General features: G+C 71.0%; 57 protein-coding genes and 2 riboswitches (2 of these 59 cut by a window edge). Of the genes, 27 read left to right on the forward strand and 30 right to left on the reverse strand.

From position 1 onward, the window contains the following. From OHA25_RS39590 to OHA25_RS39645, 12 genes are all read right to left on the reverse strand, one after another. A protein-coding gene (locus OHA25_RS39590) for a hypothetical protein (protein ID WP_327582030.1) crosses the window boundary here: on the reverse strand, positions 1-206 show its beginning. 583 nt of this gene lie to the left of the window's left edge; only the first 206 of its 789 coding nucleotides appear in the window; its start codon is at positions 204-206; its stop codon lies off the left edge, out of view. 112 nt (positions 207-318) lie between these two features. Next, complete coding sequence (gcvP, locus tag OHA25_RS39595) at positions 319-3,144, reverse strand: aminomethyl-transferring glycine dehydrogenase (RefSeq protein ID WP_327582031.1); 2,826 nt, start codon at positions 3,142-3,144, stop codon at positions 319-321. A gap of 56 nt (positions 3,145-3,200) precedes the next feature. After that, a riboswitch (glycine riboswitch) is annotated at positions 3,201-3,315 on the reverse strand. Continuing rightward, positions 3,316-3,415: riboswitch (glycine riboswitch) on the reverse strand. Between the two features lie 48 nt (positions 3,416-3,463). Then, the gene (locus OHA25_RS39600; protein ID WP_138669872.1) at positions 3,464-4,084 is read right to left on the reverse strand and encodes a MerR family transcriptional regulator; all 621 of its coding nucleotides are present in this window, start codon (positions 4,082-4,084) and stop codon (positions 3,464-3,466) included. Positions 4,085-4,231: 147 nt separating this feature from the next. Continuing rightward, complete coding sequence (locus tag OHA25_RS39605; protein ID WP_020539830.1) at positions 4,232-4,702, reverse strand: bifunctional nuclease family protein; 471 nt, start codon at positions 4,700-4,702, stop codon at positions 4,232-4,234. Between the two features lie 120 nt (positions 4,703-4,822). Beyond that, positions 4,823-5,476, reverse strand: coding sequence for a transcriptional regulator FtsR (ftsR, locus tag OHA25_RS39610; RefSeq protein WP_327582032.1), 654 nt, complete (start codon positions 5,474-5,476; stop codon positions 4,823-4,825). Between the two features lie 58 nt (positions 5,477-5,534). Further along, positions 5,535-6,047 (reverse strand): FHA domain-containing protein, encoded by a 513-nt coding sequence (locus OHA25_RS39615; RefSeq protein ID WP_106237610.1) that lies wholly within the window; start codon positions 6,045-6,047, stop codon positions 5,535-5,537. A 269-nt stretch (positions 6,048-6,316) separates the two neighbouring features. Continuing rightward, on the reverse strand, positions 6,317-8,821 hold the full coding sequence (locus OHA25_RS39620; RefSeq protein WP_327582033.1) for a mannose-1-phosphate guanyltransferase: 2,505 nt from the start codon (positions 8,819-8,821) through the stop codon (positions 6,317-6,319). A 4-nt stretch (positions 8,822-8,825) separates the two neighbouring features. Next, positions 8,826-9,407 carry a CDP-alcohol phosphatidyltransferase family protein gene (locus OHA25_RS39625; RefSeq protein WP_327582034.1) on the reverse strand — a complete coding sequence of 194 codons (582 nt, stop codon included), beginning with the start codon at positions 9,405-9,407 and terminating at the stop codon, positions 8,826-8,828. A 68-nt stretch (positions 9,408-9,475) separates the two neighbouring features. Next, positions 9,476-10,282 (reverse strand): GNAT family N-acetyltransferase, encoded by an 807-nt coding sequence (locus tag OHA25_RS39630; protein WP_327582035.1) that lies wholly within the window; start codon positions 10,280-10,282, stop codon positions 9,476-9,478. Next, positions 10,279-10,902, reverse strand: a complete 624-nt coding sequence (locus tag OHA25_RS39635) for a phosphoribosylanthranilate isomerase (RefSeq protein ID WP_327582036.1) — start codon at positions 10,900-10,902, stop codon at positions 10,279-10,281. Before OHA25_RS39635 ends, OHA25_RS39630 begins: the two co-directional genes overlap by 4 nt. Before the next feature lie 129 nt (positions 10,903-11,031). After that, positions 11,032-11,706 (reverse strand): response regulator transcription factor, encoded by a 675-nt coding sequence (locus tag OHA25_RS39640; protein ID WP_327582037.1) that lies wholly within the window; start codon positions 11,704-11,706, stop codon positions 11,032-11,034. After that, on the reverse strand, positions 11,703-13,316 hold the full coding sequence (locus tag OHA25_RS39645) for a sensor histidine kinase (protein ID WP_327582038.1): 1,614 nt from the start codon (positions 13,314-13,316) through the stop codon (positions 11,703-11,705). The genes OHA25_RS39640 and OHA25_RS39645 overlap by 4 nt, the downstream gene beginning before the upstream one ends. Before the next feature lie 128 nt (positions 13,317-13,444). On the opposite strand from OHA25_RS39645, the gene OHA25_RS39650 reads away from it, so the two are divergent. Further along, positions 13,445-14,035, forward strand: coding sequence for a class I SAM-dependent methyltransferase (locus OHA25_RS39650; protein ID WP_327582039.1), 591 nt, complete (start codon positions 13,445-13,447; stop codon positions 14,033-14,035). Positions 14,036-14,113: 78 nt separating this feature from the next. On the opposite strand, the gene OHA25_RS39655 is transcribed toward OHA25_RS39650, so the two are convergent. The 5 genes from OHA25_RS39655 to OHA25_RS39675 all read right to left on the reverse strand — a co-directional run bounded on the left by OHA25_RS39655 (position 14,114) and on the right by OHA25_RS39675 (position 17,559). Beyond that, positions 14,114-14,668 (reverse strand): hemerythrin domain-containing protein, encoded by a 555-nt coding sequence (locus OHA25_RS39655; RefSeq protein ID WP_327582040.1) that lies wholly within the window; start codon positions 14,666-14,668, stop codon positions 14,114-14,116. A gap of 43 nt (positions 14,669-14,711) precedes the next feature. Then, positions 14,712-15,500 carry an enoyl-CoA hydratase/isomerase family protein gene (locus OHA25_RS39660; protein ID WP_327582041.1) on the reverse strand — a complete coding sequence of 263 codons (789 nt, stop codon included), beginning with the start codon at positions 15,498-15,500 and terminating at the stop codon, positions 14,712-14,714. Further along, positions 15,497-16,414, reverse strand: coding sequence for an alpha/beta hydrolase (locus OHA25_RS39665; RefSeq protein WP_327582042.1), 918 nt, complete (start codon positions 16,412-16,414; stop codon positions 15,497-15,499). Before OHA25_RS39665 ends, OHA25_RS39660 begins: the two co-directional genes overlap by 4 nt. A 9-nt stretch (positions 16,415-16,423) precedes the next feature. Next, positions 16,424-17,110, reverse strand: coding sequence for a gamma-glutamyl-gamma-aminobutyrate hydrolase family protein (locus OHA25_RS39670; RefSeq protein ID WP_327582043.1), 687 nt, complete (start codon positions 17,108-17,110; stop codon positions 16,424-16,426). A 119-nt stretch (positions 17,111-17,229) separates the two neighbouring features. Beyond that, entirely contained in the window at positions 17,230-17,559 is a 330-nt protein-coding gene (locus OHA25_RS39675; protein WP_305918866.1) for a hypothetical protein, read from the reverse strand. 429 nt (positions 17,560-17,988) lie between these two features. Between OHA25_RS39675 and OHA25_RS39680 the strand changes: the two genes are divergently transcribed. The 3 genes from OHA25_RS39680 to OHA25_RS39690 all read left to right on the forward strand — a co-directional run bounded on the left by OHA25_RS39680 (position 17,989) and on the right by OHA25_RS39690 (position 22,656). Continuing rightward, positions 17,989-19,107 carry a globin domain-containing protein gene (locus OHA25_RS39680; RefSeq protein ID WP_305918867.1) on the forward strand — a complete coding sequence of 373 codons (1,119 nt, stop codon included), beginning with the start codon at positions 17,989-17,991 and terminating at the stop codon, positions 19,105-19,107. Between the two features lie 154 nt (positions 19,108-19,261). Then, positions 19,262-21,145 (forward strand): sialidase family protein, encoded by a 1,884-nt coding sequence (locus tag OHA25_RS39685; RefSeq protein ID WP_327582044.1) that lies wholly within the window; start codon positions 19,262-19,264, stop codon positions 21,143-21,145. Positions 21,146-21,222: 77 nt separating this feature from the next. Next, positions 21,223-22,656, forward strand: a complete 1,434-nt coding sequence (locus OHA25_RS39690; RefSeq protein WP_327582045.1) for a sialidase family protein — start codon at positions 21,223-21,225, stop codon at positions 22,654-22,656. Positions 22,657-22,684: 28 nt separating this feature from the next. On the opposite strand, the gene OHA25_RS39695 is transcribed toward OHA25_RS39690, so the two are convergent. Then, positions 22,685-23,476, reverse strand: coding sequence for a helix-turn-helix domain-containing protein (locus tag OHA25_RS39695; protein ID WP_327582046.1), 792 nt, complete (start codon positions 23,474-23,476; stop codon positions 22,685-22,687). A 160-nt stretch (positions 23,477-23,636) separates the two neighbouring features. Here OHA25_RS39695 and OHA25_RS39700 point away from each other — a divergent pair, with 160 nt between their 5' ends. The 3 genes from OHA25_RS39700 to OHA25_RS39710 all read left to right on the forward strand — a co-directional run bounded on the left by OHA25_RS39700 (position 23,637) and on the right by OHA25_RS39710 (position 25,903). Then, positions 23,637-24,716: a WD40/YVTN/BNR-like repeat-containing protein gene (locus OHA25_RS39700; protein WP_327582047.1), complete on the forward strand. Its 1,080-nt coding sequence runs from the start codon at positions 23,637-23,639 to the stop codon at positions 24,714-24,716. Positions 24,717-24,719: 3 nt separating this feature from the next. Beyond that, a complete protein-coding gene (locus OHA25_RS39705; protein WP_305918872.1) occupies positions 24,720-25,031 on the forward strand; it encodes a hypothetical protein in 312 nt (103 codons plus the stop codon). A 125-nt stretch (positions 25,032-25,156) separates the two neighbouring features. Then, positions 25,157-25,903, forward strand: a complete 747-nt coding sequence (locus tag OHA25_RS39710) for a DUF2071 domain-containing protein (protein WP_327582048.1) — start codon at positions 25,157-25,159, stop codon at positions 25,901-25,903. A gap of 25 nt (positions 25,904-25,928) precedes the next feature. On the opposite strand, the gene thyX is transcribed toward OHA25_RS39710, so the two are convergent. Beyond that, on the reverse strand, positions 25,929-26,657 hold the full coding sequence (thyX, locus tag OHA25_RS39715; protein WP_327582049.1) for an FAD-dependent thymidylate synthase: 729 nt from the start codon (positions 26,655-26,657) through the stop codon (positions 25,929-25,931). Between the two features lie 218 nt (positions 26,658-26,875). On the opposite strand from thyX, the gene OHA25_RS39720 reads away from it, so the two are divergent. Beyond that, positions 26,876-27,226 carry a DoxX family protein gene (locus OHA25_RS39720; protein ID WP_327582050.1) on the forward strand — a complete coding sequence of 117 codons (351 nt, stop codon included), beginning with the start codon at positions 26,876-26,878 and terminating at the stop codon, positions 27,224-27,226. Between the two features lie 13 nt (positions 27,227-27,239). Further along, complete coding sequence (locus OHA25_RS39725; protein WP_327582051.1) at positions 27,240-27,698, forward strand: MarR family winged helix-turn-helix transcriptional regulator; 459 nt, start codon at positions 27,240-27,242, stop codon at positions 27,696-27,698. 312 nt (positions 27,699-28,010) lie between these two features. Here OHA25_RS39725 and OHA25_RS39730 read toward each other — a convergent pair whose 3' ends face one another. Then, complete coding sequence (locus tag OHA25_RS39730) at positions 28,011-29,201, reverse strand: amidohydrolase family protein (protein WP_327582052.1); 1,191 nt, start codon at positions 29,199-29,201, stop codon at positions 28,011-28,013. 144 nt (positions 29,202-29,345) lie between these two features. After that, positions 29,346-31,472, reverse strand: coding sequence for an anthranilate synthase component I (locus OHA25_RS39735; RefSeq protein ID WP_327582053.1), 2,127 nt, complete (start codon positions 31,470-31,472; stop codon positions 29,346-29,348). 303 nt (positions 31,473-31,775) lie between these two features. Here OHA25_RS39735 and OHA25_RS39740 point away from each other — a divergent pair, with 303 nt between their 5' ends. From OHA25_RS39740 to OHA25_RS39750, 3 genes are read left to right on the forward strand one after another with little or no spacing between them, the layout of a single operon-like run. Further along, entirely contained in the window at positions 31,776-32,639 is an 864-nt protein-coding gene (locus OHA25_RS39740; RefSeq protein WP_327582054.1) for a DUF4394 domain-containing protein, read from the forward strand. Positions 32,640-32,696: 57 nt separating this feature from the next. Beyond that, complete coding sequence (locus OHA25_RS39745) at positions 32,697-34,277, forward strand: CocE/NonD family hydrolase (protein ID WP_327582055.1); 1,581 nt, start codon at positions 32,697-32,699, stop codon at positions 34,275-34,277. Continuing rightward, positions 34,259-35,203 (forward strand): helix-turn-helix transcriptional regulator, encoded by a 945-nt coding sequence (locus OHA25_RS39750; RefSeq protein ID WP_327582056.1) that lies wholly within the window; start codon positions 34,259-34,261, stop codon positions 35,201-35,203. The genes OHA25_RS39745 and OHA25_RS39750 overlap by 19 nt, the downstream gene beginning before the upstream one ends. Positions 35,204-35,215: 12 nt before the next feature. Here the strand turns inward: OHA25_RS39750 and OHA25_RS39755 are convergent, their stop codons facing one another. Next, positions 35,216-36,109 (reverse strand): SDR family oxidoreductase, encoded by an 894-nt coding sequence (locus tag OHA25_RS39755; protein WP_327582057.1) that lies wholly within the window; start codon positions 36,107-36,109, stop codon positions 35,216-35,218. A gap of 300 nt (positions 36,110-36,409) precedes the next feature. Between OHA25_RS39755 and OHA25_RS39760 the strand changes: the two genes are divergently transcribed. Both OHA25_RS39760 and mctP read left to right on the forward strand, forming a co-directional pair. Then, positions 36,410-36,619 carry a DUF3311 domain-containing protein gene (locus OHA25_RS39760; RefSeq protein WP_305918889.1) on the forward strand — a complete coding sequence of 70 codons (210 nt, stop codon included), beginning with the start codon at positions 36,410-36,412 and terminating at the stop codon, positions 36,617-36,619. Beyond that, the gene (gene mctP, locus OHA25_RS39765; protein ID WP_327582058.1) at positions 36,616-38,226 is read left to right on the forward strand and encodes a monocarboxylate uptake permease MctP; all 1,611 of its coding nucleotides are present in this window, start codon (positions 36,616-36,618) and stop codon (positions 38,224-38,226) included. The genes OHA25_RS39760 and mctP overlap by 4 nt, the downstream gene beginning before the upstream one ends. Before the next feature lie 46 nt (positions 38,227-38,272). Here the strand turns inward: mctP and OHA25_RS39770 are convergent, their stop codons facing one another. After that, the gene (locus OHA25_RS39770) at positions 38,273-38,620 is read right to left on the reverse strand and encodes a DUF6285 domain-containing protein (RefSeq protein ID WP_305918891.1); all 348 of its coding nucleotides are present in this window, start codon (positions 38,618-38,620) and stop codon (positions 38,273-38,275) included. Positions 38,621-38,659: 39 nt separating this feature from the next. Between OHA25_RS39770 and OHA25_RS39775 the strand changes: the two genes are divergently transcribed. The 5 genes from OHA25_RS39775 to OHA25_RS39795 are packed head-to-tail and all read left to right on the forward strand — an operon-like array spanning position 38,660 to position 43,208. After that, positions 38,660-39,442, forward strand: a complete 783-nt coding sequence (locus tag OHA25_RS39775) for a CPBP family intramembrane glutamic endopeptidase (protein ID WP_327582059.1) — start codon at positions 38,660-38,662, stop codon at positions 39,440-39,442. 40 nt (positions 39,443-39,482) lie between these two features. After that, the gene (locus OHA25_RS39780; RefSeq protein WP_327582060.1) at positions 39,483-40,676 is read left to right on the forward strand and encodes an acyl-CoA dehydrogenase family protein; all 1,194 of its coding nucleotides are present in this window, start codon (positions 39,483-39,485) and stop codon (positions 40,674-40,676) included. Then, on the forward strand, positions 40,673-41,644 hold the full coding sequence (locus OHA25_RS39785) for a phosphotransferase family protein (protein WP_327582061.1): 972 nt from the start codon (positions 40,673-40,675) through the stop codon (positions 41,642-41,644). Before OHA25_RS39780 ends, OHA25_RS39785 begins: the two co-directional genes overlap by 4 nt. 26 nt (positions 41,645-41,670) lie before the next feature. Next, entirely contained in the window at positions 41,671-42,390 is a 720-nt protein-coding gene (locus tag OHA25_RS39790) for an ABC transporter ATP-binding protein (RefSeq protein WP_327582062.1), read from the forward strand. Continuing rightward, positions 42,387-43,208: an ABC transporter permease gene (locus OHA25_RS39795; protein WP_327582063.1), complete on the forward strand. Its 822-nt coding sequence runs from the start codon at positions 42,387-42,389 to the stop codon at positions 43,206-43,208. Before OHA25_RS39790 ends, OHA25_RS39795 begins: the two co-directional genes overlap by 4 nt. Here the strand turns inward: OHA25_RS39795 and OHA25_RS39800 are convergent. Continuing rightward, positions 43,114-43,770, reverse strand: coding sequence for a TetR/AcrR family transcriptional regulator (locus tag OHA25_RS39800; RefSeq protein ID WP_327582064.1), 657 nt, complete (start codon positions 43,768-43,770; stop codon positions 43,114-43,116). The two genes, OHA25_RS39795 and OHA25_RS39800, sit on opposite strands and share 95 nt — an antisense overlap. Then, positions 43,767-44,207: a hypothetical protein gene (locus tag OHA25_RS39805; RefSeq protein WP_327582065.1), complete on the reverse strand. Its 441-nt coding sequence runs from the start codon at positions 44,205-44,207 to the stop codon at positions 43,767-43,769. The genes OHA25_RS39800 and OHA25_RS39805 overlap by 4 nt, the downstream gene beginning before the upstream one ends. Positions 44,208-44,419: 212 nt before the next feature. On the opposite strand from OHA25_RS39805, the gene OHA25_RS39810 reads away from it, so the two are divergent. The 4 genes from OHA25_RS39810 to OHA25_RS39825 are packed head-to-tail and all read left to right on the forward strand — an operon-like array spanning position 44,420 to position 49,015. After that, positions 44,420-45,190 (forward strand): hypothetical protein, encoded by a 771-nt coding sequence (locus OHA25_RS39810; protein WP_327582066.1) that lies wholly within the window; start codon positions 44,420-44,422, stop codon positions 45,188-45,190. Further along, a complete protein-coding gene (locus OHA25_RS39815; RefSeq protein ID WP_327582067.1) occupies positions 45,187-46,317 on the forward strand; it encodes a hypothetical protein in 1,131 nt (376 codons plus the stop codon). The genes OHA25_RS39810 and OHA25_RS39815 overlap by 4 nt, the downstream gene beginning before the upstream one ends. Further along, the gene (locus OHA25_RS39820; RefSeq protein ID WP_327582068.1) at positions 46,314-47,741 is read left to right on the forward strand and encodes a hypothetical protein; all 1,428 of its coding nucleotides are present in this window, start codon (positions 46,314-46,316) and stop codon (positions 47,739-47,741) included. The genes OHA25_RS39815 and OHA25_RS39820 overlap by 4 nt, the downstream gene beginning before the upstream one ends. After that, positions 47,738-49,015 carry an AAA family ATPase gene (locus tag OHA25_RS39825; protein ID WP_327582069.1) on the forward strand — a complete coding sequence of 426 codons (1,278 nt, stop codon included), beginning with the start codon at positions 47,738-47,740 and terminating at the stop codon, positions 49,013-49,015. The genes OHA25_RS39820 and OHA25_RS39825 overlap by 4 nt, the downstream gene beginning before the upstream one ends. Before the next feature lie 18 nt (positions 49,016-49,033). On the opposite strand, the gene OHA25_RS39830 is transcribed toward OHA25_RS39825, so the two are convergent. After that, positions 49,034-49,963, reverse strand: coding sequence for a GNAT family N-acetyltransferase (locus OHA25_RS39830; RefSeq protein ID WP_327582070.1), 930 nt, complete (start codon positions 49,961-49,963; stop codon positions 49,034-49,036). Positions 49,964-50,028: 65 nt separating this feature from the next. Here OHA25_RS39830 and OHA25_RS39835 point away from each other — a divergent pair, with 65 nt between their 5' ends. Further along, positions 50,029-50,349 (forward strand): STAS domain-containing protein, encoded by a 321-nt coding sequence (locus OHA25_RS39835; RefSeq protein ID WP_305918904.1) that lies wholly within the window; start codon positions 50,029-50,031, stop codon positions 50,347-50,349. Here the strand turns inward: OHA25_RS39835 and OHA25_RS39840 are convergent. Together OHA25_RS39840 and OHA25_RS39845 are read right to left on the reverse strand one after the other, a co-directional pair. Then, positions 50,330-50,992, reverse strand: coding sequence for a hypothetical protein (locus OHA25_RS39840; RefSeq protein WP_327582071.1), 663 nt, complete (start codon positions 50,990-50,992; stop codon positions 50,330-50,332). The two genes, OHA25_RS39835 and OHA25_RS39840, sit on opposite strands and share 20 nt — an antisense overlap. Then, positions 50,944-51,744: an MFS transporter gene (locus tag OHA25_RS39845; protein WP_327582072.1), complete on the reverse strand. Its 801-nt coding sequence runs from the start codon at positions 51,742-51,744 to the stop codon at positions 50,944-50,946. The genes OHA25_RS39840 and OHA25_RS39845 overlap by 49 nt, the downstream gene beginning before the upstream one ends. A 174-nt stretch (positions 51,745-51,918) precedes the next feature. On the opposite strand from OHA25_RS39845, the gene OHA25_RS39850 reads away from it, so the two are divergent. Next, positions 51,919-52,458: a TetR/AcrR family transcriptional regulator gene (locus tag OHA25_RS39850; protein ID WP_327582073.1), complete on the forward strand. Its 540-nt coding sequence runs from the start codon at positions 51,919-51,921 to the stop codon at positions 52,456-52,458. Between the two features lie 164 nt (positions 52,459-52,622). Further along, on the forward strand, positions 52,623-53,054 hold the full coding sequence (locus OHA25_RS39855; protein WP_327582074.1) for an ATP-binding protein: 432 nt from the start codon (positions 52,623-52,625) through the stop codon (positions 53,052-53,054). Positions 53,055-53,061: 7 nt separating this feature from the next. Here OHA25_RS39855 and OHA25_RS39860 read toward each other — a convergent pair whose 3' ends face one another. After that, positions 53,062-53,334, reverse strand: coding sequence for a hypothetical protein (locus OHA25_RS39860; RefSeq protein ID WP_327582075.1), 273 nt, complete (start codon positions 53,332-53,334; stop codon positions 53,062-53,064). 58 nt (positions 53,335-53,392) lie between these two features. After that, entirely contained in the window at positions 53,393-54,370 is a 978-nt protein-coding gene (locus tag OHA25_RS39865) for a Ppx/GppA phosphatase family protein (protein ID WP_327582076.1), read from the reverse strand. Between the two features lie 335 nt (positions 54,371-54,705). On the opposite strand from OHA25_RS39865, the gene OHA25_RS39870 reads away from it, so the two are divergent. Then, a protein-coding gene (locus OHA25_RS39870; RefSeq protein ID WP_442942226.1) for a formylglycine-generating enzyme family protein crosses the window boundary here: on the forward strand, positions 54,706-55,139 show its 5' portion. The gene runs 382 nt beyond the window's last position; the window shows 434 of its 816 coding nt (coding positions 1-434); the start codon lies at positions 54,706-54,708; its stop codon lies beyond the right edge, outside the window.

The raw sequence follows: 55,139 nt of genomic DNA on the forward strand, positions 1-55,139 counted from the left end.
GCGGTCCTGGCCGCGGCGCGGGCGGCCTCGACGTCGCCGCGCTCCTCCAGCACCACGGCCAGCCCCACGGCGGCCTGGGCCCGGTCGGGTCCTTCAGGGTCGGCGGCCAGCCGGCTCAGGATGGCGGCGGCTCCGTCGAGATCACCGTCCTCGGCGAGGCGGCGGGCGGTGTCGAGGGGCGGTGTCTCCAGCTCTGAGAACGTCAAGAGAGCTCCTTCTGGCGACGGTCGCACGAAGCTTAACCACTTCTGGCGATCATGTCTGCTCAGTTGACGCTGAAGGACTGGCCGGCCCTCGATTCAGGGCCGGCCGGACGACTCAGTCCTCGTAGGCCTCCAGCGGCGGGCACGAGCACACCAGGTTGCGGTCCCCGTACGCCTGGTCGATGCGCCGCACCGGCACCCAGTACTTGCCGTCCCGCAGCGACGGCACCGGGTAGGCGGCCTCGGTCCGCGAGTAAGGGTGCGCCCACTCGTCGGCGACGACGGACTCGGCCGTGTGCGGCGCGTTACGCAGCGGGTTGTCGGTCTTGTCGTAGTCGCCGGACGCCACCTTGGAGATCTCCCCCCGGATGGCGATCATTGCCTCCGCGAACCGGTCGAGCTCGTCAAGGTCCTCGCTCTCGGTCGGCTCGATCATCAGCGTCCCGGCCACCGGGAACGACATCGTGGGCGCGTGGAAGCCGTAGTCGATGAGCCGCTTGGCCACGTCGTCCACGGTGACGCCAGTCTCCTTGGTGATCTGCCGCAGATCGACGATGCACTCGTGGGCGACCAGCCCGCCGCGCCCGGTGTACAGCACCGGGTAGTGGGGGGCCAGGCGCCGGGCGAGGTAGTTGGCCGACAGGATGGCCTGCTCGGTCGCCGCGGTCAGGCCGTCCGAGCCCATCATCCTGATGTACGCCCACGAGATCGGCAGGATCCCCGCCGACCCGTACGGGGCCGCCGAGACGGGCCCGACGGGCGTGTCGTTGTGCAGCGGGTGGCCGGGCAGGTAGCGCGCCAGGTGGGCGCGCACCGCCACCGGGCCGACACCCGGGCCGCCGCCGCCGTGCGGGATGCAGAACGTCTTGTGCAGGTTGAGATGGGACACATCGGCCCCGAACTCGCCCGGCTTGGCCAGCCCGACCAGCGCGTTGAGGTTGGCGCCGTCGACGTAGACCTGCCCGCCGGCGCCGTGCACCTTGGCGCACACCTCGGTGATGCTCTCCTCGTACACGCCGTGCGTCGACGGGTACGTCACCATGATCGCGGCCAGCGCGTCCCGGTGCTTGTCGATCTTGGCGTCGAGGTCGGCCAGGTCGATGTTGCCGTCGGCGTCGCAGGCCACGACCACCACGCGCATCCCCGCCATGACGGCGCTGGCGGCGTTGGTGCCGTGCGCGGAGGACGGGATGAGGCAGACGTCGCGCCCGCTCTCGCCGTTCGCGCGGTGGTAGGCGCGGATGGCCAGCAGCCCGGCGAACTCGCCCTGCGAGCCGGCGTTCGGCTGGATCGACACCGCGTCGTAGCCGGTGATCTCGGCCAGCCAGCGCTCCAGCGTGCCGATCAGCTCCGTGTAGCCCGCGGCCTGGGCCTCCGGCGCGAACGGGTGGATCGCGGCGAACTCGGGCCAGGTGATCGGCTCCATCTCGGTGCTTGCGTTCAGCTTCATCGTGCAGGAGCCGAGCGGGATCATCGAGCGGTCCAGCGCGATGTCCTTGTCCTGCAGCTTGCGCAGGTAACGCAGCATCGCCGTCTCGGAGTGGTGACCGTGGAAGACCGGGTGGGTCAGGTACGCCGACTCGCGCAGCAGCGCGGCGGGCAACGCGTCGGCGTCCAAGGCCACCTCGGAGGCGTCCACGCCGAACGCCGCCCATACCTTGGTCACGTCGGCGGCGCCGGTCTTCTCGTCGCAGGCGATCGAGACGTGGTCGGCGTCGGCCTGCCAGAGGTTGACGCCCCGCTCGGCGGCCGCGGCGACGACCTCGGCGGCCCGGCCGGGGACGCGCACCAGGACGGTGTCGAAGAACTCGCGGTGCACGACCTCCAGGCCGGCCTCGCGCAGCCCGTCGGCGAGGACGACCGCGTGCCGGTGGACCCGGTGGGCGATGCGGCGCAGCCCGTCGGGGCCGTGGTAGACGGCGTACATGCCGGCGATGACGGCGAGCAGGACCTGCGCGGTGCAGATGTTGCTGGTGGCCTTCTCGCGGCGGATGTGCTGCTCGCGGGTCTGCAGGGCCAGCCGGTAGGCGGGGTCGCCGTCGGCGTCGACGGACACGCCGACCAGGCGGCCGGGCATCTGCCGCTGCAGCCCCTCGCGTACCGACATGTAGGCGGCGTGCGGCCCGCCGAACCCGAACGGCACCCCGAAACGCTGCGAGGAGCCGATGGCGATGTCGGCGCCGAGCTCGCCCGGCGCGGCCACGAGCGTGAGGGCCAGCAGGTCGGCGGCGGCCACGACGAGCGCGCCCGCCTCGTGCGCGGCGGCGGCCACGGCGCGGAAGTCGCGCAGCCGCCCGGAGGCTCCCGGGTACTGGACGAGCACGCCGAAGCACTCGGGCAGCTCGCCGTCGAGCGGGTGCTCCACGAGCGTGATGCCGAGCGGCTCGGCGCGGGTGGCCAGCACCCGCTTGGTCTGCGGCAGCGCGTCGGCGTCGACCACGAACACGTTGCTCTTGGACTTGCCGGCGCGCCGGGCCAGCGTCATGGCCTCGGCGGCGGCGGTGGCCTCGTCGAGGAGGGAGGCCCCGGCGACGGGCAGGCCGGTGAGGTCGGAGACGACCGTCTGGAAGTTCAGCAGCGCCTCGAGGCGGCCCTGTGAGATCTCCGGCTGGTAGGGGGTGTACGCGGTGTACCAGCCCGGGTTCTCCAGCAGGTTGCGGCGGATCACCGCGGGCGTGATCGTGTCGTGGTAGCCCAGGCCGATCATCGAGGTCAGCACCCGGTTGCGGTCGGCGAGGGCGCGGAGCTCGGCGATCGCCTCGGTCTCGCTCGCGGCGGCGGGCAGCTGGAGCCGGTCCTTGGCCCTGATGGCCTCGGGGACGGCCACGGCCACCAGGTCGGACACGGACTCGAAGCCGACGGCCTCGAGCATGCGCTGCTGCTCGGCAGCGGAGGGGCCGATGTGCCGGGATGAGAACGGCGGAGCTGACAGGTCGGTCATGGACAGTGCCTCCCGAGGCTATGGAGACCGGCGCCAGGGCGCGGGCGAGTGCCGGATCTCCCCACTCTGTCAGCGCGGCGTCACCGCGACCTGAGAGCTTCACCCCCGTGAACAGGGGCTTGCACCGTCGGTGAGGCACGCCTGGCGGGCGCGCCTGCTTTCCAGAGTTGCCTCGCCCGAGCGGTACGGGGTGCCTGAGAGATTCCGGGGAGGGTTGCTCCTTCGGCGCCCCGGGACCCGTGGGCCCCAGAGACTCTCCCGCACGGGGTCGTCAGCCTTGCTGTCCTACATTACAGCCCCTATGCGTTACAAGGGGATTTCACCCGATGCGTCGGGCGCGGCGGCGGCGGGCGAGTTCGTCAGCGGGGTGGTCGGCCGGGACGGTGTCCTCGACCGCCGCTCTTTCCCCCGGCAGCTCCGCGAGGGATCCCTCGACCTCGCGCCAGACCCGGCCGAGCGCGATGCCGAACACGCCCTGGCCGCCCTGGAGCAGGTCGATCACCTCGTCGGCGGAGGTGCACTCGTAGACGCTGACGCCGTCGCTCATGAGCGTGATCTGGGCGAGGTCGGCGACCCCGCGATCGCGCAGATGCTGCACGGCCGTGCGGATCTGCTGCAGCGACACCCCGGTGTCGAGGAGCCGCTTGACGACTTTGAGCACCAGGATGTCGCGGAAGCTGTAGAGCCGTTGGGAGCCCGAGCCTTGCGCGGCCCTGATCGTGGGCTCTACCAGGCCCGTGCGCGCCCAGTAGTCGAGCTGCCTGTAGGTGATGCCGGCCGCCGCGCAGGCCGTGGGCCCGCGGTATCCGATGTCGCCCGGCAACGCCGCCGGCTGCTCGTCGAAGAGCAGTCCCTGCTCCCCGGCACGCTGCCGCGCGTCCTCACGCCGTACCGGATCTTCCTGGCCGGCCGTCTTTCCCTCGCCGCTGCTGACCGCCACGCGGACCTCCGGCTTTCTCTCATCCCGTGGCCTGATCTGGGGGTTCATGAAGGGCGGCCACGGGTTTCACTTGCACCGTAGGACCGTGACCATGCTCAGTCAACGATCCGGCTCGGCGCGTCGTGAAGCGTAAATGCACCGAAATACCTACCCCGCCCTGCCGAAGTCTTCGGGAGTGATTGTGTCAAGGAACTCCCTGAACTTCTCCACCTCGTCCTCTTGGTCGTCGGGGATGACCACGCCGGCCTCCTGGACCACCTCCTCGCTGGCGAAGATGCGGGCTCCGGTGCGCAACGCGAGCGCGATCGAGTCCGACGGCCGCGCGCTCACCTCCACGCCGTTGGAGAACACCAGATCGGCGAAGAAGATGCCATCACGCAGCGCGACAATGTTGACCGCCCGCAGGCCGACGCCCAGGGCGCTCAGGACGTCACGGAAAAGGTCATGGGTGAGCGGCCGCGGCGGTGGCTCCTCCGCTTGGGCCAGGGCGATCGCCGTCGCCTCGGTCATGCCAATCCATATCGGAAGGAACCGCTCCCCGTGTGCCTCCTTGAGCAAGACGATCGGCTGGTTTGTGGGCATTTCAACTCTTACGCCCACGACCTCCATCTGCAACACGGGCTGCTCCGTATTCCTGACCGGTCACCCGGCACAGCTCTTCGCTCGACTGGCTACTTCAATTCAACGTAACACCCGGCGGGCCTGGAATGTGCCGTCGGCTCCCTGCTCGCCTCGCTCTCAACGGCCCAGCACCGACCGTACGCCCGTGCGTACCAGAGATGCGTGCAGATCGAGCAAGAGGGCCGAAAGCTCCCTGGCGATCTCCTCCGCCTCGCCGGCGGCCCCGGGGGCGCGCCGTTTCAGCACGGGCGCGACGGTCTGCTCGACCAGACCGCACTCGCGCTCGGCCGCAGCCTTGACCGCGCGCAAATGCCGGGCGTGCAGGCCGAAGCGGGCCAGGGCGCCGACGGTGCGCGCGACCTTCAGCGCCTCCTCGTCGTAGCGCCTGGCCACCGGGGCGAGCAGGCCGTAGTCCTCCAGCTCGGTGAGCGTCTCCTCGTCGATCTCCGCGGCCTCGAGCAGCTCGGCACGGCTGAGCTTGACCTCGTGCTTGTCCTGCACCGCGCGGGGGCGGCCGAAGCTCTCGGCCATCCTGTCCTTGATCACCCGCAGCGGCAGGTAGTGGTCGCGCTGCTCGGTGAGGATGAAACGCAGCTGCTCGACGTGCAGATGCGTGAACTTGCGGTAGCCGGAGGGGCTGCGCTCGGGCTCGATCAGCCCTTCGCCCTCCAAGAACCTGATCTTGGAGATGGTGACATCGGGGAACTCGCCCTGCAGGAGCGCGAGCACCTCCCCGATGCTCATGTGCGAGCGTGCCGCCTGGGGGCTCATGCGACCTTCGGCCTCATGAGCCCAGGGGCCGTGTCCATGCGTCGCTCGCTTGACTCGCTCATGCCCCGGCGTTGCCCCGCATCAGGAAGACCAGGCGGAACTTGCCGATCTGCACCTCGTCGCCGGAGTGCAGCGGCACCTCCTCGATCCGCTCCCTGTTGACGTAGGTGCCGTTGAGGCTGCCGACGTCGCGGACGGAGAACTGGCCACCACGATGCCGGTAGAACTCGACATGGCGGCGGGAGACCGTGATGTCGTCGAGGAAGATGTCGCTCTCCGGGTGGCGCCCGGTCGTGGTCAGCTCCTTGTCGAGCCGGAAACGACTCCCCTGATTGGGGCCCCTGGTCACCGTGAGCAACGCCGTGCCGGGCGGCAGCTGCTCGACGAGCGCCCGCTCGGCCAGGAGCATGTCACCTGTCTCAGCCTCGTATGCCTCGATTCCCGCGACGGAGATCGTCGACGTGGTGTCCCCGGAGACCTCGGGTCTGGTCAGCGGTGACCCACAACGGGAACAGAAACGGGCATCCTCGGGGTTGGCGTGCCCGCACTGCGTGCAGTAGACGCTCGGCATCGATCGGCTCGGCCTCCTACCGCGAAGACGCGGCGACGGTGCTCGGGGCGCGCCTCGCTTCGCTTTCTCACGTTTGCGAATGCCGCAACATACGCTGATCAGCGGTAAAGGTCAACTCGGGGCGCTGGACTGTGGTGTGGACGCAGACAAAGTTACCGCCGCTTCCGCCCCGTGGTCCATGCCGCCGCGCGTTTCAACATTACGATCTTGCGGCGCCGTCCGCGCGCTTCGCGGGCGAACTTTTTCAGATCACACTCGGTGACCGGCCCCTAGGTGGCGGCCTGCTCCACGATGCGCGCCCAGTGTTCGAGCAGCGCCTGGGCGCCGTCCATGTCGGGCGCCTCGGCCCACAGATCGGTGAGGGGCTCGGTGGCGGCGGGCAGGATCAGCACCCAGCTCCCGTCGTCGTGGGTCACGCGCACCCCGTCGGTGGTGTCGATGCGGTGCCCCTCGGCCTCGGCCTCGGCCGCCTCGATGACCGAGCGCATGACGGCGCCCTTGGCCGCCCAGGGCGTGGGCACGGCCCGCTTGAGCAGCTTGACCTCGGGGATCCTGGCGTCGATCTGGCTGAGCGACAGGCGAGTGCGGGCGACCAGCCCCAGCAGGCGCATGAACGCGGCCAGCCCGTCGATGGCCGGGCTGAACTCGGGCACGACGAAGCCGCCGCGCCCGTCCGCCGCGAAGATCATGTCGGCTCCGGCGGCGGCCGAGGTGAGGGCGTCCAGCGCGGTGGAGGTCCACTGCACCTGCACGCCGTGGAAGCGGCAGACCTGCTCGGCGACCCTGGTCGTGGTGACCGGAAGCGCCACCTGGCCGCCCCGGCGCTCGGCGGCGACGAGGTCGAGCACGACGAGCAGCGCCCGTTCGTCGTTGATGAGCTGGCCCATCTCGTCCACCAGGGCGATGCGCTCGCCGACCGGGTCGAACCGCACGCCGAAGGCCGCACGCGAGGAGCTGACCAATTCGGACAGGCGCTGCAGGTCGCGGCGGCGCTCGGCCAGCGTCTCGGTGGGCGAGAGGTCGTCGAGGCGGGCGTTCACGGTCAGCACCTCCACCCCGAGCCGGCCGAGTAACGCCGGCAGCACCAGCGACGAGGTGCCGCCGGCGCAGTCGACGACGACCTTCATGTCCCTGATGCCCTCCATGCCGACGTGGCGCAGCAGCTCACGCGTGTAGTCCTCGACCGCCCTGGCCGGGTAGGTGAGCTCGGCGATCTCGCCGGGGAAGGCGCGGCGGAACTCCTGCCGGGAGAAGACCCGCTCCAGCTTGCGCTGGGCGGCCGGCGGCAGGTCGGCGCCGCGGCCGTCCATGAGGACGATGTCGACGCTCTGCGGATCGCCTGGCGTGGTACGCAGCGATATGCCGCCCGCGGCCGACTCGCGGCCGGTGTGGAAGCGGGCCACCGGCAGCGGGGCCGCCTCCAGGTCGAGCACGTTGATGGCGCTGGCGGTGAGCGCGGCGTTGACGGCCCGCTTAAGCGCCCTGGCGGCCAGTGAGCAGTCGCGGGAGGTGACGACGTGCTCGCCCTTGTTCAGGGTGGTGGCGTACGCGCTGGCCAGGCGCACGCACAGCTCGGCGGTGATCTCGACGTTGACCAGGCCGCTGACGCCCCGGGGCCCGAACAGGTTGCGCTGGCCGCGCGACTCCCAGATGACGCTCGTGTTGACGACCGCGCCCGCCTCGATGGTCTTGAACGGGTAGACCCTGACGCCGCTGGAGACGTACGCCTCGGCCTCGATGACGCACTCGTCGCCGACGACGGCGTTCTCCTCGATGCGGGCCCCGGCCATCACATCCGTGCTCTTGCCGATCACGCAGCCGCGCAGGTGGGCCCCCGGGCCGAGGTAGACGTTGTCGTGGACGATCGCGCGGTGCAGGAACGCGCCCTCGCGCACGACTACGTTGTTGCCGAGCACGGTGAACTCGCGTAGCTCGGCGCCCGCCTCGACCTTGGCGTACTCGCCGATGAGCAGCGGGCCTTTGAGCACGGCGTCGGGGTCGACCGAGGCCGACTCGGCGACCCAGACGCCGGGCGAGAGCTCGAAGCCGCCGATGTCCAGGGCGACCTTGCCGGACAGGGCGTCGGCCTGCGCCTTGAGGTAGCTCTCGTGGGTGCCGACGTCCTCCCAGTAGCCGTCGGCCACGTACCCGTAGAGGGCGGCGCCGCGCTCGAGCAGGGCGGGGAAGACGTCGGATGACCAGTCGACGGGCTCGTCGGCCGCCACGGCCTCGAGGACCTCTGGCTCCATGACGTAGACGCCGGTGTTGACGGTGTCGGAGAAGACCTGCCCCCAGGTGGGTTTCTCGAGGAAGCGCTGCACGCGGCCTTGTTCGTCGACGATGATGATCCCGAACTCGAGCGGGTTCGGTACGCGTTTCAGGCCGATTGTCACAAGCGCCGCATTTTCCCGATGAAATCGGATCATTTCCGTTAAATCGATATCCGTCAGGGCATCGCCGGAGATCACCAGGAATCGATCGTCGCGAAGGCGGTCGGCGGCGTTCTTGACGCTGCCCGCGGTGCCGAGGGGCAGGTCCTCGGTGGCGTACTGGAGGCTCATGCCGAGTTCGTCGCCGTCGCCGAAATAGTTGCGCACCAACGCCGCGAGGAACTGCACCGTCACCACCGTCTCGGTGACGCCGTGCCGCTTGAGCAGGCGCAGCACGTGCTCCATGATCGGGCGGTTGACCACGGGGAGCAAGGGTTTGGGCTGGTTGGCGGTCATCGGACGCAGCCGAGTGCCCTCCCCGCCCGCCATGACGACCGCCTTCACCCGATCACTCCTTTTTGGCCGACGTTACGAGCTGCCGCACCTGTACCGCATACAGCACCCCTGCCCACCAGTAGAGGCCTGTTCCCCAGAGTGCGAACGCCCATCCGGCAATTCGGGCTATATCGGCATACCACCCAGTGTGGGATGCAAGGAAGAGGAGAGGGAAGGCATACATGAGGTTGAACATGGCGGCCTTGCCCAGGAAATGCACCTGAAGTGCCCTATAGCCGTATTTGCGGAGTACGGGGAAGCAACTCGCGACGAAGAGTTCCCGCGCCACGATCACCGCGACCAGCCACCAGGGGATGACGTCGCGCAGCAGCAGCGCCAGGATCGTGGCGCCCACATACAGCTTGTCGGCGGCCGGGTCGATGATCCGGCCGAGCTTGCTGGTCTGGTTGAACGCGCGAGCGATCTTCCCGTCGAGCCAGTCGGTGAACCCGGCCACCGCGAGGACCCCGATGGCCCACCCGTCCGCCTTGGGCCCGAGAACCAGCCAGAGGAACACGGGCACGCCGAGGAGGCGCAGAAAGCTCAGCAGGTTGGGAACCGTCCAGATCCGGTCCTCGGCGGAAGTTTCGCTCACGAGGCAGACCCTACTGCCTGGAACTCCACCACAGCGGCCCCGCCTGCGGCGGACTGCCCGGGGACCGGTCAGGTGCGCAGGAACGCGTGGACGCGGCCCAGCTCCTCGAAGCCGAGCCGGGCGTAGAACTCCTTCGGCCAGCCGGACGCGCCGGCCACCAGGAAGATCAGCTCGGCCCCAGCAGCCTCCGCCAGGAGCGCGATGATCAGGGCACGCGCGTATCCCCGGCCCCGGTGCTCCTCGCCGGTGAAGACGTCCTCGATCTGGGCCACGCCGCCGTGCGCGTAGAGGTCCGCCCTGGCGGCGATCCGGCCGTCCGGGGCGCGCAGGCCGCGGAAGGCCACCGCGTCGGCGCCGCGCAGCCGGGTCTCCACGCGGCGGGCGAGATCGTCGATCACGTGCTCCGGGGCCTGGGGCAGACTGCGGCGCCAGTCGCGGCGCAGCACCGGCACCAGCTCCTCCAGATCGAGGTGCACGGCGGCGGGCGGGTCGGCCGGGATCGCGCCGCGGAAGGCCATGACCACGTTGGTCTCGTGGTCGTAGCCGGCGGCGGCGAACGCGTCCGCCAGCGCCGTGCCCAGGCGGTCGTCGTCGACCGACACCAGCCGGTGGGCACGCTTGGCGAGGACCTCGTCGGCCGCCCGCAACAGTGCGCCGGAGGCCGGGCCGGGACCGTCACCGGCGCCGACGATCAGCTTGTTGTCGTCGTAGGAGCCCGGGTAGCGCTCGTCGAGCACCGCGAAGCCGCCGGGCACCGGGAGCGTCCGCGGCGCCCTGCGGCGGGCGAAGGCGCGCATGAAGCCGACCGCGCGGGCCAGGTCGGCCGCCGCGCCCTGTCGCGCCAGAGCGGCGGCGCGCGCGAGCTCCTCCGTCACGCCGATCGGCTTGCCGGGCGGGCGCCCCGCACCGCCTGCAGGAACGCCGTGATGAGGGCCGGGTCCTTCACGCCGGGCGAGGACTCCACGCCGCTGGACACGTCGACCCCCCACGGCTCGGCGGCGGCGATCGCCTCCGTCACGTTGGCCGGGGCGAGGCCGCCGGCCAGCAGCCACCTCCCCGACGGGCGGCCGCGGATCGCGGCCCAGTCCCACGGCAGACCGGAGCCCGCATGGGGGGCGTCGACGAGGAGCAGGTCCTCGTCGTAGGCGCCGCACCGCAGGTCGGCCTCGGCGTCCACCGCCCTGATCAGAACGGCTCCGAGGTCCTTGAGCGCGGTGAAGTCGCCGTGCGGGTGCCTGCCGTGCAGCTGGACGGCCCGCACGCCGGAGGTCAGCGCCGCCGCCCGCACCGCGCCGGGGTCCTCGCCGCGGAACACGCCGACGGTCAACACGTGCGCGGGAACCAGCGCGGCCAGCTCGGCGGCACGCTCGGGCGCGATCTGCCGGGGGCTGCGGGTCATGACGAACCCGACGGCGTCGGCGCCGGCCTCGACCGCGGCGGCCACGTGCTCGGGCTCGGTCAACCCGCAGATCTTGACGTACACATCCTGGGGCACACCTGAAACCTTAGCGGCGGCGCGCGGTTGCCGGTGACCGCGCCCGGATCAGCGCCGTGGCGTCAGCCTGCGGGATGATCGCCGATCCGCCGGACGGCGGACACCTGGACCTCCGGGGCCGGGGAGGCGTCAGCCGGGGCCGCGGCGTACCGGGCGGAAGGAGGCGTCCACGAGGCCGGTGCGGTGAGCCACGACCGCGGCCTGGATGCGGTTGCGCAGTCCCAGTTTCTCCATCGCGGCGGCGATGTGGGTCTTGACCGTGGTGACGCCGACGTGCAGCTCCTCGGCGATCTCCGCGTTGGACAGGCCGGTGCCGACCAGGGCCAGCACCTCCACCTCGCGTTCGGTCAGCCCCGGGGGCGGCGGCGCGGTGGCCTGCTCCTCGGCCGCCAGGAACCCTTCGACGACCCTGCGCAGCACCGACGGCGCGAGCAGCTGCTCGCCGGCCGCCGCCCGGCGCACGGCCTCCACCATGCGCTCCGGCTCGTCGTCCTTGACCAGGAAGCCGACGGCCCCGGCCCGCAGGGCGGCGTAGACGTTGGCGTCCTCGGCGAACGTGGTCAGCACCACGATCCTGCTCGCCGGGCGGGCGGCCAGCACCCGCCTGATCGCCTCCAGGCCGTCGACCCTGGGCATGCGCAGGTCCATGAGGATCACGTCGGGCACGTGGCGGTGGGCCAGGCGGACCGCCTCGGCGCCGTCCTCGGCCTCGCCCACGACCTCCATGCCGCCCGCGGCCTGCAGCAGCATGCGCACGCCCGCGCGGACGAGCGCCTGGTCGTCGGCCACCAGCACGCGGATCACACGGCGCTCCCCGAGGGCAGGCGCGCAGGCAGGCTGGCGGCCAGCAGCCAGCCGCCCTCGCCGTCGGGGCCGGCGGTGAGGGTGCCGCCGAGCGCGCGCACGCGCTCGCGCATGCCGGCCAGCCCGCGGCCGGAGGACGGCAGGCGTTCGATGCTGGTGGGCGGCCGGCCGTTGCGGATCTCCACCGACAGCGCCTCACCGGCGGGGACCACGCTGACGCGGACCCGGGTGCCGGGGCCTGCGTGTTTGAGCACGTTGGTGAGTCCTTCCTGGACGATGCGGGCGGCGGAGGTGCGGGCGATGAGCGGCGCCTGGTCGGTGGCCGGGTCGAGGTCCAGGTCTACCACGAGCCCGGCGGCGGCCATGCGCTCGGCCGACTCGCGCACCACGTCGGCGGGGTTGGCCAGCAGGTGGGGCTCGTTGTCCGGCCGGGTCCCCTCGCGCAGCAGGTCGAGCAGATCCCGCAGGTCCTGCAGCACTTGATGGCCGGTCTCGCGGATGTCGTTGAGCGCGTCGGCGACGGGGCCGTCGGGCGCGGTGTAGCGGGCGGCGCCGGCCCGCAGCACCATGGCGCCGACGTGGTGGGCCACGATGTCGTGCACGTCGCGGGCGATGCGCTCGCGTTCGGCCAGCTGGTCGGCCCGCACCTGCGCGAGCGCCGCCCGGGCGGCCTCCTCGGCGCGCAGCCGGTCGGCGGCCACGGCGGACTGCCGCACGCCGAGGTAGCGGCCGATCGCGATGGGCGTGGCGACCAGCGTCATGAGCACGCCGACGCGGAACGGGGTGATGTCGGTGTCGTCGCCGACCACGGCGATCGCGGTCAGCAGGCAGCCGGCGAAGTACGCCGCCACCGTCCACGGCCAGGAGGCCACGCGCATGGCGAACACACCGACAGCGATGAGGGTGAGGATCACGCACGTGTTGACCGCGTCGTTCAGGTAGGTGTCGGCGGACAGCAGCAGCACGCCCTGCAGGAGGAAGACCAGCCCGGGAAAGCGCCGGGCGATGCCCAGTGCCAGGCCGCCCACCACGGCCAGCAGCCCGACGACCCAGACGGGCTGCGTGCCCGAATGCCAGGAGGTCCAGGTGCTGAGCACGGTGATCGCCACCCCGGCGGCCGCCAGCAGCGCGTCCGGGGTGACGTCGCGCTCCTCCAGGCGCCCGGCCGAGCTGCGCAGGTAGGCGCCCAGCACGGCGGGGAAGACCGGCAGCAGCACCGCGTACATCCACGCGTTGGCGGTGAGCGCGATGCCGGGGTCGGCGATGTTGACCGCGGTCGCGCCGATCGTGGCGGCAACGGCCACCGCCGTGGCCCGCCGGCCGGACCGGAACCCGGCCACACCGAGCGCGACGCACACGAGGATCTGCGCGGTGTTCGAGGTGAGCGATCCCAGCTGGTCGGTGACGACGAGCAGGACGGCCAGGTAGAGGGTGACCGGCACCGGCCACCGCCGGACCAGCCCCATGGGCAGGCCCGCCAGGAGCGCCATCGGAATGTTCAGCTCCGCGGGCAGAGAGTTCGTCTCGCCCGCATGGGCCGTGGTCAACAGGGCCAGAGCCACACCCGAAACGGCCAGCAGGACATCCAGCGGCACACCGCGCCAACGCATGCGCACACGGTATCCGGCCGCGATGAAGGGCCAATCCTCCCGGCGGAGGACCCCTCCTCCTCCTTGTGGCCGCAGGGACCGTCCTCAGGGGGGAGCGATTGGTCAGATCTTGGCCCTAGTTTTGTCCTATGTCTAACGGCACTGCTCTCTTTCTCGGTCAGTTCCTCCGCTCCCCTGCCATGATCGGCGCGCTGGCGCCGAGTTCCCGGCAGCTGGCCGCCGCGGTGTGCACGCCGATCCCCGAGCGTGGCGAGCCGACCGTGGTGGAGCTGGGCCCCGGCACGGGGTCGTTCACCGCGGAGATCCAGCAGCGGCTCTCCGGGCGCGGCCACCATCTGGCCGTGGAGGTCAACGAGCCGCTGGCGCGGTTGCTCACCGAGCGTTTCCCCACCGTGGACGTGGCGCACGCGGATGCGGCGCACCTGAGCGAGCTCCTGCGGGAACGGGGATTGCGACAGGCGGACGTGGTGGTGAGCGGGCTGCCGTGGGCGGCTTTCCCGGAAGGCTTGCAGAGGGATCTGCTGGGCGCCGTGACGGCGTCGATGTGCCAGGGAGCGGCCTTCACGACGTTCTCCTACATTCACGCCATCCCGCTCAACTCGGCGCGGCGTTTCCGGGAGCTGCTGGCCGAGCGTTTCGAAGAGGTCGTACGGGGACGCACGGTGTGGCGCAACGCTCCCCCGGCCTTCGTCTTCCACGCGCGCCGTCCCAGGCCCTGACGGAAAAAGGGGCACCCGCGGCGGAGGAGCTCCTGCTCAACTACCTCACTGCCCCGGGTGCTCGGCCCTGCTCGCGCTTCAGCCCGGCTTGCCCATAGCCTTGTGGATCACGTCCCGGGCCCGATCCATGATGGCAACGGGCGGGCCTACGAGCAGGTTCTGCGCCGCCGTCTCGACCCCCGGGTGCGGGTGCGTGGGCGCCATGGCCTCCGCTGCCTTCACCCCGACGGCCATCGCCTGACGCTCCTTGTCGCCGGTGGCCTGCTTGAACTTGGGAAACTCTTCGTGTTCCTCATGCTCGGCGTGCGCGACGACGGCTTTGCGCAACGTGGCGAGGTTGGTGGCGAACTGAGGATGGTCGACGCCGTCCTGCTCCATCTGCGTGAGCATGTCCTTGGCGGCGTTCTCCTCGGCCAGCCGTTCATCGACCACCTCCTGGCCGTGGTCGAGTTTGCGGCGCGCGTACGGGTGGACGATCTCCTCCTCCGCTGTCTCGTGGACGGCCAGCAGCCGCACCAGGCTTCGGAAGGCCTCTTCTTTGTCCTCCGGGGCGGCGTTCTCGACCTCGTCGAACAGGCCTTTGATCTCCTCGTGCTGGCGTAGCAGCAGGTCGATCACATCGTTGTCCTTCATGAGCTTGCGCCTACCCGAGGCCTGGGGAAGCACACGCCAGCCCTCAGCCGAAGGACGGGGGCCGTTTCTCCCGCAGGGCGCGCACTCCCTCGGCCACGTCGGGGCCGGTGAAGCCGAGGAACTCCATCGCCAGCGAGGCGTCGAAGGTCGGCCCGGCCAGCCGGAGCCAGTTGTTGAGCGAGTATTTGGTCAGCCTGATCGCCTCCTGGGAGCCGGCGGCGAGCCGGACGGCGATCTCCATGGCCTTGTCGTGCACCTGGTCGTCGTCCACGCACAGGCTGACGAGCCCCATCCGCTCGGCCTGCTCACCGGTCACCGGCTCGCACAGCAGCAGGTGGTATTTGGCCTTGGCCAGGCCGCACAGCAGCGGCCAGACGATCGCGGCGTGGTCGCCCGCCGCGACGCCGAGCCTGGTGTGCCCGTCGATGATGCGCGCGGTGCGGCCGGCGACGGAGATGTCGGCCAGCAGCGCGACCGCGAGCCCGGCACCCACGGCGGGACCCTGGATGGCGGAGACGACCGGCTTGGCGCAGTTGAGCACGTTGTAGACGATGTCGCGGGCCTCGGCGAACACGCGCAGCCTGGTGGCGTGGTCGCGGGTCATCTCCTCGATCATGGACAGGTCGCCGCCGGCGGAGAACGCCCGGCCCTCTCCCCTGACCACGATCGCCCGCACGCTCTCGTCGCGGCCGGCGTCGCGCCAGATCTCGGCCAGCTCGCGATGCGCGGTCATGTCGACGGCGTTGAGCCTGCCCGGCTCGCTGATCGTGATCCGCAGCACGCCGCCGGCCGGGGTGTCGATCGCGAGCTTGGTGTAGGCGTCGTAGGTCACCACGATTCCCTGAGCCGTCGCGCCACGTAATCACGGGCCTCGGCCGCCTGGTCGAACAGGCCGGGCAGGGCGAAGAAGCCGTGCAGCGCGCCGTCATACCTGCGGCTCTCGGCCGGCACGCCGGCCTGGGCCAGCCGCCGGGCGTAGGCCTCGCCCTCGTCGCGCAGCACGTCGTATTCGGCCGTCACCACGGTCGCGGGAGGCAGCCCCGCGACGTCGGGCAGCCGCAGCGGGGACAACCGCGGGTCCGCGCGATCCACCCCGTCGGCGTATTGCCGCGCGAACCATGCCATCTCCGCGGCCGGCAGGACGTAGCCCTTCGCGCATTCGGCGTAGCTGGGCGTGTCCATCGCGGCGTCCAGCACAGGGCAGACGAGGGCCTGGTGCGCCAGCCGCAGCCCGGCGTCGCGGGCCTGCCAGGCCGCGACCGCCGCGACATTGCCGCCCGCGCTCTCGCCGACCACCGCCACGCTGCCATTGCTCTGGTAGAAGGCGGGCCGGGCGAAGATGTCGCGCACGACGGTGAACGCGTCGTCGGCGGCGGCGGGGAACGGATGCTCCGGCGCCAGCCGGTAGTCGGCCGACACCACCACCGCCCCGCTGTGGACGGCCAGGAAGCGCCCGAACGCGTCGGACCGCCTGATGCTGCCGAAGACCCAGCCGCCCCCGTGGAAGTAGACCACCACGGGCAGCGGCCCGTCGCCCGGGTCGGCGCGGTAGATCCGGATGGGCACGCCCTCGGCCACCTCGTCGCGGACGAAGGGCAGCTTGGTGAGCGGGCCGCGGTGGAGCGCGACGCCGTCGGGCTGTGCGCGCCTCTCGTGGATCTCGGCCAGTGTGATCGCGTCGAAGTCGGTGTCCTCGTCCGGCCCGAGGGAGGCGAGGTAGTCCCGCGCCTGGGGGTGCAGCGGCATGATCGCAGCCTAGCGGGCCGCCTCCATGAACGCATCGAAGAGCCGGTTGTCCGCGCCCCGCTCCGGGTGCCACTGCACACCTACGCCGAACCTGTGGCCCTGCAGCTCGATGCCCTCGACGATCTGGTCATCGGCCCAGGCCACGGCCAGCAGGCCGCTGCCGAGCCGCCGGACGGACTGGTGGTGCGGCGCGACGACCTCGACGTGGTCGCCGATCGCCTTGCCGAGTTTGCTGGAGACGCTGACCTGGATCGCGTGCGTGGCGCCCGGCTCGCCGTGCCGGTCGTGGTCGAGCATCTCGGGCAGCCACGGGATCAGCGTGCCGCCCTGCGCGACGTTGAGCACGTGCATGCCCCTGGCGATGGCCAGGATGGGGACGTCGGCGCGCACGGCCGCCCTGGCCAGGGCCAGCTCGAAGCGGTCGCGGTGCACCTGCGGCTCGGGGACGTGCTCGTCCTGCTCGCCGTTGTAGGCGGCGGCCGCCATCTCGACGCCGCCGGCCAGCAGCACGCCGTCGAGCCCGCGTACGTAGTCCTCGATGGCGTGGGGGCCGAGCGGCGGCAGCACCACGGGCGCACCCCCTGCCCGAGCGACCGCCTTGGCGTAGGAGGGCGGGGAGATCACGGCCTCCCGCACCCAGTCGCCCCAGCGGGCGGCTTCGAAGTAGGCGGTGATTCCGATCAGCGGTCGGGCCATGCGATCTCCCGGAGCAGGGTGGAGTTCGTGCCGCCGCCAGCCCGTCTGCGGTGACGGCCACTTGTCCCAATCATGGCGCACAGCCTTTCCGATATGTCACCCATCCCAAAGATCCCCGGCTACCACTTGCCTCCCCCGCCACCGGATTCGTGCCTTTTCATCCGAAGGCGGAAGGATGTCTCGCTGATCAGCTGGGTGAGGATCGAGGCGGTCTCCGGGTGGGTGTCGAGCAGCTCGTCCAGGCGGGCCCGCCACGCCCCTGCCTCGGCGTAGAACGCGTCGTCCTCCGCCTGCAGGCGCAGCCGGGTCTCGCACAGCTGCAGCTGATACATCAGCCCGAGGTAGTGCCCGACCGTGTCGCTGAGCCACCAGTAGGCGTCCGTGTTGGCGGCGAAGACGAAGATCCGAGCGCCTTCCCAGGCCACCCGTCTGGGGTGGAGGACTGCCATGGCCGGATCGTACGCCCGCCGGGCGGTTTCCGGAACGTTTCGGGCTCTGTCCGCCGCAGGTGACATACTCCGGCGGCACTGGGAACGCGTGCCGCCGGCGACGCAGCAGGAGGAGGAGCTGACCGCGGCCGCGCCGATCCAGGCCAACGGGCAGCCGAACCGAACACCAAACTGCGAACACGACTTTTATTCACATTAATCGTCCGAAACGATATTAACGCCCTGTGCGCAGAATCACGAGACCACTACGCAAAGTTCTGCTTCGCACCGTATTGGGGGGAAACGGTTGTGGCGTGTCGTGGGCGGTGTAAGACTCATTTTCGAGCGCGCCGGATGTGCCGGGGCCGCCGCACGCTCACGACCCGGAGCCGTCAGGGAGGTGGAACGACAAGACCGGAATATATTTCCGGGCGAAAAGTGGGGCTCTTTATGTCGCTGAATCCGCGCCTGGTGAAGGAGAGTTTCTCCGTCGTCGAGCCGCAGGCCGAGCGCGCCACGGCCTATTTCTATGGCCGCTTGTTCGCGGAGAACCCGCACCTACGCGCCATGTTCCCGCCCGCCATGGACGTCCAGCGCGACCGCCTGTTCAGCGCGCTGACCCGGATCGTGTGGAGCCTGGACAGCCCGGACAGCCTGGCCGCGTTCCTGGGCCAGCTGGGCAGGGACCACCGCAAGTACGGCGTGATCGCCGAGCACTACACGGCGGTCGGCAACGCCCTGCTCGCCACGATCCGCCGCTTCGCCGCCGACATCTGGGATCATGAGATCGAGGCCGCCTGGGTGGCGGCCTACACGGCCGCGGCCAATCTGATGATCGAATCCGCCGACGACGATTCAGGCGTCTCCCCCGCGTGGTGGCTGGCCGAGGTGATCGACCATGAGCTGCGCCATCGCGACATCGCGGTCATCACGCTGCGGCCCACGCAGCGGCTGCCGTACCAGGCGGGCCAGTACGTCAACGTGCAGACCGCGCGCTGGCCGCGCGTGTGGCGGACGTTCTCCATCGCCAACGCGCCGCGCACGGACAACACGATCAGGCTGCACGTGCGCTCGATCCCCGGCGGCTGGGTGTCCACGACGCTCATCAGGCACACCCGCATCGGCGACACGCTCATGGTGGGCCCGCCGATGGGCACGATGACGTTGCGCGAGCAGAGCATGCGCGACGTGTTGTGCGTGGCGGGCGGCACCGGGCTGGCGCCGCTGAAGGCGATCATCGAGTCGATCATCGCCTCCGGCCGCCGCCCCAACATCCACCTGCTGTACGGCGCCCGCACCGCCGAGGAGCTCTACGACCTGCCCGACCTGATCGCGATGGAGTCGTCGTTCCCCTGGCTGCGGGTGCTTCCTGTGGTCTCCCACCAGCAGTCGTACGACGGGATGCGCGGCCGCCTGCCCGAGGTGACGCAGCGCTTCCACTCCTGGGCCGAGCACGACGTCTACGTGTGCGGCCCGCCCGGCATGGTCAACGAGACCGTCCGCCGCCTGCAGATCGACGGCGTGCCGCTGTCGCGCATCCACCGGGACATCATCCAGGGCGAACGCTAACCCTTTACCGAAATGTCCACATGAGGTCAGCGTCGAGGGATTGGCGCTGCGGCCAGACAGGCATAGCGTCCAAGTTCTCGGGTCCTTCCCCCAAGGGTGGAGCGGCCGATCGGGGAGAACCCGACATCGGTTCCGACCGTCTCTTGGAGGCAGGATGCGCTTCCGGCATGCCCTCAGCATGGCCGCCGCGGGCACTCTCGTGCTCGCCGCGACCTCCTTATCGGGCCCCCAGGCCAGCGCCGAGGGGTTCGGCTACGACGATCTCAAGCCCTGGCAGCAGCGCCTGGTCTCGGGTGCCCTCGTGGACGGCCTGGCCGAGCGGTCCGGCGCCGCCCGGCGCGGGCTGACCGGTTTCAAACCCGCGGCCACGCCGGACTGCGGCGACCGCCGCGGCGACAACGTCAAGGTCAACGTCAACTGCGCCACCGTCACCGACGCCGACCTGCACGGGCGCTCGCAGGCCCAGAACGAGACCTGGATCGCGGTCAACCCGAACGACCCCAGGCAGATCGTGGCCGGCTACAACGACTACCGGCGCGGTGACGGCACCTGCGGTGTGTCGTACTCGGGCGACGCCGGCGCGAGCTGGGCGGACTCCACCGTGCCGAACGGCTTCACCAGGGGCACCGCGTTCGGCGGGGCCGCCCGCCAGTACTGGCAGGGCGGCGGCGACCCGTCGGTGGACTGGGACAGCCGCGGCAACGTGTACCTGTCGTGCCTGGCCTTCAACCGGGGCCGCACCGTCAGCCCCAACCCCGACCAGTCCAGCGCCATGTTCGTCTTCCGCTCCACGGGCACGGCCGGCGCCTCCTTCAACTTCACCGGGCGGCCCGTCGCCGAGCACGCCGACACCGCGGGCGCCGGGAACGTCCTGCTGGACAAGCAGCTCATGGCGGTCGACCACTACGTCTCCAGCCCGTTCAGGGACCGCGTGTACGTGACGTGGACGACGTTCGACGCCGACGGGACGGCGTACATCTTCGGCGCGTACTCGGCGGACTACGGCGAGTCGTTCAGCGACCCCGTCCTGATCAGCGGCGACTCCGCGCTGTGCTCCAGCACCTTCGGCGTCCCCACGCCGCGGGGCAGGTGCAACGTCAACCAGTTCTCGCACCCCAGCGTCGGCCCCGACGGCGCGCTGTACGTGGTGTGGGCCAACTACAACACCACCCCGGCCGGGCCGGGCGACAACCACTTGCAGGTGCTGCTGGCCAAGTCCACCGACGGCGGCGCCAGCTACTCCGCGCCGGTGAAGGCCGGCGACTTCTTCGACCTGCCCGACTGCGCCACCTACCAGAACGGCCAGGACCCCGGCCGCTCCTGCGTGCCGGAAAAGGGCCCCACGTTCACCTCGATCTTCCGGGCCGCCAACTACCCCTACGTCAACGTCAACCCGAAGAACCCCGCGCAGGTGACGGTGTCGTACGGATCGTTCATCAGCCGCAACTCGCGCGAGTCCGGCGGCTGCACGCCGACCGGCTTCACCGGGCCGCTGGGCAACCCGCTCTACACCGGCGTCAAGTCCGCCTGCAACAACGACATCGTGGTCTCCGAGTCCACCGACGGCGGCGCGAGCTTCGCCGGCACCTCGGCCGATGTGCGCACCCTGCCCTCGGCCACCGACCGGCCCGGGCAGCGCACCACCGACCAGTTCTTCCACGGCTCCGACTACACCCCTGGCGGCAAGTACGTCGTCACCTACTACGACCGCCAGTACGGCAACGCCGCCGTCACCGGCTTCTCCGACATCTCTCTGTCCACCCGCACCGGCTCCGGCTACGCGACCCAGCGGGTGACCTCATCGAGCATGCCGCCGCCCACGCAGTTCGGCGGGCTGTTCTTCGGTGACTACATCCAGGTGTCGGCCAGCGCGACCGGCGCCTACCCGGCCTGGGTGGACACGCGCGAGCCGGCGCTGTTCCTGTGCCCGGGCACGGGTGAGCCGGGTGTACCGCCGAAGACGTGCACGGCGCCGATGCCGCAGGCCGACCCGGCCAACGAGCAGGAGATCTTCACGGCGCGCAGGCCCGTCTTCTGATCGGGAGGTTGACAGGAGGGGCTGGACGGTGCGTTGTGGAAGGTGACACGCGCGCCGTCCAGTCCTGGAGGTCGACTGTGCCATCGCCCGCCGGCCGCCGAGCCATCGGCGCGCTCGTCATCGCCGGCACGCTGCTGCTCGCCTCTACCCCGGCGGCGGCGGACGTCCGGCTGACCGAGATCGGGGCGGACGCGTACGCCAATGCCACCAGCCAGCACGGCACGCAGGCCGGGCCCGACACCTTCCAGTGGGGCACGACCATCGTGACCGCGCAGCAGGCGGGCAGGTTCTTCGACGGCGGGGCGTCCGGCATCGCGTTCGCGACGTCGGGCGACAACGGCGCCACGTGGGCCAAGGGCGTGCTGCCGGGGATCACCGGGTTCGGCGGAGGGCCGTACCAGCGGGTCAGCAATCCCTCCGTGGCCTATGACGCCAGGCACGACGTCTGGCTCGTGGCCTCGCTGGGGCTCACCGACACGGACGGGATCACGGGCGCGGCCGTCGTCGTCAGCCGCTCCGACGACGGCGGCCGCACCTGGGCGGACCCGGTCGTCGTCGCGGCGGGCGGTGACCTCGACAAGAGCTGGATCGCCTGCGACAACACCCCCGCCAGCCCGCACTACGGCCGCTGCCACGTCGCGTTCGACGACCACGGCGCGGGCAATGCGATCAGCGTCGCCCGCTCCGCCGACAGCGGCCTGACCTGGACGGTGACCGCCACCGCCGCGACCGGCCTCGGCGCGCAGCCGGTGGTGCGGCCCGACGGCGCCGTCGTGGTGCCCTACCTGGGCGACGACGACCGGATCCGCGCCATCCGCTCCCGCGACGGCGGCGCCACCTGGAGCGACAGCGTGCCGGTCTCCACGGTGCAGCGACACACGCCGGCGGGCGGGTTACGCGCTTTACCCCTGCCGTCGGCCGAGACGGACGCGGCCGGCACCGTGTACGTCGTCTGGCAGGACTGCCGCTTCCAGCTCTTCTGCGCCGGCAACGACATCGTGCTGGCCACGTCGGCCGACGGCGCCCAATGGGACCACGTCACCCGCGTCACCGCTGACGGCGGCGACCACTTCATCCCCGGCCTCGGCGTCGACCGCTCCACCTCCGGCGGCTCGGCCAGGCTCGCCCTCACCTACTACCGCTACCCCGACGCCGCCTGCGCCGAGGCGACCTGCCGGCTAACCGTCGCCTACACCTCCTCGGCCAACGGAGGCGGCAGCTGGTCCCCGCCCGCCGAGCTGCGCGGGCCGATGAAGCCGGACTGGCTCGCCAACACCGCGCAGGGGCGCATGGCCGGCGACTACATCTCCACCTCGATCGTCCCCGGCGGCAACGCCTTCCCCGCCTTCACGGCCGCCGCCGCACCCGCGGGCGGCGCGTACGACGTGCGCACCTACACCGTCTCCGGCGGCCTGCCCATCACGGGCGGCGGCCCCGCCCTGCTGTCCATCGAGGGCCCCGTCGCGGCCGGCGACACCCCGCCGCCCGACGCGCCGGCCACTGCCCGCTGACCCCTGGCCACCACCCGACGCCCGACGGCTACCGGAACGCCGCCGCGGTCTCCTCGTCATTGGGCCAGAACGTCTCGATGGCCAGCTCCGACACCGTCACGTCCACCGGCGTCCCGAACGTCGCGATCGTCGTGAACATCGACAACACCCGGTCACCGGCCGCGATCCGCAGCGGCACCAGGATGTCCGCCGGCCCCGGCACGTGCGCCACGTTGAGATCCACCCCGGGATAGGTGTACGACGCCAGCTCGTCGTGCAACTCGGCCAGCCGCCCGTTCCCGGACATCTCGGCCTGCCGGCGCAGCTGATGCAGCAGGTGCGCGCGCACCTCGGCGAGGTTGAGCAGCCTGCCGCCCATGGCGTCCGGGTGCAGCGACAGGCGCATCACGTTGATCGGCTCCTTCAGCAGCTCGGCCGGCACGCCCTCCATGAACATCCCGGCCGCCGAGTTGGCCGCCACCAGATTCCACGTCGCGTCCACCACGAGCGCCGGATAGGGCTCGTGCCCCGCCAGGATCTTGTCCAGCGCCTGCCGGACGACCTGCATCTCGGGGGCGCGTACCTCGCGTTCGGGATAGACCGGCGCGAACCCCGCCGCGACCAGCAGCCTGTTGCGGTGCCGCAGCGGCACTCCCAGCTCCTCGGCCAGCTTCATCACCATCTCACGGCTCGGCCGGGCGCGCCCGGTCTCCAGAAAGCTGACGTGGCGAGCCGAGACGTCGGCCTCGATGGCCAGGTCGAGCTGGCTCACGCGGCGCCGCTGCCGCCATGAGCGCAACAGATCACCAAAAGACTCTTCTGTTATGGCTACCGCTCCCATGCCCGGAAACCTATCGGTTGGAGGGAAGCGTCACGATTACCCGGCAGGTAATGCCGGCCCCGGCCGAGGGCCTCGTGGAGCGGGCGGGCGGGAATCTCCCAGTCCTCGGAACTTGTCGGCCCCGCGTGGCACGATGGCCGCAAGCGAAGGGAGCAACCGCATGAGTGACACACTGCTCGCGATCGGCACCCGCAAGGGCCTTTTCCTCGCCCGCTCGGCGGACGGCGGTCCGTTCGAGATCGAGCCGATCCAGTTCTCCACGGTCGCGGTGCCCTCGGTGGCGATCGACACCCGCGGCACCACACCCCGGCTCCTGGCCGGCATCGAATACGGTCACTTCGGTCCATCCGTCATGTATTCGGACGACCTCGGCCAGACCTGGGGTGAGGCGGACAAGCCGCCCATCGCCTTCCCCGAAAAGACCGAGGCGACCCTGACCAGGGTGTGGCAGCTGACGCCTTCACCCTCCGAGCCCGACGTCGTGTGGGCGGGCGTCGAGCCGGGCGCGCTGTTCCGCTCGCAGGACCGCGGCGTCACCTACGAGCTCGTCGAAGGCCTCTGGGAGCACCCCCACCGGCCGCAGTGGCAGCCGGGCGGCGGCGGCCTGTGCCTGCACACGATCATCCCGCACCCGTCCAACCCCAAGATCATCGGCGTGGCGATCTCCACAGGCGGCTTCTACCGCTCGACCGACGGCGGCCTGTCCTGGGAGGCGGCCAACCAGGGCATTCGCGCCCCGTTCATGCCCGAGGGGCAGCAATATCCGGAGTTCGGGCAGTGCGTGCACAAGGTCGCCATGCACCCGTCCCGGCCCGACCGGCTCTATCTGCAGCACCACTTCGGCGTCTATCGCAGTGACGACTTCGGCGGGGCCTGGCACGACATCGGCTCCCCGCTCCCGTCGGACTTCGGCTTCCCGATCGTCGTGCACCCGTCCCGGCCGGACACGGTCTACGTGCTGCCGCTGCACGCCGACATGGACCGCACACCCGTCGACCACCACTACCGCGTCTACCGCAGCGACGACGCCGGCACCACGTGGCAGCCCCTCGACCGGGGGTTGCCGGAGGAGCCCGTGCACGCGACCGTCCTGCGCGACGCGATGACCATGTCGGAGGCGGGCCTGTTCTTCGGCACGCGCGACGGCGAGGTCTATGGATCCCGCGACGACGGCGCGACGTGGACGCTGGTCGGCCGGCACCTGCCCGACGTGCTCACCGTGCGCGCGGCGGTGCTGTAGGCGATGGTGACGAAACCCGTGACGATGGTGGTGTTCGTGCTGCCGAGCGTGCTGCGCCGCTGGGTGAGCGGGCGCACGGAGGTCAAGGTCTTCGCCGTGGGCGCCGACCGCGACTCCCCGCCCACGCTGGGCTCCGCCCTCGACATGCTCCGGCGTACGCATCCGCTGCTGGAGGAGCGGCTGCGCGACGACTACGGATGCATCCGCAGGCACATCAGCATGATCGTGTGCGGGGAGAACTCCCGGGGACTCGGCGGCCTGGACTGCGCCCTGCCGCCGGGCGCCGAGGTCTACGTGATGCCCGCGCTGGCCTGAGCCCACGCCTGGCCGATCCTGCGGTCGCCGTCTCGCGCCACGGCGACCGACCGGGTCTCCACGCATGCCGGCCGCGCAGGTTCCACGTCGCTCGCCTGGGCGGTGGCGATCATACTGTTGACATCATGAGCTTCGACGGCACACCCCGGCCGGACCCGCGCTGGCACCACGCGCAGACCGACCTCGACGACTTCTCCATCATCAGTTACCGGGTGGATGCCGACGCGGTGGCCCGGCACCTGCCCGAGGGCTTCGCTCCGATGAAGATGGACTTCGACGACGGACCGGGCACCCTGATCTCCGCGGTGGCCTTCAAGGACCGCGACTTCCACTTCCGGTTTCTGCCGCAGATGAGCATCGATTGTGGTCAGATCAACTACCGGGCCTACGTCACGGCGTACGGCAAGACGGGCGTGTGGTTCTTCGGCACCAGCCTCGACCACCCCGTCGTCGCGATCCCGCAGCACCTGTGGGGCATGCCGTGGCGCCGCGACCGCATCCGCATCGAGGCGGACTGGGACGGCACCCCGGCGCGCTGGCGGCTCGACGCCGGGGACGCCTCTTGTGACGCCACCGAGCTCCCCCAGCCGCTCAGCCTCCTGGACGGCTTCACGGGCGAGCCCGACTGGCTGGAGCGGCTCACCCATCCCACCCTGGGCTGGTATCGGCGTCGGGGCGGCAAGCTGGGGGTCTACAGCATCTGGCACCCGGTCATGCGCCCTCGCTATCTCGCCGCGGCCTCCGCGAGCTTCCCCGCGTTCGAGCGCCTCGGCCTGATCACGCCCGGCACGCCGCCGCACTCGATCCTGGGCCAGCGGCGCCTGCCTTTCGACATCCACACCCCGCCCCGCCGCTTCCGCCCGGAGGCGTGAGCGGGGGTGCGTGAGGCGATGCCGTTCAGGGGCAGACGCGCCCGTTGGCCTCGAAGGCCTCATGGGTCAGGGGCATGAGCTCCGCCCACAGTCTCTCCATCTTCTCCGCGACCATCTCGATCTCCCGCTGCGGGAAGGACGGGAACGCGGAGTCCTCTCGCTTGACCCGGAGAGACAGGAAGTTCATCAAGGCGCGGGCGTTGCAGGTCGCATACATCGAGGAGTAAAGACCGACCGGGAGCACCGTGCGGGCCACTTCGCGGGCGACCCCGGCTTCCAGCATGTCCAGATAGGCACGGTAGGACTGCCGGTAGCTCTCCTGCGTCGCCTCGGTCACGATCTCGTGCTGCTTGGGAGTGCCGTCCTTGAACACGTATTTGCCGGGCTTGCCTTCCTGCACCAGCTGGCGATCAGGGCCGGGCACATAGAAAACCGGGACCAGCTGACGGTATCGGCCGGACTCCTCGTTGTAGGAGAAGGTGCGGTGCCGCATGAACTCGCGGAAGACGAAGATCGGCGCGCTGATGTAGAAGGTCATGGACGAATGCTCGAACGGCGTGCCGTGCCTGTCGCGCATCAGGAAGTTGATGAGGCCCTTGGAGCGCTGAGGGTCGGCTTCGAGCTCGGCCAGCGAGCTCTCCCCCTTCGTGGAGACGCGTGCGGCCCACAGCACATCGGCGTCCGATGCGGCGGACTTGATCAGCTCCACGTCCATGTCACTACGAAACTTGATCTCGGGTTCGACAGTGCCCATGGGAGCCCCCGCTCGGATCGGCTGCGTTGTGACAGCCCCAGCAAACCAGCTCGCGCGCCTCGGCGCGAGTCGGCGTCCCTCCCCGTCCTCTGGCCCCATTCTCTGCGGTACGACGTGCGCCCGGGCAGGTCAGGGGCGGTGCGGCCAGACAATGCTTGTCGCTTCAAGTTTTTAGGTCTACAGTCGGGGCCCCAGTGAAAACTTGAAGGGTCAAGCTTATGGACGTTTTCCTCTGGATCGTGCAGATCCTGCTAGGCGTCGCCTTCGTCCTCTCGGGGATCGGCAAGTTCGTACCGCTCAGCGAGCGGATGCGGCAGCAGCAGGCGTACCAGGAGGACTTCACCGGCGCGCAACTCAAGGGCATCGGGGCACTGGAGGTGCTCGGCGGGATCGGCGTGGTGCTGCCCTGGGCCACCAGGATCGCCCCTGTCCTCACCCCGCTCGCGGCCGCCGGGCTCGGGCTCATCATGATCGGTGCCGCCCTGGTGCACCGGAGGCGGAAGGAGCCTTTCACGGTTAATCTGGTCTTGCTGGCGATGGCCGTCGTCGTAGTGGCGGGACGCATCTGACCGTGGGGGTTCGTTGGTCGAAGGGCTCGGCGAGGACGAGCAGCGGGCGTGGCAGGGTCTGCTCGCGGTCATGCTCGTCGGCATCCCGCAGGTGGAGCGCACCTTCCGGGCCCACGGCCTGGTCCACATCGAATACGGGCTGCTCAACGCCCTGACCAGGCAACCGCTCCGGCTGAGCGACCTGGCGACCGTGGGCAACGTGTCGATCAGCCGGCTCAGCCATCGGGTCAGCAAGCTCGTCGAGCGCGGGTACGTACGGCTGCGGCCGGACGCGAGCGACGGGCGGGCCAGCGTGGCGGAGATCACCGATGCGGGGCGCGCGGTCATCGCGGAGATCGCCCCTCACCATGCACAGGCTCTTCGTGAGGTCCTCTTCGACCACCTGACGCCGGAGCAGACGGCCGCCCTGGCCGACGCCATGCAGGTCGTCGGCACCAAACTCGGCGCCTGCCTCGACGGCCGCCCCCACTGACCCGACGGCCCCGAGCGCGAATCCGGACTGGCGATGACCCGCAGCCGGCGTACGAACAGTCGACGCCGACGCGACTCGGCGGCAGCAGGCCGGACATCACCTCCCGGGTTCCGCGCCATCGAGGATCGGCCGGGCAGCGCCTGGATCGGCACGCCCGTCAGCCGTCCTACGTCTACGGGACTGTCATCATGCGCCTGCGGTGCGACACGTCCGGGGAGGTGCAGCCCTGATCCACCCAGTCGGCAGCATCCCTTGGGAACCACAGCGGGCCGAGGGCCTGGACGCTCACTCCCTCCAGGAGGAGGAGTCCTCTCACAAGCGGTAAATGCGGCGGGCGTTCCCTGAGCCGATCATGTGCGCGATTTTGGCCGCGTCCGCGGCGCTCCACTCCCCCGCGCCGACCCTGGCCGCGAGCGCCGCGCCCAGCGCCTGCCGGTAGTAGAGGGCGCCCAGCAGACAGCTCTCGGCCGCGCCGCGGCAGCCGGAGCTGAACAGCAGCTTGTGGAACGGCGCCAGCTCCAGCAGCTCCTCCATGACCCTGGCGGACGCGGCGGCGGTGTGCGGCAGGGCGAGCCCGACGTCCACGTAGACGTGCGGGTAGCGGCCGGCCAGGTAGGCGGCCTGGCGGTGGAACGGATGGCAGTGCAGCAGGATCACCGGCACGCCGGCGGGCTGGAGCCCGGCGATGAAGGTGCTCAGCCTGGCCGGGTCCGTGCGGTGCAGGTCCGCCCCCGCGCCACCGCCGAACCGCGCCGCCCCGCCCCCGCCGAGTCCCGGCACGCCGCCGAGGCCCGTGTGGAACTGCACGGGCAGGCCGCGTTCCCTGGCCACCTCGATCGCGTTCCACAGCAGGTGGCGCAGCAGGACGGGGTCGGTGAGCGGCTCCTTCGGGTCGGCCAGCCGCCGGTTGGCCGCCGCGATCACAGAGCCTCTGCTCGGCCTGGCCGGGTCGAAGTCCAGCCCGCAGAGCCCGGCCATGACGGTCTTGAGGCCGACCGCCCTGGCGGCCCTGGCGGTCAGCTCCTCGCCGAGGTTGTCGAGGTAGTCGACGGCGAGCTCGGCGGTCTCGGCCACGTCGTGCTCGATCTGCTCGATTCTGACCAGTTCGTCGGCCGCCGCGCCGCCATATCGTCCGATCTCGGCCGCCGACAGCAGGTCCGCGTCCTCGGACCCGGTGTCCACGAGGAACGCCACCACCCCGGCCGCGGCCAGCAGCCGGCTGTTGACCTCGGCCGCGCCCAGCTCGGCCCGGCGGGCGAGGTAGACGGCGGGCGGGGCGTGCGGCTCCAGGTCGAGCAGGGGCGCGCACCAGCGCCGGATCGCCAGGCCGAACGGCGTGTCGAAGTGGGTGGTGCCCGGCGGGGCCGCGCTGCCGCCCTCGTGGATGAGCAGCTCGAACTGGGCCCTGGTCAGGTCGTCTCTGCGCACCCCGTGACAGTGGTGGTCGACGAGCGGGGCCAGCAGCGCGTCACGCACCGTGCCGGGTAGATCTACGGGGTGCATGCGGAGACTCTATGGGAGTCCCGCATGCACCCGCCGCCCTTTTACGAGCTACGCGCGCCTGGGCGTGTTGCGCGACAGCGCGGGCCGCCCCATTGCGCGACAGCGCGAGCATCCCCCAGCCGGGCGGCTCAGACTCGCACCGCCCTAGCGGCGGCAGAGCCGTAGCACGTTCGCGATGACCTTCGCGCCGGCGCCGCCTTCCTGGGTCAGGATCGACTCGGGGTGGAACTGCACGGCGTAGCGCCGCCGCTCGACGTCCTCGATGGCCATGACGTTGCCGTCGGGCGTGAGCGCGGTCGCGGCGAAGCCGACCACCCCGGGCTGCTTGGCGTGCAGCGAGTGGTAGCGGGCCGCGGTGAACTGCTCGGGCAGCCCGTCCAGCAGCGCGCTGTCGCCGAGCCGCGTGACCTGGCCGCGCTTGCCGTGTTCGGGGTAGCCGAGCAGCTCCAGTGTGCCGCCTGCCTGCTCCACCATGGCCTGCAGGCCCAGGCAGACGCCGAAGACCGGCAGGTCGCGGGCGTAGACCTGGTCGAGCAGCGCCGCCATGCCGAAGTCGGTCGGCCAGCCCGGCCCCGGCGACAGCACCACGAGGTCGGGGCCGATCTCGTCGATCATGTGGGCCGGGAAGCCGTGACGCAACGTCACCACGTCCGCGCCCTCCTGACGGAAGTAGTCGGCGAGCGTGTTGACGAAGGAGTCCTCGTGGTCGACGAGCAGCACCTTCATGCCCAAGCCCGGCTGCGGCCTGGGCTCGGCGACCGGGACGGCGTCGGGCTGGTTGACCGTGGCCAGGGCGCCGAGCAGGGCGCTGGCCTTGAGCTCCGTCTCACGCTCCTCGGACTCGGGGTCGGAGTCGAACAGCAGCGTGGCCCCGGCCCTGACGGTCGCCACACCGTTCTTGACCTGGGCGGTGCGCAGGGTCAGGCCGGTGTTCATGGAGCCGTCGAAGCCGATGAAGCCGATGGCGCCGCCGTACCACCGGCGGGTGGTCGCCTCGTGGTCCTCGATGAACTGCATGGCCCAGGTCTTGGGGGCCCCGGTGACGGTGACGGCCCACATGTGGGTGAGGAAGGCGTCGAGCGCGTCGAACTCGGGGCGCAGCCGGCCCTCGATGTGGTCGACGGTGTGGATGAGGCGGGAGTAGAGCTCGATCTGGCGGCGGCCGATGACCTTGACCGTGCCCGGCACGCAGATCCGCGACTTGTCGTTGCGGTCGACGTCGGTGCACATGGTCAGCTCCGACTCCTCCTTGATGCTGGACAGGAGCGTGCGGATGGCCTCGGCGTCCTCGACCGGGTTGCTGCCGCGGGCGATCGTGCCGGAGATGGGGCAGGTCTCGACACGGTCGCCGGTGACCCGGACGTACATCTCGGGCGAGGCGCCGACGAGGTGCTCGCCCTCGCCGAGGCTGATGATGAACTCGTACGGGGCCGGGTTGCTGTGACGCAGGCCGCGGTAGAAGGCGGCCGGGTCGGTGCAGGCGGCGTGGAAGACCTGCCCGGGCACGACCTCGAACAGGTCGCCGCGCTTGAACTTCTCCTTGGCGGCGGCCACGACCTTGGCGTAGTCGCCCTTCGTGGGGTTCGCGGGCAGTTCGCCGGGGACGGCGAGGGGCGTGCTCGCGCCGGTGCGCTCCAGGCCGCGGGTGGTGGTCCCGTCCACGGTGAACTCGTAGCGGTATTCGACGCACGTCTCGCGCTGCCGGTCGATGACGACCAGCCGGTCGGGCAGGTGGAGCACGAGGTCGCGCTGGTCGTCGGGGCGCGGGAGCTCCTGCCTGATGGGCTCGAACTGGAAGGCCAGGTCGTAGCCGAAGGCGCCGTAGAGACCCAGGTGCGGGTCGTCGCCGCGGAAGGCGGCGATGACCTCACGGATCGCGGTGAAGACGGTCGGCCGGCGGCTGCGCATCTCCTCGGGCAGCAGGTCCTCGGATTCGGGTACGTGGACCTCGACGCGGTCGGCCGTGGGCTCGGTGACCGGCTTGCCCGCGGCCAGCAGGCAGGAGGCGACGGCGGGCAGCACGACCCTGCCGCGCTCGTTGAGCGCGGTCGCGCTGATCGTGCGCCCCTTGGCGACCAGCTCCAGGCACGGATCGACATAGCCGAACGCCCACCGGCTGTAACGGCCCGGATAGTCCATGCCCGAGGAGAACGCGCCGCCGCGTCGTTCGCCGAGAGCCGTCACGATCTCTTCGAGCGCCGTCTCGTCCACCTCGCGAGCCTCGCGCTCGACCCCGATGCCCCCGGCGGTGGTATATCCGCTGGTCTCCATCTGCTGCCCCTTATCACGTCAAAAGATCGAGCCCCGGGGGCGGACACGAGAAAGGCCGCCATCCGGGGCGGCCGTCCGTCGAGAAATGCGAAACCCGCGCCGCCTAGGAGCGGCGCCACCACTGGAGCTGAGCGTGATTTCGCATGCCGACAGGTTATCCGGCCAATCAAGATCGCGCAACGCGGCTCGCGCGGCGCGTCCAGCCCGACGGCCCGTCAACGTCGTGCGCGTCCCCGAACGTCATCCGCAACGGTCCCATCAGCGAAGAAAGGGGCAAGGCAACACCCCACACAAGGAGATCTGATGCGTAAGCAACTGGCGCTCGCCGTCGCCGTCCTCGGCGCGGGCGCGGTACTGGCCTCGCCCGCGCAGGCCCAGCACCGAAACGCCGGACCGCTCGTGGCGGGCCTGACGACCGCCGGCGACCTGGTGGTCTTCCGTAGCGACAAACCGGGCAACGTCGACCGGGCCGGCAGGATCAGCGGCCTCAGGGGCGACATGAGGGTGGTCGGCATCGACTACCGCGTCCAGGACGGCCGGCTGTACGCGGTCGGCGACCGGGGCGGCATCTACACGCTCGACAGCCGCGCGCGGGCGACCAAGGTGTCGCAGCTGACCGTCGCGCTGCAGGGCGGGACCTTCGGCGTCGACTTCAACCCGGCCGCCAACCGGCTGCGCGTGATCAGCGACACCGGCCAGAACCTGCGGCACAACATCGACGACCCGAACGGCGCGCCCGCCCGCAACACCACAGCCACCGACGGCACTCTCACCAACCCGCCCGTGCCCCCCGCCACGGCCGGGGCGACCGCGACCGGCGTGACCGCCGCCGGCTACACCAACAACGATCTGAACGCGGCCACCGCGACGAGCCTGATCGACGTGGACACCATGAACGACCAGGTCTCGCTCCAGTCCCCCGCCAACGCCGGCAACCTGGCCCCCACCGGCAAGCTGGGCGTGGACGCGGCCACCGACGCCGGGTTCGACGTCTACAGCAGGCTGAGCAGGGGCGTGACGGTGTCCAACGCCGCGTACGCCACACTCAAGGTCCGCGGTGCCTACCGCTTCTACTCGGTCAACGTGCTCACCGGCGCGGCGACCCTGGTTGGAACGTTCCCGTCCAACCGCCAAGTGAGCGACATCGCGGTCCAGCTCGACAGATAGGTCCCACGGTGCCCCCGGGCTACCGCACCCCGGGCGGCATCTGTTACTGGTTAGTACATGAGACGCGTGCGGCTCCACCGCGATCTTCCGGTGCCGATGCCCGACGGCGTGACGCTGCTGGCCGACCACTACGCTCCGGCCACGGGCGAACGGGCTCCCGTCATTCTGATGCGCTCCCCCTACGGCCGGCGCGGGCCGTTCGGCTGGTTCTTCGGCCGCGGCTTCGCCAGGCAGGGCTTCCACGTCGTGATCCAGAGCTGCCGGGGCGGGTTCGGCTCCGGCGGCCTGCTCGATCCGCTCGGCGACGAGCACGACGACGGCCTGGCGACCGTCGCGTGGCTGCGCCAGCAGCCCTGGTACGGCGGGTCGTTCGCGATGTTCGGCCCTTCCTACCTCGGCTACACGCAGTGGGCGATCGCCCCCTACGCCGGGCCGGACCTGAAGGCCATGTCCCTGCAGATCACCGCCTCCCAGTTCAGGGACGCCGCCTACGTGGGCGGCGCGTTCGCGCTGGAGTCGGCGTTGAGCTGGACCACGCTCACCGACGCCATGTCGCGCCGCTTCGGCGGCGCCGCGTTGTGGACCGCGCCCCGGCTCACCCGCAGGGCGGTGCTGTCCGGCCGGCCGGTGGCCGAGCTGGACCTGGTGTCGGCGGGCCGGCCGCTGCCCTTCTTCCAGGATCTGGTGACGCATCACGCGGACCCGGCGGTGCCGTACTGGGACAAGCGGGACTTCTCCCTGAAGGTCGGCGACGTGGACGCGGCCGTCACCATGCTGGGCGGCTGGTACGACGTGTTCCTGCCGTGGCAGCTGAAGGACTACGCGGCGCTGCGGGCGGCGGGCCGGCGGCCTTATCTGACGATCGGGCCGTGGTACCACATCGACACGCGGCACGCCCGGCCCACGATGGTGGAGGCGTCGGCGTGGTTCCGCGCGCATCTGATGGGCGACCTGTCCCGGCTGCGGCCCGACCCTGTGCGGATCTACGTGACGGGCGCCGAGGAGTGGCGTGACTACCCCGACTGGCCGGTGCCGGGCATGCGCGAGCAGCGGTGGCATCTCCAGCACGGGTTCGGGCTGGGTGTGGACAGTCCGCGGGAGGCCGGGCCCGACCGGTTCCGCTACCATCCTGACCATCCGACGCCGGTGATCGGCGGGCCGGTTCTGCTCGGCGACTCCCGGCCGCGCGACCAGCGGCGGCTGGAGCAGCGCCGCGACGTGCTGGTCTACAGCTCGCCCGCGCTGGAGTCGGGCGTGGAGATGATCGGCCCGGTCCGCGCGGAGGTGTTCGTGCGTTCCAGCACCCCGTACGTGGACGTGGTGGTGCGGGTGTGCGACGTCTGGCCGGACGGGCGCTCGGTCAACGTGTGCGAGGGGGTGCGCCGCCTCGGGCCGCTGTCAGCCGGGGAGGTGCGGCGGGTGGAGGTGGACCTGTGGCCGATCGCGCACCGGTTCCGGCGCGACCACCGCATCCGGGTGCACGTGGCGGCCGGGGCGTACCCGACGATCGCCCGCAACCCCGGCACCGGCGACCCCCTCGGCGCGGGCGGCCCGATGGTGCCCGCCGACGTCGAGGTGTTCCACTCACCCGACCGGCCCTCGGCGGTGGTGATGCCGGTGTGCGCGCCTCGCGGCTGATGTCCCTGGTCCTGCTGTTGCAGGGCCGGGGCGGGATGACGGCGACCGAGCTGGCCAAGGAGCTGGAGGTCTCCGAGCGCACCGTGCACCGCGACGTGCTGGCGCTGTCGGAGGCCGGCGTGCCGGTGTACGCCGACCGCGGCCGCGGCGGCGGCTACCGGCTGCTCGAGGGCTACCGGACCCGGCTGACCGGGCTGGACCGCTCCGAGGCCGAGGCGTTGTTCCTGTCGGGCGTGCCGGCCGCGCTGCGCGAGATGGGGCTGCACGACGTGGCGGCGACCGCCCGGCTGAAGGCGGCCGCCGCGTTGTCCCCGGCCCTGCGTGACGCGCCGGCGACCGCGGCGCAGCGCTTCCACCTGGACGCGCCGGGCTGGTTCGCCGGCGACGACCCGCCGCCGCCTGCGCTGGCGCCGCTGGCCAGGGCGGTGTGGAACGACCGGCGCGTGCGGACGGTGTACAAGGGCAACCAGCGCACGCTGGAGCCGTACGGGCTGGTACTGAAGGCAGGCGTCTGGTACCTGGCCGCGCGGCTGGGGACGCGGTTCCTGATCTTCCGGGTGCACCGGTTCGGCGCGATCGACGTGCTCGCCGAGGCCTTCGACCGGGATCCCGGCTTCGACCTGGCCGCCTTCTGGGCGCAGCAGTCGGCCGAGTTCACCCGCTCGCTGCTGCGGGACGTGATCACGTTGCGGCTGAGCGAGCGGGGGCAGCGCATGTTGCGGCACATCGCCGACCCGGCCGCGCTGGCGGACGCGCTCGGCTCGCTCCAGCCGGACGGGACCGTGCAGCTGGCGGTGGAGTCGGTGGAGGTGGCGTTCTCGCAGGTGCTGCGGTTCGGGCCGGACGCGGAGGTGCTGGCGCCGCCGGAGCTGCGGACGATGGTCGCCGAGGCCGCCGCCCGCACCTCCGCCCTCTACGGTGGGTAGCGGGGTCCGCGGCTACCGGTAGTCGGCCGGGTCGGCGTCCTTGCCGGTCTCCTCCACCTCGGTGATGAAGCGCCACACCTGCGGGCGGCTGCCGTCCACGTCGGTGAGGCCGTACGCCTCGGCCAGCTGCCCGCTGTCCACTGACCTGCCCGACCAGCGTTGCTTGTCAGGGTCGGCGGCGATCGCGGCGATCGCGCGGCCCACGTAGGCGGGGGTCTCGGAGACCAGCCAGCTCTTGTGGTCGACCTTGGCCTCGCGCCAGTTGTCCTCGGTGACCCCGAAGTTGTCCAGCATCGCCTCCGAGCGCAGGAACCCGGGCGTGACCGCCACGCCCGTCCCGCCGTACGGGCGCAGCTCCTTGGACCAGGCGAACGCCAGCCGGTTCACCGACATCTTGGCCAGGTCGTAGTAGACGTTCTCCCGGTAGCGGGTCTCGTTGAACTCCCAGGTGCCGTCGGTGACCTCCACGACCAGCCCGCCCTCGTTCCTGATCAGCAGCGGCAGCAGGAACCTGCTGCTGATGATGTGGGTGTCGACGGCCAGCCGGAGCAGCCGCAGCCCCTTGTCCATGTCGTGTTTCCACACGGGGGTGTCCCACTCCCACAGGTGGTCGCTCCCCCACACGTCGTTGACCAGCACGTCGAGCCGGCCCTGCTCGCGCTCCACGCGCACCGCGAGCGCCTCGACCTGCGCGGGGTCGAGGTGGTCGACCTGGACGGCGATGCCCGTGCCGCCGGCCGCCGTGACCAGTTCCGCCGTCTCCTCGATGGTCTCCGGCCTGTTCATCTCCGAGCGCCGCTCGCGCGTGCTGCGGCCCGTGCAGTAAACCGTCGCGCCGGCCGCGCCCAGCGCGACCGCTATTCCTCGTCCCGTGCCGCGGGTCGAGCCCGCCACCAAAGCAATCATGCGACCGATGGTGTCCGGAAAAGAGGACATCTCTTGTCATGTTTTCCGTGAGAGGCCGTTCGGCGCGTGCAACCGACCACTCGCCGATCGATGACGGGCAGGCGAGGTCCCGGTAACTAAGCTCCCACAACGGCGTTACGGCTGCGTGTCTCATATGCCGGGACGGAATCTCAGTATTTAGGCCAAACCGTAACATAACCGACATTGGGTTTAATACCGCCATAAAGCTAGTCTCCCTCCATTGACTACCTGTCAGGAGCCGGTCACCGCCGGCTGCTGATCCATGCCATCGGAGGGTCGATGACTACCGGGGAACCCGGGCAACCGCGCACCGACCGCAGCCCCTGGAACTGGCTGCTGCTCGTGCCGATCGTGTTGCCGTTGCTGACGTTCCTGTTCAACGGCGATGAGCCCCGCTTGCTGGGCTTCCCGCTGTTCTACTGGCTGCAGCTCGCCTTCATCGGGGTCGGCGTCGTGTCCACGACGATCGTGTACAGGATGACGAAGTGAGCGGGCACACGACCGAGCTGGTCGTCTTCACTGTGCTGTTCCTGGTCGTCAGCGCCATGGGATTCGTGGCGGCCCGCTGGCGGCGGCCCGACAACATCGAGAGCCTGAACGAGTGGGGCCTGGGCGGCCGCAACTTCGGCTCCTGGATCACCTGGTTCCTCGTGGGCGGCGACCTGTACACCGCATACACGTTCGTGGCGGTGCCCGCGCTCGTGTTCGGCGCCGGCGCCATGGGCTTCTTCGCCGTGCCGTACACCGTGATCATCTACCCGCTGGTGTTCCTGGTCCTGGTCAGGCTGTGGTCGGTGTCGCACGTGCACGGGTTCGTCACGCCGGCCGACTTCGTCCGGGCCCGCTTCGGCTCGCCGACGCTGGCGCTGCTGGTGGCGATCACCGGGCTGGTGGCGACCATGCCGTACATCGCGCTGCAGCTGGTCGGCATCGAGGCCGTGCTGAAGTCGATGGGCGTCACCGGGCACCTGCCGATCATCATCGCGTTCGCGATCCTGGCCGCCTACACCTACCAGTCGGGCCTGCGCGCCCCCGCATTGATCGCCTTCGTCAAGGACACGCTGATCTACATCGTGATCCTGGCGGCGGTCTTCTACATCCCGGCCAAGCTCGGCGGCTGGGGATCGGTCTTCGACGCGGCGAAGGCGAAGTTCGACGCCTCCCCCGCGCCCGGCGACGGGATCATCCTCAACGCCGCCAACCAGCTGCAGTACATCACCCTGGCCTTCGGCTCGGCGCTGGCGCTGTTCCTCTACCCGCACAGCCTCACCGGCGTGCTGGCCTCCAAGAACCGCAACGTGATCAAGCGGAACATGTCGGCGCTGCCCGCCTACAGCCTCCTGCTCGGCCTGATCGCGCTGCTCGGCTACATGGCGATCGCGGCCGGCACCAAGCCGGTCATGAACGCGAACGGCAAGCCGGACAACAACACGATCGTGCCGCAGCTGTTCGACCAGATGTTCCCCGACTGGTTCACCGGCGTCGCCTACGCCGCGGTCGGCATCGGCGCGCTGGTCCCGGCGGCCATCATGTCGATCGCCGCGGCCAACCTGTTCACCCGCAACATCTACCGCGAGTACTTCAACAAGCACGCCACAGACGCCCAGGAGGCCAAGGTCTCCAAGCTGACCTCGCTCCTGGTCAAGGTCGGCGCGGTGCTCTGCATCCTGGTGCTGGACCCGCAGTTCTCCATCGACCTGCAGCTCATCGGCGGCGTGATCATCCTGCAGACGCTGCCGTCGGTGGCGCTCGGCCTCTACACGCGCTGGTTCCACAAGGGCGGCCTGATCGCGGGCTGGGCGGCCGGCCTTGGGGCGGGCATGTGGATGCTCTACCTCATCCCGAACCCCGCCACCGGCAAGCTGCACTTCGGCGGCTCGGCGTTCCCGCTGTCCAACTTCGGGTTCGACACCAAGATGACGATCTACGTCGGGTTCGTGGCGGTGATCGTCAACCTGGTGGTGGCGGCGCTGGGCACGCTGGTGTTCCGGGCGCTCAAGATGGCCGACGGGCCGGACGCGACCTCGCGCGACGACTACTTCGCCGACGAGGGCGACCCCAAGGTCAAGGACCTGGACCTGACCGGCTCGCACTGAACCCCGGCGGTCCGCCCCCGTCCCCCCGCGGGGGCGGGCCGCCGGTTCAATCCGCCACGAGATAGCCGGGGTTGGCAACCTCCAGCTTGGCCCGCACGGCATCCACCAGGGCGGCGACGAGCTCGTGGTCGTCGGCGATCCGGCCCTCGCGAACGGCGGCGGCCAGCTCGGCGTCGCCGGCCACGCCCAGCGCGGCCAGCCGGGCGGCGTGCTCGGCCGCCTGGGCGGGACCCAACTCGATCTCCCGCTCGACCATGCCCAGCACGTTGATCGCGACCCGGGTGTGGAACCGCACCCGGCCCTCGACGGCCGGCAACACGTCACTCTCGAGGAAATCACGCACGGCGGCCACCAGCTGCGCCGCCGTGGGTACGTCGTGCGGCCCCTTCGTCATCTGATCTCCTTTTTAGCAGGGAACGACTACCCTGCGGCCATGCGCACAGAGTCTCCCACCGCATCTACCCCGGTGCTCGGACCCCAGCTGATCCGGGCCGAGATCTTCGTCGTGATGTCGGTCTCGCTCGGCGCCAGCGGCCTGGTGGCGCTCGTGCGGCTGATCGGGGCGCTCACCGCGCCGAAGGAGCTGAAGAGCCAGCAGGCCGTGCTCGTCGGGTCCATGGCCCCGGGGCGGCCGTGGCTGGACCTGACGTTGCAGCTGGTCCAGATCGTGATCTCGGTGGCGCCGGTCGGGCTGGTGGCGTACCTGCTGGTGCGCTCCGGGGAGTCCATGCGCACGATCGGCGCGGACCTGCGCGAGCCGCGGCGGGACCTGGTGCGCGGGGCCCTGCTCGCGGCCGCGATCGGCGGCAGCGGGCTGGCGTTCTACCTGGCGGTGTGGGCCTCCGGGGTGAACCTGACCGTCGTTCCCGGTGCGCTGCCCGAGGTGTGGTGGCAGGTGCCGGTGCTGCTGCTCGCGGCGGCTCAGAACGGCGTGCTGGAGGAGGTGCTGGTCGCCGGCTACCTGCTGCACCGGCTCGGGCAGGCCGGATGGAGCCCGTGGAAGGCCCTCGCGCTCTCGTCGCTGCTGCGCGGGTCGTACCACCTGTATCAGGGGTTCGGGGGGTTCGCCGGAAACGTGGTGATGGGCGTGGTGTTCGGGCGGCTGTACCAGCGGTGGGGGCGCGCGACGCCGCTCGTGGTGGCCCACACGCTCATCGACGCCGTCGCCTTCGTCGGGTACGCGTTCCTGCGCGGACGGGTCAGCTGGCTGCCCTGACACCGTTGACTCGGCAACGATTGTCGGCTGAGATCATTTCATGAGCTTCGCCGTGCCCGCCGGTGTCCGGCCGATCCGCGATGCCGTCCACGCGTTCATGACCGAGCGGGTCGAGCCCGCCGAGCCGGTGCTGCACGCCGGCGGCGCCGCCGCCGCCGCGGCCGCGCTGGACGAGCTGCGGGCCGAGGCGAAGAAGGAAGGCCTGTGGGCGCTCGGCCACCCGCGGGAGCTGGGCGGCGGCGGGCTGTCGTTCCTCGACTACGTCTACGTCAACGAGGTGCAGGGACGCAGCGAGTACGGGCAGCTGGCGCTGGGCACCTTCACGCTGCAGGACTCGCTCATGCTGCACGAGCACGCCTCGCCCGAGCAGCGCGAACGCTACCTCGAGCCGCTGGTGCGCGGCGACATCTGGCCCAGCTTCGCCATGACCGAGCCGTCGGTGTCCAGCTCCGACCCCACCCGGCTCCGCACGGCCGCCGTGCTCGACGGCGACGAGTGGGTGATCAACGGGCACAAGTGGTTCACGACCGGGGCGTCGCGGGCGGCGTACACGACCGTGATGTGCCGCACCGAGCCGGACGCCCCGCCACACCGGGCCTTCTCCATGATCCTGGTGCCGACCGACACACCCGGCTACACCATCGTCCGCGAGACGCCGGTGCTGGGACTGGACGGGGCGCACTGCGAGGTGCGCTACGAGGACGTCCGCGTGCCCGCCGCCAACCTGCTCGGCCGGCGCGGCCATGGGTTCGTCATCGCGCAGCAACGCCTGGGACCCGGCCGGATCTTCCACTGCATGCGCTGGCTGGGGCAGGCGCAGCGGGCCTTCGACCTGATGTGCCGCAGGCTGCACGAGCGCAGCGCGTTCGGCGAGCCGCTGGCGAACAAGCAGCTCATGCGGCAGCACGTGTTCGACTCCTACACCGAGATCCAGGCGGCCAGGCTGCTCACGTTGCAGGCCGCCGAGGCGATCGACGCCGGTTCCGACGCACGGGTGGAGATCGGGGCGATCAAGGTCGTCGGAGCGCGTATGCTGCACAACGTGATCGACCGCGCCATCCAGGTCTACGGGGCCGCGGGCCTGACGCCGGACACTCCGCTCGAGCGGATGTACCGGCACGCTCGGGCCGGGCGGATCTACGATGGCCCCGACGAGGTGCACATCGACTCGGTGGGGCGGCGCATCCTGGGCACGTACGCGGCGGGCGGCACCTGGGAGTTCGGCCTGCGATGAGCCGGCTCGAGGAGATCGTCCGCACGGTGTTCGGTGCCGGGTCGGCGATCCCGCATCGGGTGCGGCTGCCCGGCGGGGCGTCCCGCGAGACGTGGGCCCTGGACGTCGCCGCGGCCGACGGCACCCGGCATGAGCTGGTCCTGCGGCTCGAGTCTCCCGGTGCCGCCCTGGAGGCCGGCGCCACCCTGGCGGCCGAGGCCGTGCTGATGCGCACCGCGTTTCAGGCGGGGGTGCCGGTGCCGCGGATCGTCTCCAGCGGCGAGTCCCACATCCTCATGACCCGTGTCCCCGGCGAGACGATCCCGCGCAAGATCCTGCGCGACGACGCCTACGCCACGGCCCGGCGCAGACTCGCCGCGCAGTGCGGCCAGGCGCTGGCCGCCATTCACCGCATGCCGCTGTCGTGCGTGCCCGCTGAGGCTGAGACCGCGGCCGAGACCGATCCGCTGCGCCGCTGGCGGGACGTGCTCGACCGGCTGGGCGAGCCGCACCCGGTGTTCGAGCTGGCGTTGCGGCGGCTCGCCGCGACGCGGCCGCGCCCCGGCCGGCGCGCCGTGGTGCACGGCGACTTCCGCAACGGCAACCTCATCGTCGGCCCCGAGGGGATCAGGGCAGTGCTCGACTGGGAGCTCGCCCATGCCGGGGACCCGCTGGAGGACCTCGGCTGGTTGTGTGTGAAGGCCTGGCGGTTCGGCTCGCCGCTGCCGGTCGGCGGGTTCGGCACGTACGACGACCTCATCCACGCCTACGAGCGGGCCGGCGGCGACCCGGTGGACCGGGACGCGCTGCGCTGGTGGGAGACCTTCGGCGTGCTCAAATGGGGCGTCATCTGCGTCATGCAGACCATGCGGCACCTGCGTGGCGGCGCCCGCTCCGTCGAACTGGCGGCGATCGGCCGCCGCGTGTGCGAGAACGAGTGGGATCTGCTCGGCATGTTGCGCGAGCGGGCGGAAAACCCGTTGCCTTGACCCGGGCAGCGGCGCAGGCTTGTGCGGTGACCATCCTGCAGGCATCCCATCTGCTCAAGCGGTTCGGATCGGTCACGGCCGTCCGCGACCTGAGCCTCACCATCGGCGAAGGTGAGGTCGTGGGGTTGCTCGGCCCCAACGGCGCCGGCAAGTCGACCACGCTCCACATGCTGCTCGGCCTCATCACCCCGGACGCCGGCAGCATCAAGCTGTTCGGCATGGAGCTGGCCCAGCACCGGATCGAGGCGCTCAGCCAGGTCAACTTCGCCGCCAGTTACGTCGACCTGCCCGGCGTGCTGCGGGTGCGGGAGGTGCTCGACGCGTTCGCCCGGCTCTACGCCGTACGCCATCCGCGCCGGCGGGTCGAGGAGGTGATCGAGCTGTTCGAGCTCGATCACCTCCACAAGCGGCCGATGATGGCGCTGTCGTCCGGGCAGCGCACCCGCGTGCAGCTGGCCAAAGCCCTGCTCAACGCGCCGCGGCTGCTGGTGCTCGACGAGCCCACGGCCAACCTCGACCCCGACGCCGGCGACCGCATCCGCGGCCTGCTGTCCCGCCTGGCCAGGGAGAACGGCAGCGCCATGCTGATCACCTCGCACAACATGCGGGAGGTCGAGCGCATGTGCGACCGCATCCACTTCATGTCGGACGGCGTCATCGTGGCCGCCGGCAGCGCCGCGGAGCTGGCCGGGCACTACGGGGCCGAGGACCTGGAAGAGGTGTTCTTGAAGGTGGCGCGCGGATGACGACCTTGACCCTGCCTCCGCTGAGCCTGGCCGCGCGGCGCATGCGCGTCATGGGCGTGGTCCGGCGCGACTTCGCGGCATTGCGGCGCAGCTCGATCCGGGTGTTCGAGATCCTGTTCTGGCCGACGGTCGAGCTGGTGCTGTGGGGCTTCATGACGCTGTTCCTGCAGACGCAGCGGGTGCCGTTCGTGGTGTCGTTCCTGCTCGGCGCGGTGCTGCTGTGGCAGCTGCTGCAGAAGGCCAGCAACGAGATCTCCATTGCCTTCCTCGAGGACATCTGGTCGCGCAACCTGCTCAACGTGCAGGTCAGCCCTCTGTCCAGCGTCGAATACCTGATCGGGCTGATGCTGTTCTCCCTCGGCAAGGTGGCCTTCGCGGTCGCGATCATGGCCGCGCTCGCCTTCGGCCTCTACGGGTTCGGGGTGACGAGCATCGGCGTGGGACTGGTCCCGTTCATGGGCGTGCTGCTCGTGCTCGGCTGGTCACTCGGCCTGGTCGGCATCGCGGCGGTGCTGCGTTTCGGCGAGAACGCGCAGGTCATCGCCTGGTCACTGGTGTTCGTGGTGCAGCCGCTCGCCGGGATCTTCTACCCGGTGTCCGTGCTGCCCGCGCCGCTGCAGGCCGTGTCGTGGTTCCTGCCCGCCTCCCACGTGTTCGAGGGCATGCGCACGGTCATGGCGGGCGGCGCGCTGCCCTGGGACCGGCTGGCCTGGGCGGCCGCGCTCAACGTGGGATACCTGGCGGCGACGCTGGGGTTGTTCGCGTGGGCGCTGAAGTACGCCCGGCGGCATGGGAAGCTCTCGCGCTTCGGGGACTGAGCGCGGCGGCGATCACCTCCACCAGGCCCTCCACCACCTGATCCCGCTCCACCTCGGGATGCTCCAGCCACCAGTCGCCGGTCGTCTGCACCATGCCGACGAACGCGTGGCCGAGGACCTGCGCCCGCACCGGGTCGAGCGCCGCCCGCTCGGCGGCCAGCACCCCGCCCAGCTCCTCGCCCAGGCCGCGGACCAGCGAGGTCATGTGGGAGCGGGTCCTGCTGTCCTCGGCGCCGGCCCGGTGGAACAGGAAGCGGTAGAGGTTGAGGTTGGCCGCGATGAGGTCCAGATAGGCGCCGATCGTCGCCCTGGCCCGGCCGCGCAGGTCGGCCCCCGGCTCGGCGAACCGCGGCCGCAGCTGGGCGATCACCGTGCGCACGTGCCGGTCGGCGAGCGCCTCGTACAGGCCGCTCTTGTCGCCGAAGTGGCGGTAGAGGATGGGCTTGGTGATGCCGGCCGCGGCCGCGATGGCCGCCATCGACACCTCGGGCCCCTCGCTGGAGATGACCCGGTCCGCGGCGTCCAGCAGCGCCCTGCGCCGATCCGGGTCCCGTCCGCTCACCCGCCCAGGATAGATCGCCAACGCGTCGGCAGCAGCGCCGAGAGCACGAGCAGGGCGCCGATGATGGTGTAGAGGCCGGTAAGCCCGGCCAGCGTGCCGGGCGGCTCGGCCAGCTCCGCCGGCGGCAGGCCGTCCCAGGTCGGCCCCGACCACGGAAGGGTGGCCGCCAGGCCCAGCGCGGCGCCGGTGTCCAGGGCGAACAGCGCGCCTGCCGAGATCAGTGGAACGCCGCAGGTCAGCGCCGCCGCGGGCCAGGCGGTCAGGACGGCGACGAGCACCGCCACGGCCGCCAGGCAGGCCAGCCCGGCGGGCGCGGGACCGGCCGCAGCCGTGCCCACGCGCAGCGCCTTGGCACCGGCCTCGGTCAGGTAGTAGACGGGGACGAGGGCGGCCAGGCCGGCGGCGGCTCCCATCACATGACGACTCTCACGGGTCACACCGGCATCGTCCCCACCTGCCTCACCGGTTACGCGTGGAGGGCGAGCATGGCGGGTGACCCCGCCCGGCGGCTCTCTGCTGGAGCTGGGCTGCGGCGTGGGACGGGTGACGGCATGGGGCGGGTCAGGCCCTTTACACCGTAGATCACGCGATGGCCTCGATCCTCAGGTAATTACTGGAAAATACTGGGACTATTGATACGCTCGCGGCCATGAGTGACCGCCTGGACGATTTGGAGCGGCGGATCGACGAGTTGCGGGCCGGTGTGCGCAAGGCCATGCGGGCCAGGGACGGCGCGAAGGCCCGGGTGCTGCGCGCCGAGCTGCGCACCGCCGAGCGGGACTGGGACGTCCTGGTCAGCGGCGAGCGGCCGGAGGGCGCGCCCGAGCCGGCGCCGCTGGTCACCGTGCGCGAACAGGTGCACCAGGGGCTGCGGCTGCTCGGGGCGACCGCCCAGCCCCGCCTGATCGTGGCCGTCAGCGAGGCGTTCCTCGGCGGCACGATCCGCAGCACGCAGCTCACCAGCCTGCGCAGGGACGAGGAGCGTTCGTTCCGTTCCTCCCCGTACGGGCGGCCGTACTACCTGTGCGCGGCGCTGACGGACCGCCTCTCCCCCGCCCGCGGCCTGCTCACACTCAGCAGCTGGCCGCTGGAGCGGCGTGTGGTCGGGCCCCTCAGTCCCCGCGTCGACTTCCTGACCTGCGCCATCGCGGTGGCTTCACACGCGGCCGAGGATGAGCGGGCGGCCAGGTTATTGGTGCGGATGGCCAGGAACATCCCCGGCGCCACCAACGGCTCGCTGGCCCCGCCACACCCCGGGCGGGTGATCGAGGCGGCCCGCGCCGAGCTGGCGGTGCACGCCGAGCGCGACACGCGCGACCGCGCCGAGCTGGCGCGACGCGCCGCAGCGCAGCTGGATGACGCCGCCCGCCTGTTCGGCGCCGCTACGCTGAGCACGATCAAGAAGGAGTACGTCACGTGAGCGGCTTGAAGCGCGAAGGCGACACCCTGCGCCGGCTGGACGCGTTGCGGGGCACGACGCCGCCGCGGCCGCACGACGCCCGCGCCATCGCGGCCCTGGCCGCCAACCCCGGCTGCACCCGCCGGGCGCTCATGGACGGGGCCGGCGTCGACAAGGACGCCGCGGCCCGGCACCTGGGGTTCCCCGCGCCGTTCGGGCAGTCGCCGTTCGCGATCACGCGCGGCAACGTGTTCGAGGCGCTGGTCAAGGCCGACGGGTGCGCGGAGCTGCTGCGCATGCTGCGCGAGCTGCTCGGCCTGCCGATCGCCGAGGTGGCCTACCACGACGTGGAGAACGTCGGCGCCCACCTGCGCCACGCTCACACCCGCGCGCTGATCGACCGGGCGGCCCGTGACGAGCAGGACGCGGGCACTCTGTACGACCACCCGCTGCTCACCCTCCAGATCGCCGGCCACACCGCCTACCTGGAGCCGGATGTGGTGGCCTTCCAGCTGGGCGGCCGCTTCCACATCGTGGAGGTCAAGTCGTTCGCGGTGATCGACGGGCAGGCCGACCCGGCGGCGGTCGCGGCGGCCGCCCGGCAGGCGGCCGTCTACGTACTGGCGCTGCGCACGCTGCTGGAGGAGCTGGGCCACGACCCGCTGAAGGTCTCCCACGACGTGGTGCTGGTCTGCCCTGAGAACTTCGCCAACCGCCCGGTCGCGACACTGGTCGACGTGCGCAAACAGCTGGCCGTGCTGAGGCGCCAGCTGACCAGGATGACCACGCTCGACCGGCTTCTCGAGGGGCTGCCCGACGATCTCACGTTCGACCTGCAGCCGGGTGAGGACGGCCGGCCCACCAGGCCCGTCGCCGAGCTGGCCGACTCACTGCGCACGACGACGGCGCGTTACGCGCCCGACTGCCTGTCCGCCTGCGACCTGTGCTTCTTCTGCCGTGACGAGGCCCGGCAGGAGGGTGCGTCCGACCAGCTCGGCAGGCAGGTGCGGGACGAGCTGGGCGGGGTCGCGTCGGTGGCGGAGGCGCTGGGCCTGGCCGACGGGGTCCGGGATCCGCGGGAGGGTCAGGAGGAGATCGCCCGGCTGCTCCGCAACGCCGAACGCCTGCGCAGAGAGTGCCTGGCATGAGCCTGCTCACCTCGCTCGCCCGGTTGCGCGCCCTGGACGAGGGCATCGCGCAGCCCATCGCGACCGTCCGCCACTGCCATCTGTCGGACCGGCCGATGGTGTTCATCCCGCTGAAGCTGTCGGGCGAGGCCGCCGCGCCGCTGGCGGCCATGCTCGGCACCGAACGCGACCGGCCGCGCCTGCTCGTGGTGACCCAGCCGCGCAACCGCGACCTGCGCTTCGCCTGGGCGGCCGAGCTGGCCGGGGTGCTGCTGCCGTACCTCGAGGGTTTCCTCGCCGACACCGAGACGGTGGAGCGGCGCGGCGCCGACCCCTACGAGCGGGCGGTGGACGCGCCGCAGCTCATCGTGCCGAACGCGGCCGGCGTGGCCTTCACCCGGCTCCTCGGGCGCTCCACCCGCTTCCGCCGCGCCGACGGGCCCTACCCGGTGCCGGACGTGGTGCCGCTGCTGGGCCGGTGGCTGACCTATTTCGGGGAGCGGGCCGCGTACCCGGGCTCGTCGCTCATGACGGCCGCGACCGAGGAGCTGGGCCGGCACTGGGCGAGCGGGCAGAGCTCGCTGGAGGACGCCAACCTGGCCGCGTTGCTCGGCTGGATCACCGAGGGGCCGAGCGAGGCCGCCGAGGACCCGCTGATCTGGCCGCCCGCCGGGCCCGCGACCGACCCGGGGTTCGACGCGGAGGTGCTCGCGCCCGCCATCGACAGCGGGTCGGCCGAGCGCGTCACCGAGGCGCTGCGCCGCCAGCTGGAGCCCACGTGGCGGCTCATGTGGCAGGCGATCGACCTGCTGGCCGGCCTGGAGGCGGGCGCGAGCGTGGCCCAGCGGTGGGAGCAGGACCGCGGCTCGTTCAGCGGCATGGCGCAGAGCATCGCCGAAGGCGGGCCGCCGCAGGCCCGCAGGGACGGCGCGGTCGCGGCCGCGGCCAAACTGGCCCGCATGGAACGCGCCCAGGCGGCGTACGAGGTGCAGCGCGCCTACGACGACCCGCTGATCATGGCCGAACACCGGCTCACCGGGGAGGCCTTCGCGGGCGAGGTGGTCGAGACCGTCCCGGACAACGTCGAGGGCGAGGGCCGCTCACGCAAGCTCCGCCCGCTGGTGGTGATCAAAACCGACGATCCGGTACGGCTGCCGCCCGGCGCGTCCCTCGGCACCCCGCAACGCCGCGGCCAGGGCGCCGAGCTGGTGTCCGCGGACGAGGGCCTGATCACCGTGAAGATCACCAAAGGGATGGGGCGCGGCAAGACGCCGACCCCCGGCGCCGTGCCCGAGGTCGGCGAGCGCGTCTGCTACACCTCACTCACCGACGACTTCCAGGGCTCGCCGACCCTGCCCGACGCGGAGGCCACGCCGTGGACGCACGGCGGCCCGCCCCAGGAGTACACGCCCGACGACGAGGACGCCCAGGAGGAGTGGTCGTGACCGGCAGCCCGGAGCAGGTCATCGCGGACGTGCTGGCCGACCTGCCGCGGCACCGGGGCGTGGTCGTCGACTCGCCGCCGGGGGCGGGCAAGTCCACCCTCGTCGTACGCGCCGCCGCGCACATCGCGGCCGCCGGTGAGCCGCTGATGATCGTCGCCCAGACCAACGAGCAGGTCGACGACCTGGTGTCCAGGATCTCGGACAAACATCCGCGGCTGACCGTGGGGCGGCTGTCGGCCGGCGGATACGTGCCGCCGCTGCGCCTGCTGGAGCTGCCCGGCGTGCGGTTCGGCACCAGGATCCAGGACCTCGGCGACCCGGACATCGTCATCGCGACCGCCGACAAGTGGGCGTGGATCGGCGACCGGGTCTGGCCGTGGGCGATCGTGGACGAGGCCTACCAGATGCGCTCGGACAAGCTGCTGCGGATCGCGGGGCTGTTCGAGCGGGCGTTGTTCGTGGGCGATCCCGGACAGCTGGACCCGTTCTCGATCGTGGACGGGGACCGGTGGTGGGGACTGTCGTGGGATCCGCTGCAGAGCGCGGTGGCGGTGCTGCTGCGGCACAATCCGGACCTGCCGGTGCACCGGCTGCCGGTGTCGTGGCGGCTGCCGGCGTCGGCGGCGCCGGTGGTGTCGCGGGCGTTCTACCCGTTCACCGGGTTCAGGTCGGGGACCGGGCCCGGGGATCGGCGGCTGGAGCTGGTCACGGAAGGCATGGGGACCGTGCACGACCGGGCGCTGGAGGAGGCCGCCCGGTCGGGGTGGGCGCTGCTGGAGCTGCCGAACCGGCACACGGTGCGTACCGACGGGGAGGCCGTGCAGGCGGTGGCGCTGCTGGCCGAGCGGCTGCTGCAACGGGGCGCGGTGGCGAGTTCGGAGCAGGGCGAGCGGCCGGTGACGGCGGATCGGATCGCCGTGGGGGCCGCGCACCGGGACCAGGTGGCGGCGATCCGGGCGGCGGGGCTGCCGCCGGAGATCACCGTCGACACCGCGAACCGGCTGCAGGGCCGCGAGTACGACGTGACGATCGTGCTGCACCCGCTGTCCGGGCGGCGTGACGCGACGGCCTTCCACCTGGAGTCGGGGCGGCTGTGCGTGCTGGCCTCGCGGCACCGGCACGCCTGTGTGGTGGTGGCCCGGGCGGGCATCGCCGAGCTGCTGGACGCCCACCCGTCGGCGGAGCCGGTGCAGCTGGGCGTGCCGGTGAAGTTCCCGGACGGGTGGGAGGCCAACCAGTCGGTGCTGGAGCATCTGTCCCGCCACCGCGTCTAGCGCGGCGACGCTGCTGGTTCAGAGGCGGCGGCGCCAGACGTCGATGACCATGACCGGCCGCATCCCCGCCGACTCGTACAAGCCCAGCGCCGGCGTGGTGTTGTTGGAGTCCACGTGCAGAATCGTGCCCTTGCGCCCGCGGGCCGCGTCGGCGGCGAAGGCGTGCCGCAGCAGGAAGCGCCCCAGCCCCTGCCCCCGGAACTCGGGCAGCACGGCCAGCGTGGCCACATACCCGCACTCCTGGTCCGGCAGGAACTGGTTGTTGCCGATCAGCACCGCCGCCGCGCGCCCGTCGACCCTGGCGAGCGCGAGCTGGCTCCAGTCGTTGACGCTCTGCGCCTGCCTGCGCTCGTGCCACAGCTCGTAGTCGATGTTCACGAACCCGAAGTGCTCGGCGAACGCTTCCTGGTGCACGCGGTGCGCCTCCCGCCGCACGTCCTCGCTCTCGCCGGAGTGCAGCGTGAGCCCGGCCGGCGGGACCGGCGCCTCGACGGGGCCCTCGTAGTCGATGCGCATGCGGTGGAAGCTCGTGCCGGGCTCGAAGCCCTGTTCCTTGGCCATGGCCTGCTTGACCTGGTCGGCGCGGTAGATCCCGATGTGCAGGGTGACGCCGTCGTGCCCCCGCTCGGCGGCCAGCTCGCGGGCGCGCCCGATGACCAGTGGCCACAGCTCGTCCGCGAGCTCTTCGACGCCGGGCCGGACGATCACGTCGACGTGCACGAGATCGCTGTCTCCGTTGCTACATGCCCAGGCCGACGCGAGGAGCCTGCCGTCGGCGTCCTGTGCCAGCCACCCGTCCTTGTCGCGGTCGAAGTCGGGCTCCACCAGCTCGTCCTGGACGTCTTGGAGCGTCATGTCCGGCGCCCCGAGGACCGCGGTCTCATATGCCGAGATGAGCTCGTACATAGCGGCGGCGTCGTCCACGCGGGGCCGGCGAAGAGTATGCATGGGCTGGATTGTGCACCGGCCGCCCTGCCCGGCGCCTCCCATTTTCGCCCGGTTAAGCTATGGGAGTGCTCGACAGGATGCCCTTGCGCATCGAGGTCGCCGCCCCGGACGCGACGACCGTCGCGCTCGCGCTCCGCGGCGACCTGGACCACGGCTCGGCCTACCAGCTCGCGGCCCTGACCTTCGCCGACGGCTATCGCAGGATCGACGTGGACCTGTCGGCGCTGACCTTCATCGACTCCTCCGGCCTGGCCGCGCTCGTCCGCCTCCAGCAGCGGGCCGCGGCCGCCCGTGCGGTGATGCAGGTGGTGGCGTTGACGCCCTATCTGCGCAAGCTCCTCACGATGACCGCGCTCGACCTGCTGTTCAGCCTGCCGCCGGAGTGACGGGCTCCTTCGCCGAGGCGGTCACGGGGCCGCCGCCGCGCAGCGGGGTCTCCTTGATGAACGCCGCCAGCACGGGCACCACCACGACGAAGGCGATGGCCCACCAGAAGACGCCGGAGATCGACGTCGCCAGCGATTCCAGCATCCCCGTCCGCTGCGCGCTCGGCAGCTGAGCGAGGGACGCGGGGTCCATCCTGCCGCCGCCCGCGGCGATCCCCTCCGCCGCGGATGCCCCGAACCTGGCGGTCAGCTCGGAGTGGAAGGTGCTGTTGAAGACCGCGCCGAACAACGAGACGCCGAACGAGCCGCCGATCGACCGGAAGAACGTGGTCGCGCTGCTGGAGACGCCCAGGTCGCGCTGCTCGACGCTGTTCTGCGCGATCAGCAGCGTGGTCTGCATGAGGAAGCCCATGCCGAGGCCGAGCACCGCGATGTAGACGCCGGTCAGCCAGGTGGGGGTGCCGGCGTCCATCGTGGACAGCAGCCACATGCCGGCCGCCATGCCGACGCCGCCGATCACCGGGTAGATCTTGTACTTACCGGTGCTGGTGATGGCCTTGCCCACGATGAGCGACACGACCATGGCCGCGGCCATCATCGGCAGGAGCAGCAGGCCGGAGTTGGTGGCGCTGGCGCCCTGCACGGTCTGCTGGAACAGCGGCAGGAAGTTGATCGCGCCGAACTGGCGAAGCCGAGCAGGAAGCCGATGGCCGAGATCAGCGTGAAGTTGCGGTTCCTGAACAGCTGCAGCGGCATGATCGGCTCGGCGGCCTTCCGCTCGACCAGCACGAACGCCGCCAGCGTGAGCACCGCGAGCGCGGCCAGGCCGAGGATCTGCCAGGAGCCCCACGGGTATTCGTTGCCGCCCCAGGTCGTGATGAGCACCATCGCGGTGATGCTGATCGACAGCAGGGTCGCGCCCGCCCAGTCGATGCGTACCGTGTTGTGCAGCTTGGGGAGATGCAGGTTCGTCACGATGAGGACCAACGCGACCGCGCCCACCGGCAGGTTCACGTAGAACGCCCAGCGCCAGTCGAGGTGGTCGGTGATGAACCCGCCGACCAGCGGGCCGGCGATCATCGCCAGCGACATGACGCCGGCCATGATGCCCTGGTACTGGCCGCGCTCGCGGGGCGGCACCAGGTCGCCGATGATCGCCATGACGTTCACCATCAGGCCGCCCGCGCCGAGGCCCTGCACCGCCCGGAACGCGATCAGCTCGGCCATGCCGCCGTCCGGACCGCCGAACAACGACGACCCGGCCATGCCGCAGAGCGCGGAGCCGATCATGAAGATGACGATCGAGATGATGAAGATGCCCTTGCGCCCGTACAGGCCGCCGAGCTCGCCCACGATGCGGGGCATGGCCGTGCCCACGATCATGTTGTCCAGCATCGCCAGCACCATCGCCAGCATCAGCCCCGGCAGGCGACCATGACCTCACGGCGCCGCCCGACTGCCTCCGCCACCCGCACACCCCTATGTGAAGATCTTGCTTACTTGCCGACCGGCAAGCATAGACTAAGCTAAAGACTTACTTGCCGGCCGTCAAGCTGAAATAGGTGCAATGTGCGGGAAGACACGCGAACCCGGATCCAGGAGATCGCGCTGAGGCTCTTCACCGAGCAGGGGTATGAGGCGACTTCGCTGCGGGAGATCGCCGAGGAGCTCGGCGTGACGAAGGCCGCCCTCTACTACCACTTCAAGACGAAGGACGACATCGTCGCGAGCCTGGTGGACCTGCACGTCGCCGAGATCGAAAACCTGGTGGAGTGGGCGAAGAACCAGCCGAAGACGCCGGAGATGCGGCGCGAGCTGCTGGAGCGCTATGGCGCGAACCTCCGGGGGCCCCGCCACATCGAGATGGCGAGATTCCTCGAGCGCAACCAGACGGCGCTGCGCGAGCATCCCAAGCTCTCCAGGATGCGCGACATGATGATCGAGCTGACGAAGCAGATGAACGAGCCCGGCGCCACGCCGGTGGAGCGGATCAGCCGCTCGCTGGCGCTGTTCGCGCTGCACGCCGGCAGGTGGCTGCCGGGCGATCTGACCGAGGACGAGGTCGACAAGGCGTCCATGGAGGTGGCCCGGCGACTGCTGGAGCTGTAGTGCGCCCATCGCCACCTGCGGTGGCCCGCTGGACGCGAACCACCGTAACGTTTCCGGACTTTTGGCTTTTAAAGGGACGATTGGGGCGGAGGATCGAGGGCAGGGAGAGGTGGCTACGGTGGGCGGACCGACTGCCCACACGCATCCATTCGGGAGGAGGTGCCGTGGAAGCCACAATCGCGCTCCGGCTGCCCAGGGATGCGGCGAGCGTCCCGGTGATCAGGCAGATGCTGGACGGCACGCTCCGCTCGCTGGGCGTCGAGCCGCAGGTGCGCGACGACATCGAGCTCATGCTGACCGAGGCGTGCGCCAACGTGATCAAACATGCGGGGCCCAGCGACGACTACACGGTCAGCGCCACCGTCCAGCACGACGTGTGCGTCATCAAGGTCGTCGACACCGGCGACGGCTTCGACCCCCGCGCGGTGCTCGAACCCGAGCCGGGGGCCGAGTACGGCCGAGGACTGCAGATCATGCGGGCGCTCGCCGACGACATCCGTTTCACCAACAAACGCGAGAACGGGGCGGTGGTGTGCCTGGAGAAGAGGCTCCGGTACACGCCGGGGGCGGCAGGTCCGCCCCTCATGGCGTCGTGACCCAGCCCTAGTCGCCGCCGAGCAGGAATCGCCGCCGCAGCCGGGGTGTGCCCTCGCTCAGCTCCGCTCGCCGCCGTTCGGGCACCGCGCTCCCGCTGAGCTTCAGCGTCAGCCGCGCCTGCCTGCCGGTCAGCCGCCGCCACAGCCTGCGCCAGTTGGTCATCGACCCGGCCATGACCGCGAGCGCCACCAGCGCGACGACCGCGATGGCGAGGGTGGCCAGGACGATCAGCAGGAGTACGACCACCACGGACCCGATGGTGCCGAACACGTCCAACATTCGCCGGAAGGTGCCCGGCCATCAGCGCCTTATGCCGATTTTTGGGGATATATCACCCTTACTCCGGCTTCTCGGGCTTCTTGGGCGCGGCGGTGGACTGGTCATGACGCCCGGGCAGCAGGTCGAGGCGGCGCAGTATCACGCCCTCGCGCAGCGCCCACGGGCAGACCTCCAGCCGGTCCACCTCGAACAGATCCATGGCCGCGTCAGCGACCAGCGCCCCGGCCGCCAGTTGCGCCGCCCTGCCCTCGGACACGCCGGGCAGCTCCGCCCGCTCGGCCGCCGTCATGGTAGTGAGCTTGACCGCCCAGTCGGCCATGTCCTGCCGGGTCAGCGAGCGCGCCACGTACGGGCCGTCGCTGGACGGCGCGGCCCCGGCGATCCTGGCGAGTTGCCTGAAGGTCTTGGAGGTGGCCACGGCGCGGTTGGGCTCGCCGTACCTGACGACGTCGCCGACGGTGCGGGCGATCTCGGTGCGTACGTGCTTGCGCAGCTTGCGCACCTCGTCGGCGGCCGGGGGGTCGGCGGTGAACCAGTCCCGCGTCAGGCGCCCGGCGCCCAGCGGCAGCGACACCGCCACGTCCGGCTCCTCGTCCACGCCGCCGGCGATCTCCAGCGAGCCGCCCCCGATGTCGAAGGCCAGCAGCCGCCCCGACGACCAACCGAACCACCGGCGCACGGCCAGGAAGGTCAGCCTGGCCTCGTCCCGCCCCGACAACACCTCGATGTGCACGCCGCAGCTCTCCTCGACGCGCGCGAGCACTTCCTCGCCGTTGGCCGCCTCGCGCACGGCGGAGGTGGCGAAGGCCAGCAGGTCCTCCACCCCCTTGTCCTCCGCCAGGTGGACGGCCTCCTGGACGAAGTCGCACAACCGCTCGATGCCCTCGTCGGCCAGCCGGTTGTCCTTGCGGAGGTACTCCGTCAGGCGGAGCCCCTCCTTGTGTGAGAACGCGGGCATCGGCCGGGCGCCGCGGTGGGCGTCGACGACCAGTAGATGAACGGTGTTCGAGCCGATGTCCAGCACGCCGAGTCGCATGGGCAAACGCTACCGTTCTGCCGCTTTTACTACGAAACAGAGGGTGAGTGCCGGCATCGGATCCTCCAACGGTGACGGACGGCCTGACTGAGCGCTCACGCAGAAACGCCCGGGGACGCCCGTGGTCGCGAAGATCCGGATGGACGACCACCAGAGCAGGCGGCCCGATGATCCGAACTCCGGTGCGCACACTCCAGGCACTACCCTTCCTTGGTGTCGCGACACGTTTGGGGGGATCTTTGAGCGCTTGCTGTGGCCCGAGCAGAGACGGCGCCGCCGCCGGGACGCACCGGCAGCCGGTGGGGATCACCACGCGGCGGGCGGCGCCGCGCGGGATGGTGCGCGTTCCCGGCGGGACGTTCCTCATGGGCGGGAGCGACCCGGACGGCCGGCCCGAGGACGGCGAGGGCCCGGTCAGGGAGGTGCGGCTCGACCCGTTCATGATCGATCCGGCATGTGTGACGAACGCCCAGTTCGCCACGTTCGTCAAGGAGACCGGATACGTCACCGAGGCTGAGCGGATCGGCTGGTCGTTCGTGTTCCGGCAGTTCGTCGCGGGCGGCGTGATGGACGCGACCGTGCCGGGCGCGCCGTGGTGGGCGGGCGTGGAGGGTGCCACCTGGCGCTCCCCCGAGGGCCCGGGGTCGTCGATCGGCGACCGGCAGAACCACCCGGTCGTGCACGTGTCGTGGCACGACGCCACCGCCTACGCCGTGTGGGCGGGCAAGCGGCTGCCGACCGAGGCGGAGTGGGAGATGGCGGCCCGCGG

This window comes from Nonomuraea sp. NBC_00507, from assembly GCF_036013525.1.
GTDB lineage: Bacteria > Actinomycetota > Actinomycetes > Streptosporangiales > Streptosporangiaceae > Nonomuraea.

Excerpts from the sequence above, each read along its gene's own strand:
- OHA25_RS39745 (WP_327582055.1), top strand. The coding sequence starts at position 32,697 with ATGAGACGCGTGCGGCTCCACCGCGATCTTCCGGTGCCGATGCCCGAC.
- gcvP (WP_327582031.1), bottom strand. The coding sequence starts at position 3,144 with ATGACCGACCTGTCAGCTCCGCCGTTCTCATCCCGGCACATCGGCCCC.
- OHA25_RS39665 (WP_327582042.1), bottom strand. The coding sequence starts at position 16,414 with ATGCCGCTGCACCCCCAGGCGCGGGACTACCTCGCCTCCCTCGGGCCG.
- OHA25_RS39845 (WP_327582072.1), bottom strand. The coding sequence starts at position 51,744 with ATGCTGGACAACATGATCGTGGGCACGGCCATGCCCCGCATCGTGGGC.
- OHA25_RS39735 (WP_327582053.1), bottom strand. The coding sequence starts at position 31,472 with ATGGAGACCAGCGGATATACCACCGCCGGGGGCATCGGGGTCGAGCGC.
- OHA25_RS39720 (WP_327582050.1), top strand. The coding sequence starts at position 26,876 with ATGGACGTTTTCCTCTGGATCGTGCAGATCCTGCTAGGCGTCGCCTTC.
- OHA25_RS39760 (WP_305918889.1), top strand. The coding sequence starts at position 36,410 with ATGACTACCGGGGAACCCGGGCAACCGCGCACCGACCGCAGCCCCTGG.
- OHA25_RS39730 (WP_327582052.1), bottom strand. The coding sequence starts at position 29,201 with ATGCACCCCGTAGATCTACCCGGCACGGTGCGTGACGCGCTGCTGGCC.
- OHA25_RS39770 (WP_305918891.1), bottom strand. The coding sequence starts at position 38,620 with ATGACGAAGGGGCCGCACGACGTACCCACGGCGGCGCAGCTGGTGGCC.
- OHA25_RS39680 (WP_305918867.1), top strand. The coding sequence starts at position 17,989 with ATGTCGCTGAATCCGCGCCTGGTGAAGGAGAGTTTCTCCGTCGTCGAG.
- OHA25_RS39710 (WP_327582048.1), top strand. The coding sequence starts at position 25,157 with ATGAGCTTCGACGGCACACCCCGGCCGGACCCGCGCTGGCACCACGCG.
- ftsR (WP_327582032.1), bottom strand. The coding sequence starts at position 5,476 with ATGAGCCCCCAGGCGGCACGCTCGCACATGAGCATCGGGGAGGTGCTC.
- OHA25_RS39795 (WP_327582063.1), top strand. The coding sequence starts at position 42,387 with ATGACGACCTTGACCCTGCCTCCGCTGAGCCTGGCCGCGCGGCGCATG.
- OHA25_RS39650 (WP_327582039.1), top strand. The coding sequence starts at position 13,445 with ATGTCTAACGGCACTGCTCTCTTTCTCGGTCAGTTCCTCCGCTCCCCT.
- OHA25_RS39755 (WP_327582057.1), bottom strand. The coding sequence starts at position 36,109 with ATGATTGCTTTGGTGGCGGGCTCGACCCGCGGCACGGGACGAGGAATA.
- OHA25_RS39645 (WP_327582038.1), bottom strand. The coding sequence starts at position 13,316 with ATGCGTTGGCGCGGTGTGCCGCTGGATGTCCTGCTGGCCGTTTCGGGT.
- OHA25_RS39780 (WP_327582060.1), top strand. The coding sequence starts at position 39,483 with ATGAGCTTCGCCGTGCCCGCCGGTGTCCGGCCGATCCGCGATGCCGTC.
- OHA25_RS39775 (WP_327582059.1), top strand. The coding sequence starts at position 38,660 with ATGCGCACAGAGTCTCCCACCGCATCTACCCCGGTGCTCGGACCCCAG.
- OHA25_RS39740 (WP_327582054.1), top strand. The coding sequence starts at position 31,776 with ATGCGTAAGCAACTGGCGCTCGCCGTCGCCGTCCTCGGCGCGGGCGCG.
- OHA25_RS39860 (WP_327582075.1), bottom strand. The coding sequence starts at position 53,334 with ATGTTGGACGTGTTCGGCACCATCGGGTCCGTGGTGGTCGTACTCCTG.
- OHA25_RS39830 (WP_327582070.1), bottom strand. The coding sequence starts at position 49,963 with ATGCATACTCTTCGCCGGCCCCGCGTGGACGACGCCGCCGCTATGTAC.
- OHA25_RS39785 (WP_327582061.1), top strand. The coding sequence starts at position 40,673 with ATGAGCCGGCTCGAGGAGATCGTCCGCACGGTGTTCGGTGCCGGGTCG.
- thyX (WP_327582049.1), bottom strand. The coding sequence starts at position 26,657 with ATGGGCACTGTCGAACCCGAGATCAAGTTTCGTAGTGACATGGACGTG.
- OHA25_RS39820 (WP_327582068.1), top strand. The coding sequence starts at position 46,314 with ATGAGCCTGCTCACCTCGCTCGCCCGGTTGCGCGCCCTGGACGAGGGC.
- OHA25_RS39685 (WP_327582044.1), top strand. The coding sequence starts at position 19,262 with ATGCGCTTCCGGCATGCCCTCAGCATGGCCGCCGCGGGCACTCTCGTG.
- OHA25_RS39615 (WP_106237610.1), bottom strand. The coding sequence starts at position 6,047 with ATGCCGAGCGTCTACTGCACGCAGTGCGGGCACGCCAACCCCGAGGAT.
- OHA25_RS39655 (WP_327582040.1), bottom strand. The coding sequence starts at position 14,668 with ATGAAGGACAACGATGTGATCGACCTGCTGCTACGCCAGCACGAGGAG.
- OHA25_RS39705 (WP_305918872.1), top strand. The coding sequence starts at position 24,720 with ATGGTGACGAAACCCGTGACGATGGTGGTGTTCGTGCTGCCGAGCGTG.
- OHA25_RS39700 (WP_327582047.1), top strand. The coding sequence starts at position 23,637 with ATGAGTGACACACTGCTCGCGATCGGCACCCGCAAGGGCCTTTTCCTC.
- OHA25_RS39675 (WP_305918866.1), bottom strand. The coding sequence starts at position 17,559 with ATGGCAGTCCTCCACCCCAGACGGGTGGCCTGGGAAGGCGCTCGGATC.
- OHA25_RS39695 (WP_327582046.1), bottom strand. The coding sequence starts at position 23,476 with ATGGGAGCGGTAGCCATAACAGAAGAGTCTTTTGGTGATCTGTTGCGC.
- OHA25_RS39865 (WP_327582076.1), bottom strand. The coding sequence starts at position 54,370 with ATGCGACTCGGCGTGCTGGACATCGGCTCGAACACCGTTCATCTACTG.
- OHA25_RS39670 (WP_327582043.1), bottom strand. The coding sequence starts at position 17,110 with ATGGCCCGACCGCTGATCGGAATCACCGCCTACTTCGAAGCCGCCCGC.
- OHA25_RS39810 (WP_327582066.1), top strand. The coding sequence starts at position 44,420 with ATGAGTGACCGCCTGGACGATTTGGAGCGGCGGATCGACGAGTTGCGG.